Below are 52,985 nucleotides of genomic sequence, written 5' to 3'. Positions count from 1 at the left end.
CGGTTTGAGCGGGTAGCTAATAATTTACTACTTTTTCCCAAACCCTGTCAAGTACCTATCCTACCGTTTAGAAATTTTTTCTTACAACATACACCGCTCCACCGGTGACCGCGGCCACTCCCATAAGAATAGAAAAAAAGTAAATATATCTGCTATAATAGCCACATGAAAAAGATACTCGTTGTCTCATCGAATGAAAAGATTATCGACACGGTACGGGAAGGCTGTACCGCATTTTCGGACGACTTCGGCATCGACATCAAAACGGATATCGATGATATCATCAGCTATATCAATTACGAACTGCCGGAAATAAAAATACTCGACTACACTTCCGCAAACATCGACTGTGCTAAAATTCTTTCCGAAGTGAACGACGATCCGTGGCTGCACTACGGCGGTATCATCGCAGTCTGCAAAGACAGAAAGCAGATGCGAGAGCTCGAAGAACTGAAAGATTCGAACATCCTTTCAATTCAAACGATAAACGATTTTTCAGTTCATTTTATTCACCTGCTGCGTATCCTGTGGCAAAATCAAAAGTTTCTGTTGAACCGCGGCATGCAGGAAGATTTCGGCGGAGAAGAAAACGGTACTTTCGTCTGCGGTAATGATCCGCTCGATATCAGATTTTACACATCGTTTCTTATTAATTATTTATACAGCACGAATCGCATAAACAGCGACGACCGCAGCGATCTCCAGATGACGCTTACCGAACTCTTAACAAACGCGCTCGAACACGGAAACTTACATATCTCGTACGATGAAAAAACAAAATGGATGAAAGAGCACGGAGATGTATTCAGCCTCATCACGGAGCGCGCTGCCGATCCGCGATACGCGAATAAGCAGATTACGATCACGTATGCGATCGGAAAACAAAAATCGACCATATCGATTCAGGACGAAGGAGACGGTTTCGATTGGCGAAAATATATCGGCAACAAAAACGTGCCCGACGGAGAATTGCACGGCAGGGGCATCAGTCTCGCGTCGGAGCTCGTTTCGAAAATCGCGTACAACGAAAAAGGCAATCAAGTGGTATTCGAAATCGCCAACAGAATCGACGAATCGAACACGGTGCCGCAAGCCATGTCGAATTTCGAAACGGTGACGTACACCGACAAACAAATCGTCTGCCGTCAAAACGAGGCGACGACCGACCTTTTCTTTATCGTATCGGGACGCTATGCCGTCTATTCGGGACGCAAGCTCGTTACCGTCATGTCGCCGAACGACGTGTTCATCGGCGATATGTCCTTTTTGCTCAACGACAAACGATCGGCAACGATCCTCGCCGTCGGCAACTGCAAACTTATTAAAATTCCGAAAGGCGATTTCCTTCAGATGATACGGAAAAATCCGCACTACGGCTTATTTCTTTCACGAATGCTCGCACAGCGCCTCGAAAAACAAACGCACCGGACAATTCAACTGAACGAACAGATTGCAAAACTGCAGGGAAGCGAAAAATAGTTTTTCAAATTATACTACCGTATCACCGGAGGAAATACCGTGTCGCTCAACTGCAACGAAATAAACGCAATCCTCTCGGAACTCGACCTCGAAGGTGCTTTTATTCAAGACATCATTCAGCCCGGTTACGATACGCTCGCGCTCTGCACGTATAAAAACGGAAGGGCGCTCACGCTTTTTATCTGCACCGCGCACGCTTCATGCCGCATACACGAGACGAAACGGAAAATCACGCGGAACGATAAGCCGCTGCGCTTTATGGAATTTTTAAAATCGCACATCAAAGGCTCTCGGATTACATTCTGCGTTCAAGTCGGTTTTGAGCGGATTATTAAAATGACGCTTACGCACGCCGACGAAAATTTTATCATGTACATACGTTTGTGGAGCGGAGCTGCAAATATCGTATTGTGTACGGAATCGAACATAATCCTCGATACGATGTATCGCCGTCCTGCAAAGGGCGAAATCGCAGGCGGTACCTTTGCGCTTCCCGAAGGCGAGAGAGCGTCCCTGCAAAAAGAGCATCCCGTCCGCACGTTCGGCGATGTTGAAGAGCGCTACGCAAGGGAGCATCCCGATGCTGCCCCTCTTTCGTTCAACGAAAAAGTCGATATGTGGTACGGAGAGCATGCCCGCTCTCTTTCGCGTGCGGCGCTTTTGGCACAGGCGGAAAAATGGTATGCCGCACAAAAATCGAAAAAAGAAGGGGCGCTCGAACGGCTGAAAGCGAAACGGGAATCTTTTAAAAATTCCGGGCAATACAAACATCAGGGCGATTTGATATTATCTTTCGGACACTTGCTCGACGGCAAAAGCGAATTTCTCGAATGCGAAGATTACGATACCGGAGGAAGGGTTAGGATAAAAATCGATCCGAAAAAAAACGCGCAGGAAAATGCGGCGGCATATTACGAGCGGTATCGAAAAGAAACGCGGGGAGCGGAACAGCTCATTCACGATATCGAAATCGAAGAAAAGGAGATCGCAGCCCTCGACAAACGCTACGGCGACATCATACGCGAAGAAAATCCCGTAAAGATAGAACAGATGCTCAGACGGAACACAAAACCGGAGCAGCAAAAGAAAAAAGCGCATCCGGGTCTCGACTACACGGTCGACGACTGGTACATCATCGCGGGGCGCGACGCGAACGAAAACGACGAACTTTTACGCCGCCACGTCCGAGGTGAAGATATGTGGCTGCACGCACGCGACTTTCCGGGCGGCTACGTTTTTATTAAAAACCGGCCGGGAAAAACCGTACCGCGCGATGTGCTGCTCGACGCGGCAAACCTTGCAGTCTACTATTCGAAGGGACGCAAAGCGGGAAAAGCCGACGTCTATTATACGAAAGTAAAATATCTCCGCCGCGCGAAAAACGGGCCGAAAGGGCTTGTGCTTCCGACACAGGAAAAAAATATTTTCGTCGCACTCGATCAGAGGCGGCTCGACCGCCTCGACGATATCCGGCGGGAATTGTCGCACGAATAAAACCGCCGAACGACGCGTACAAAACGAACGAAGTTCTCGCCGAAAACGCAGCCGTATCGATTGCTATTTTTAAAAATCGACGTTCGACCTAAAAGCGTTCCGCCCTTCCAGACGATTTACGCCGATACAAACCTGCGCTTCCGCTCCGCTCCGTCGGCGTATGTACGTTCGGCCTACCGTGCGCTCTGAATTTTTTTTCGCCGAAACCGCCGCTCCTTTCAAAACGTCCCGCTTTCTTTTTTCCGCCGAAAGATTCGCCTGTGCTTCGAAACGATGAACGCGATTTTTTTTCAAAGCCGCCGGATTTCGAATCGACGTGTATGTGCGGAACGTCGCCGCCCCTTTTGGACAGTTCGAGCGCTTTTTTTGCCGAATCGGCGGGAAGACTCAACAGCGTAAAATTTGCGGCCATATCGATGCGGTCGACGAAGCGCCCCGGAATATGCAGGAGATCGCTGAAATAATCCGCGATTTCGCGCGGACCGTATCCGTCGCGCCGTCCCATCTGCACGTAGAGACGCATCTGATCGCCTGATTCTCCGAACGAAGCGCGGTTTCGCCCCGTTTCGCCTTTTTGACGTACAATCTTTCCGTAGCGGGAAACATCGAGCGATGTGCCGTAGAGCACGGACATAACCGCCGCAAGCACGTCTTCGGCATCGTTGTCTTTGCACAGTTCTTTCGCCATTTCCGCAAACTGAGAATCGGCTTTGATGAGCGCCGTCTTTTGAACTTCCGCATCATCATGCATTTCCGTATCGTTCTGCGCGTTCGCGTCGGCTGCCGCAGCCTCAACGGACACATCGTTTTGCCCCTCCGCATCGGGCACACCGTACATATCGCTTTCGGCATTCGAAGCGGAGATATCCGTCTGTAGATCAGAATTATTAATTATTAATTTATCGGCATCATCCGATTCCGAAACGTTGCCACGCCGCGGAAACAAGCCGATATCGCTTTTAAGTTTATCGAAAAGCCGCTCCCGTTTTTTTGCGACGACTTCTTCGACCGTCGGAACGGCTTCTTCTTTTAGTTCGCCCTTCGTGCTTTTTCGGATCGCGTTTTGCATATAGCTGAGTTTGCGCTTCCGCTCTTCGGGACGGACAAAGGTGATCGCCGTTCCCGCAGCTCCCGCCCTGCCCGTGCGTCCGATACGGTGCACGTACGTCGCACCGTCGAACGGAAGGGAATAATTGACGACGTGGCTTAAGCCCGTGATATCGATACCGCGGGCGGCGACGTCGGTCGCGACGAGAATGCGCGTTTTTTTTCGGCGGAATCTCGCGAGGATCTTTTCGCGCTGGCTCTGCACAACGTCTCCGTGGAGAGCTGCGACTTCGTAGCCGCGTTCGTCGAGTTGGCGCGCGACGGTGTCGGCGTCCATCTTCGTCTGCGTAAAGACGAGACCGTAAAAATCGTCGGCAATATCGATGAGGCGCACGAGGGCGTCTATCTTTTCGCTTTCGCGGAGCACCCAAAATTTCTGCTCGATGAGCAGCGGCTCGTCGACGACGCCTTCTTCTTCGACGATTTCGTATTCGCCCATAAATTGAGAAGCGATTTTGAGAATCGGAGCAGGCATCGTCGCGCTGAAAAGCAGGATGCGGCTCGCGGGATTGGCTTTTTCGAAAATCGCTTCGATGTCTTCGATGAAACCCATATCGAGCATTTCATCGCCTTCGTCGAGAATAAAATAATCGATTTTGCCGATGTCGAGCGTACCGCGTTCGATGTGATCCTGAATGCGGCCGGGTGTACCGACGACGATTTCAACGCCGCGTTTCAAATCGCGTATCTGCGACAGCATCGACGCGCCGCCGTAGACGACGCAAGTGCGCGGAAACGTTCCGTCTGCGAACGACTGCATTTCGGTGCACGTCTGTACGGCAAGTTCCCGCGTCGGCTCAAGGATGAGCGCTTTGACGTGATCGCTTCCGCCCCTCAAGCGCTGCACGAGAGGCAAACCGAATGCGGCAGTTTTTCCCGTTCCCGTACGCGCTCTCGCGATGACGTTTGCATCTCCGTCCAAAAGGCGCGGAATTGCGAGAACTTGAATCGGAGAAGGAGTGATAAAGCCTTTACGGGCTACTGCGGCCAGGGTCTGTTCGTCCAGACCGAGGTCTTCGAAAGAGATGTCTTCTGAATCCATGTGTATACCTGTACCCTGCGAGCAAACGCCCGCCCCTTATTCGTGCGGAGGGTTTAATACCCCGACGCTCTGCGTCGTAACAAAGGGTATTAAAACCGACTGCAACCACTTTATGAGAACAACATACCCCGATGCCGCTTGAAGCTTCGCTGCGAGGCTACGTCGGGGTTGTTGATTTGTGTGACGGGACTGACAGGAAGCACTATACAGGATCCGGAAAATCGATAGATGCGGCTTTATATGCCGCGCATGCGTCCATCAGACACAGCACACATAATGACACAATAGCGTAAATGTAAAACTATTACAAGTGAAAATCGTGATATAATTTGAAATATTTCGCATTTATTGTTGTTTTCTGCCGGATTTTTTGTTAAAACTTGACGACGGCTTGAAATCCGTTCGGAAGTACGGTAAGTGAAGCGCCCCTTTTCTTTTTCGCAGACGAATCCTTTGTGCCGATGCCGATCCGGTGCAAAAGCGGCACGCCGATACCGAAAACCGTACCGAAAGCGGCACCGAAAAGCACGTCGGTTAAAAAATGATTGCCGCTGGAAAGACGCAGCACGGCGACCGTCGCCGCAAGCGCATAAGATCCGGCACTCACGGGAATATTCCACAGCGAGCGGGGAAAATACATCGCAAACACAAAGCTCGTAAACGAAGCTGCGGCAAAGGCTTGCATCGTGTGTCCCGACGGAAAAGAATTGTTCCAATCTCCCGAATCGACGTACTTTTGCGGATAACCGTCGAAGTACATATAGGGACGCGGACGAAACGTAAGCGATTTTATCAAATCCTTTACGACGTGCGTGAGGAGCATCGTTTCGGCGTACATGAGACCGATCGTAATCCATTCGCGCTTGTCGACGGAGGCAAACACGAGCGGCGTCGCCATCGTACATCCTATAAACACATCTCCCGTTATATCAAGCGCGCGCGAATACGGCCGCATCGCCCAGCGGTCGAATGCGCTCACATCGTCACGATCGTACAGAGCGCCGTCGAAACGTCGATCGTTTTTTAAACGATGCAGATTGAGATCGACAACGAAAAGCCCGATACCGCTTCCGATGAGGATCGGATCCGTTATAGGATTTAATACGAAGTAATCGCCCGATCCCACGAGATACGGAAAAAAGCTGTTCGGCGAACGTTCGGCGTTCGGCGTTTCATTGTCGGAAACACTCGCTTCGGGCAGCGCAAAAAAAGCGTCGTCCGGGTATGCGAAAGCGCACGAAAGCGCGGTAAAGACACAGATTGCAAAAATCGACTTCATCACTCGCGCATTATACGAAAACACGGCGGCGCTGTCCACTAATCGCGCACAACGGTTTCGGATAATACGCGAAAGTATACGCAGGCGGTTATTATGGAATACTATTGCAAACATATTGAAAAAAAAGTTCGTGCGCGCTAAAATCGAATTAATTTTTATTAACACGTCCGCAGCGGCAAAGCGGCGGCGTATTTTGGAGCGTGGATATGGCGACGATAAAAGCGGTAAAAAAATCGACAAAGACGGCGAAGGCCGGTGCGAAAAAAGCGGCGGCATCGAAAGCGACGGCAAAAAAAACGGTGAAACAGACGGTAAAATCCGCGGCAAAAAAACAGACGACGGCAAAGCCTGCGTCAAAAAAATCGATTAAAAAAATCGACTGGGCAAATCTCCCCTTCGGCTATATGAAGACGGACAAGCGTTTCGTCGCCGAATTTAAAAACGGCAAGTGGAACGCCGGCAAACTCACTTCCGACGATACGGTTTCCCTTTCCGAATGCGCGGGCGTCCTGCAGTATGCGCAAACCTGCTTTGAAGGTCTCAAAGCGTACACGACCGAAGACGGCCGCATCGTTACGTTCCGACCGAACTTAAACGCCGAACGCATGGAGCGCTCGTGCGAACGCCTCGAAATGCCCGTGTTTCCGAAAGAACGTTTCGTCGAAGCAGTCCTCTCCGTCGTAAAAGCAAATAAAGCTTACGTGCCGCCTTACGGAAGCGGCGCGACGCTCTATATCCGTCCCTATATGTTCGGTGCAAATCCCGTCATCGGCGTAAAGCCTGCCGACGAATATCAATTCCGCATCTTCGTCACTCCCGTCGGCCCGTATTTTAAAGGCGGCGTCAAATCGATCGTCGTACGCATTTCCGACTCCGATCGCGCAGCACCTCGCGGAACGGGCGACATTAAAGCGGGCATCAATTACGCGATGAGTTTGCACAACATCGTCGACGCACATAAAAACGGATTTGCCGAAAACATCTACCTCGATCCTGCAACGCACACGTTTATCGAAGAGACGGGCGGCGCAAATGTTCTCTTTATCACGCATGACGGTAAAATCGTCACTCCGAAATCCGATACGATCCTTCCGTCGATCACGCGCCGTTCACTCGTGTACATCGCGGAAAACATCCTGCACATCCCCGTCGAAGAGCGGAAAGTCGACAAAGGCGAGCTTGCATCGTTTGCCGAATGCGGCCTGTGCGGAACGGCGGCGGTTATCTCTCCCGTGTGCAGCATATACGATCACGGCAGGAACATACGCTTTCCCTCCTGCGAAAACGGCATGGGCCCCGTACTCAAAAAGCTTTACGACACGCTTACGGGTATACAGATGGGACATATCCCCGCGCCGAAAGGCTGGATATACGAAGTAAAATAATCGAGTCTTATATAGTAGGGGCTGTTTCAAAAGTCGGTTACTTTTTCAACAGCCCCTTTATTAATAATTATTAATTACCGCACGCTTGCGTTCAGCGTATTTTTCGAATAAACGCATCCTTGTAACCGTACGATTTAAAGCGCTCCAAAACGACCGCGTATTCGTCGACGGAAAGCGGTCCGATCATAACCTGCGTCGCGCCCCCCGATGCGAGAGGTACGAGCGTTACGGGATAATCGCGGCCGTACTTGCCGAGCGTTTCGCGGATATTGGACGGAGCCGAAAAAGCCGCTATCTGCACGTAATAGGTTCCTTTGTCGAGCGACGAAAGATTTTCCGCAGTACGTGCGCCGTACTCGTGCGCTATCGAAGCTGCAGTCGCAGATGCGAGCGCAGCGCCGGATGACGAAACGGAAACCGAGCTTTCGGCGGCGACCGTCGTGCTTTCGATTTCGGTTTGTACGGTTTCGCTCGTTTGACTTTTGACAGACGTTTCATCCGTACTTTTCGTGTTGCGATCGTCATCATCTTGTGTAAGCACGATTGCAGTATAGGAATTGTCGTCGGCGGGAGGTACGCTTTCGACGGGTTCGGCGATAAGTGCTTCCGCTTCGTCTGCCCGAGCTTCGTCGCTTTTTTGCGCCGGATCGCTTGCGATATCCGCTATTTCTTCAGGCGGAGAAACGGTTTCGATCTTTTCATCGGAAATCGCTTCTTCGACGGGAGATGCGTTTTCGGCAAGTGCGGCATCTTCAACCGCCGCGGGCGTTTCATCCGTTTCCGCTTCCGTTACGACGGGCTCATCCGTCACTCGGCTTTCGTCTGCCGTTTCCGATTCCGTCGGTATGTCTTCCGCTATCGCTTCCGAAATTTCCCGTGTATCTTCGGGCATATCTTCTGCGATAATTTTTTCATCGGGCACCGCTTCTTCGGTCGCGTTTATCGTTTCGGGTACGGCTTCGCTTTCATCGGAAGCTTCCTCTTGCACAGCCGTTTCCTCGGCGATGCGTTCGCTCACTTCATCATCGGCTTCCGTCACGATCGGTTCGTCGCTCACGCGCTCATCGGAAATCGCCTCAGCTTCCGCAATATCGCTTTCAGCCTTAGCGAGCTCCGAGCCCGCGCTTTCAAGGCCGCTTTCCGCCCGTTCCGTATCGTCTTCGGCTTCGGCAATCAATTCCTCCGCTTCCGGTTGTTCCGTATGCTCTTCGCCGGCATTTTCATCCGCACTATCTTCACGTCCAGCGTCGGCTTTAGGCTCCGCACTCGACGAAAGACCGGATGAAAGCGGCACCTCCCCTTGTGCGATAACGGCCGTTCCCGAAACCGCTTCGTCGAGCTGCCCGCTCCGCTTTGTGATTTTTACGATGACGTTCGAATCTTTTACGATACCGAGTTCCGCCGCTGCTTCCGGCGACAACAGAATCGCAACGCCTTCCGATTGGTCGAGCGAACCTACGACGAGGATATCGAGCGTCTTTTGCGATGCGAGGTTCGACACTATAATGCTGTCGCCCGGAAGATAGCCGACCGTCTTTGCAAAATAACCTTCGGGCAGCGTACCAGGATCGGCGACGACGGCGCGTCCGTCGAGCGAAGGGCTGAACGATGCAAACAGCAGACAGCCGATCAATAAAAAAAGCAGATTGATCTTTTTCACCATGACTCTATCCTTATCGCTTGTCAGCGTTTCGATTTTTTATCGATGTCCTTACGTATCGCTTTCCGCATCGCTTCCGCGATCGAAGCCGCATACTCTTTTACGCCTGCGGCATCCGTCTTTCCCGATGCGGGTTTTCGAACTTTCGCTTTCGCCTCCGCGATCTTTTTTCCCGTCTTTACGTCGGCAATCGTCCAACTCACGCGCTCAAGATCCTTGAGCGATATGTGTGCCGGATCGCGGGAAGCTTTGCCGCTGTAAAAAAGCCGCAGCTCGACAAAATAGTCAGCTCCTCCCGTGACGGCAAACGCATACGCCGTCCTCCACAGGTTTTCCGCAGCTTCCGGAACGATCGCGACGGCAGGCTCGTTCGTAACGATATCGCCGAAATTAAAAAAGTAATCAAGAATTTGATCTTCGATGACGAGCGTCTGTTCGCGTACCGTATCGAGCGCATCGTTATGCTGGACGACTTGAAACGAAATATCGGTTCCCCAACAGCAAACGCCGCACAAAAGCGAACACAGCGCTATCGATAATTTTTTCACGGATTCCTCCCTGTGTCTATTATCCACACTCTTATCATCGGAATAAAAGAAGGGCGTGTTTAGATTTTTTTACAGGCGGGGGAAGTCTCCCCCTCGCTCCAAAGTCCTCGCGCCGAGCGCTCCGGTCTTTTTCGCTACCCCCTCTCCCGGGTGTAAAACTATCGTTTTCCGCTCGCTCCGTTCATGCACTCGTCCGCTACCCCCTCCGGTAAGGCAAAACGGAATGCGCCATTTGAAAATCATCTGTAAACCATACAATCGATGCACGACACAGATGCCGTGTCGGATTTTACAGAACGATTCGTTCGCTGTATACGGATGCTGCGCGAACTTACCCTTGTCAATCATTATTATATGCCGTATACTAAACTTATGAGAGAGCGCATACCACATCTTTCCTCCGCTTCTCCGCTAAGGGCGTTTCCCGCTCATCCGCCGCACACCGGCCGCCCGCACATAATGGGCACACAATATACACACCGCACCGTACGCACGAAGGACATCCCGTCCCCGTGCATTTTTTTATTTTCTTACCAATTTTCACTGAAAGGAGTTGTTTATGAAAACAAGCAACAAAAAGGCGTATGCCTTTAAGAGAGGGGCGGCGCTCGCCATAGCCGTAGTTTTGTTCGCCGGTCTGGCGATAAGCTGTTCGAACGGCAGCGATTCCGGCGGAACGCCGAGTATCACCTATGTGCAAGTGCCCTACGACAAACTGGATGACTATCTTACAAATCAGGCATCCGAAACGGGGATTAACTACATCGAGATAACCGGCACCATACCGGCTGCCGGCTTAAAAGGTTCTGCGACCGACGCAAGCGCCTTAGGGAAAAAACTTGCCGGTGCTTCTCCTAAAAAGATCGGGCTTAAATTGCCTCAAAGCATTGCAGGTCTTACCGATATGTGCTATTGCTTTAACGGCTGCAATAATGTGGTAGGCCTTGCGGCAATTCCCCACGGCGTTACGAGTATTGAAGACTGTTTTAGAGGCTGCACCGCCTTACAAAACGCTCCGATAATTCCTGAAGGCGTTACAGGTATGGGCAGCTGTTTTGAAAGCTGCACCGCCTTAACGGAAGCTCCGGCAATTCCTAAAAGCGTTACGGGTTTTAGCGGCTGTTTTTTCGAGTGTTCAGCCTTAAAAACGGCTCCGATAATTCTTGCAAACGTTGAAGATATGACAGAATGTTTTAAAGGCTGCACCGCCTTAACGGAAGCTCCTGTTATTCCGGAGAGCGTTGTGAACATGGATAACTGTTTTGAAGACTGCACCGCCTTAAAGACAGCCCCCGTAATTCCTGCAAACGTTGCAGAGATGGCAGAATGTTTTAAAGACTGCGCCGCCTTAACGGGCGCGACGCTCAAGTGCGATTACAACGACGGACACTTTAATAACGCCTTTGCCGGCTGTACAAGTTTGACGACAGACAGCATACAGGTAAAACTGACGCAGCTTACCGCCTATAAAAATAAAGCCGCAAAGATGGGCACGCAGGCGGATAAATTTGTCGGATACACCGATGAAACCTACAAGGCAGGCGGCGTAAGCTTTACGATGAAAGGCATAGAAGCCGTAACGAACGGAACTCTCGGCCGTGACGAAGAAGACCAGAACAAACCGCACACGGTAAGCCTTTCCGCTTATTACATCGGAGAAACCGAAGTAACGCAGGAGCTGTGGCAAGCGGTGATGGGCGGTAATCCGAGTCATTTTAAGGGAACAGAAAACCCTCCCGATGAAGGAGAAAAACAGGCAAAGCGCCCGGTAGAAATGGTAAACTGGTTTGAATGTATAGCATTCTGCAATGAGATGACCAAAAAGGTAGCGGAATTGGGAGAAAGCCAGTGCGTATATACCGTTGATGGGCATACGTACGGCACAGCTGACGCAACAGCGAAAAAAATACCTGTCATGGATATGAACAAAAAAGGCTTCCGCCTGCCGACTGAGGCCGAATGGGAATGGGCTGCCAAAGGCGGTATAGATTACAAATGGGCGGGAACCGATACCGAAAGCGAACTCAAAAACTATGCGTGGTACTCTGAAAACAGCAACAACAAAACCCACGAAGTAAAGAAAAAACAGCCGAACGACTACGGCTTATACGACATGACCGGAAACGTATGGGAATGGTGCTGGGATTGGTACGGTAATTTGTTCAATCCGCTGCCGCTGAACTATCCTGGCGCTGCTACGGGTGTTATGCGTGTCTATCGCAGCGGCGCTTATGCGCACAACAAAGATAACGCCCATCGTGCCTTTCGGAACGGCGGCGATCCTTTAAGAACGGAAGACCATATAGGCTTACGTGTAGTGTGCAGGCCGTAACGGATATGGGCTGTCGAAAAAGGATGCGCCTTTGAGACAGCCCTATTGCCCGAATCCGTTCAAATCATGTAATTCCCCTGTACGGACACAAAAAGCATTTTGTGCTATACTCGCATCATGTCGTTACGAAAAACAAAGATCGTCTGTTCGATAGGCCCCGCAAGCAATAACGATGACATTGCGGCAAAGATGATACGCGCGGGTATGGATATCGCGCGCTTTAACTTTTCACACGGTACGCACGAAAGCCAAAAAGATATGATGGAGCGCATCCGGCGCCTGTCGCGCGAAATCGGAAAACCGGTCGCGCTTATGATGGACTCCAAAGGCCCGGAAATCAGAACGGGTATCGTGCCGGACAATAAAACGATTGCGATACGCAAGGGCGAGCGCGTTATCGTAACTGCTGACGACAGTCCCGTTACGGCGGCGAACGGAAATGATGCGGCGCATATTTCGCTTTCGTGGCGCGACTTGCCGAAGCGTATACAAAGCGGGCACAAAATCCTCATCGCCGACGGTCTGCTCGAATTGGACGTCGAATCTTCCGACGGAACAAAGGTCGTGTGCACGGCGGCGAATACGGCGACTATCGGCAGCAAAAAAAACGTCAACCTCATCGGTCTGCACGCGGGGCTTCCGATTATGAGCGAACAGGATAAGGCCGATATCGCGTTTTCGGTACGGATGAACTGCGACTTTATCGCCGCAAGTTTTACGAGCTTTGCGAGCGAAGTACACGAAATACGGCGCTATATCGAATCGCTCGGTTCGAATATGAAAATCATCGCCAAAATCGAAAATGAAGAGGGTCTCGACAATATCGCCGAAATTGCGCAGGCGGCCGACGGCGTTATGGTTGCGAGGGGCGACATGGGCGTGCAGCTTCCGATAGAGCGCATTCCGCTTGCACAAAAGCGCATCATCGAAGAGTGCCGCAGGGCGGGAAAGCCCGTCATCACTGCGACACAAATGCTCGACTCGATGATCGTAAACCCCAGACCGACGAGAGCCGAACTCACCGATGTCGCGAACGCCATTTTCGACGGCACCGACGCCGTCATGCTTTCGGGTGAAACGGCAAACGGCGCATATCCGGCCGAAGCGGTTGAAACGATGGCGCGCATTGCCCAAACGGTCGAAGACAGCGAAGAATACTGCTCGCGCATCAAAGCCGCTCCCCCGATCCCTGAAGGCGACGTAACGATCGGCAGGATTATGGCGCAGATGGCGTATGAAACCGCCGACAAAACAAAAGCGCTCGTCATCATCGTCCCGACGATGAGCGGCAACACCGCTCGCATGATAAGCACGTTCCGTCCCGAACAGGCAATCCTCGCCGTCACGCCGAACGAGCAAGTACAGCGGCAAATGCTCATCGACTGGGGCGTTTTCCCGCTCGTTTCGAAAACGGCCGACGACAGCGAAGACATGGTGCAAAACGCGGTAAAGATCGCCCTCGACAACGGCTTTGTCCGCCAAAGCGACAGAATCATCCTGTGCGCGGGCATCCCGCTCGTAAGCCCGATCCCCGTAAACACAATCCGCGTTTTGCTTGTCGGTAATGTGCTGGCGCGCGGCCGTTCGGGAGGAGAAGCATCCGACGTGTCCCGCGTTTCCGGAAGAATCGTAAAAGCCTCTTCGCCTGAAGACGCCGTTTCGATGCTCCGCCGCAAAACGGGCGAAATCCTCGTCTGCCCTTCCCTCGACGAAAGCTGGATCCCGATCCTCCGCCTCGTCGACGGCGTCATTTCGGAAGGCACGAACGAAATCCCCGCCGACACGATGAAAATGATAAACACGAATATCGTTTGGCTGAACGAAGCGGGAAAAGCCGCCGGTGCGATCGAAAACGGGCTGACCGTAACGATCGACGGAAAAGATCTGCTCGTGTACGAAGGGAAGATGTAGCGGGCGGAGCAGGTGAGCGGCAACAGTATGGGAAAGACGCTTCACACCGAAGAGTTCTTCATGTTCTATGTCATAATAAGCCGCTTTTTTTGTCTTTGGATTTCGAACAATGTATATATGGTCATAATCTCCGGTTGATATGTATTTATTTCTTTTATCATGCAAAAGCTTTTCAACAATTAAATATTAGCTATAATTATACTGTTTTTAAGATATTTTCCAACCTCATTTTTTGATATACTAGCTGAGTAAGCAAAAAATGAAAATCAACAAATAGCACTTAATAAAATAGGCGATTAAGATATGAAAAAATGGAAGAACAGTTTGATATAGAAATGTTGGTGAGGAATTAGAAATGATGAATCAAAAAGAGAGAAAGAATGAAACTTGAACGGCTTCTTGAAATAATTATCCATTTATTGAATCATGAAAAAGTCTCTGCAAAATACTTAGCTGAGCACTTTAACGTATCGGTCAGGACTATTCAGCGTGATATGGTAAGCATAGCCGAAGCCGGTATACCCGTGTACACCTTGGGCGGAAGGTATGGCGGCTATGCCGTTTTGGAAAATTATAAAATAAAAAACATCAACATCAAAAACAGCGAACAGCAAATTATTATAAGTGCTTTGGAAAGTCTTGCTACTTCATATACAAATGACAAGCTCAATTCCTTAATCGAAAAATACAATGCCATTATCGAAAAGGAGGGCGGGCAAAAAGTTTTTTGGGATTTTAGCGTTACAAAAGAAAATAAAAAGGTGCAAGATTCCAATATGCTTTTGGAAAAAGCCATCGGCGGTAAGAACTATATAGTTTTCGATTACCGCAATTCCGAAGGAAAAAGTACGCATATTTGTGCGGAGCCCCTTGCAATTCATTATAAATGGTATGCATGGTATTTGTTTGCATACCTTAAAGAAACAAAAGAGTATCGAACCTTTAAGGTTGCTCGGATGCAAAACCTAGTCCTCTCAAAAGAAAAATCTTTTATAAAACACGGCGATATACAACAAAAGATGAAAGAAGCCGAACTTGCCTATTATAAAACCTGCATCGATATAGAAATCATTTTTTCCGAAAAAGAAATTCCGCTCATCGAAGAATACTTTCCCGACTCCGTTATCGAAAAACTGCCATCTCAAAAATGTAAAACCCATATTCATGTTCCTGCAAAAGAACGGCTGTGGAAGGCCTTACTCCTTAGCTTCGGAGATGCTGTAACCGTCGTTTCTCCAAAAAATTATAAAGAAGAGCTTATAAAAACCGCTGGAACTTTTTTATCTAATTACGACATATAGCTGTCGCCGTCCTGTGATAATGTATTTGGTATGGATTATTTTTGGACGGATACAGTGTGATAAAAAAATATCTTTTAATATTAAAAGCCTATTTTAAAGGTTCTCTTATGAACTTAATGGAATATAAGTTCAATTTTATAAGCGGCGGAACCTTTGAACTCGTATGGCTCTTTATGTATCTCATTTTTATAGATACGATTTTTATTCATACCGAAACGGTAAACGGCTGGGATAAGTACCGAATGCTGATGCTGACCTTTCAAGGCGGACTTATGGATTCCGTTTTTACTTTTTTGATAGTACCTGGACTAAAAAGATTGCCCGAAATGATCAATACCGGCTCCTTGGATTTTATATTATTAAAACCATTGAATCAGCGTTTTACTATTTCATTTAATGAGTTCGACATTCCGCAGATAAAAAATATTATCATAAATATTACCGATTTGATGTATTGTCTTATAAAACTGAATATACGGATGACTCCTTTAAGATTATTACTGTATATTTTACTTTCGATGAACGGCTTTTTTTTGATTTATTCGATTATGTTTATATTGATGAGTTTGGCTTTTTGGTTTATGCGGATGGATATTGTTATGGGCATAGGTTCCGAACTGATTACCATCGGAAATAAACCTATGCAGATATATCCGCGGCTGCTTCAAAAAATTCTTATCTTTGTAATTCCGCTGTTTGTATGTTTTAATTTTCCTATTTTGTTTGCCGTTAAAGACTTATCCGTGAGTTATATTCTCTATTCTTTTGCGGCAAGTTTTATATTTTTTTTATTATCGAATTTTATTTTTAAAAAAGGAGTAAGGCGTTATGTCGGATCAGGCAGCTAGTAACGAAAAAATTATTGTTGCAGAAAATATCTGCAAAAGTTATGCATATTATCAAAAAGATGCAGGACTTAAAGGCAGTATCAAAAATTTGTTTAAACGTAAAAAACTATATAAACCTGCGGTTAAAAATCTTTCCTTTGAAATTGCTCAAGGTTCGATAACGGGTTTAATCGGTTTAAACGGTGCAGGCAAAACGACAACACTTAAAATGTTATCCGGGTTGATATTGCCGACAGAAGGAAGTCTTACCGTCTTACAGCACAATCCTTTTGAAAAGAAAAAAGAGTACCTCCGGCAAATTTCGATGGTGATGGGGAACAAGAGTCAGCTCTGGTGGGATTTGCCTGCCGTTGATTCTTTTGAACTTAATAAAACTATTTATGAAGTTGAAGATGCCGATTACAAAAAGACGCTGCACACAATGATTGAAATACTCGGCGTACAAAAACAGGTGAATGTTCAGGTGAGGCGGCTGTCTTTGGGGGAACGGATGAAGATGGAATTGATAGCGGCTTTAATTCATAAACCGAAACTTATTTTTCTTGACGAACCGACGATAGGGCTTGATATAATTACGCAATATAATATAAGGGATTTTCTAAAACATTATTGCAATAAATATCATGCAAGCCTCATACTGACAAGTCATAATTTTAACGATATTGTTTCCCTTTGTACGGAATTGATTTTAATAAATAAGGGAGAAAAAATATATTCCGATTCTTTTATTAACTTTAAAAATAAATTTTTAAACAAAAAATATTTTATATTAAAATTAAAATTCTTGCAAGCGGATAAAATTATAAAAACCTTGCAAGAAAAAGGTAATTTTTTTGCAGAAAAAACTGCAGAAGATACGGTTAAAATTTCTGCTGACTCAACTGCAAGTTTGGATATATTAAAAAATATTTCCAATGATTTTATTGAAGAGTTAAGCGATATTACCATTGAAAATATTTCGATGGAAGATGTTATCAGAAGATTGTATACATCGAGTGAGTCCATACTATGAATAGATATTACAAAGTTTTTAAAATAAGTTTGGCAAATCAATTGGAATATAGAGTTAATTTTATTTCCGGATTTTTATTTTCACTCTTTCCTTTTACAGTTAATGTATTGTTATGGATTGCCGTCAGTTATCAAAGTAAAGATATGCCTTTTAAAGCAGACGGTATAGTATCGTATTACTTTTTGACTTTGATAACCTACAATATTACTTCAACGGTTTCCGTATTTAAAATTTCCGATGATATAAGGCTCGGTACACTCAATCAGTATCTTATAAAACCGTATAATTATGCACTGTATCAACTTGCTGCCGATTTACCTCATCGTTTTATTTTCATTGTTATGAATGCCCTTCCGATTACGGTTTTATATTTTTTGCTGCAAAGATATTTTGTGTTTACACTATCATTATGGAAGGCTTTATTTTTTGTGCTCTTTTTGATCGCAGGTTATCTCATCAATTTTTTAATCGATTTTTTGATAGCACTCTATAGTTTTTATTTTTCGCGTGTTTCTTCACTTTATACATCGATACGGGTACTTAAAAATATTTCCGCCGGTATTATTTTTCCGCTTGTCCTTTTACCCGAATCGGTGTTTAGTCTTTTAAAGAACTTACCCTTTGCCTTTATTTCCCATATTCCGGTAAGTCTTTTACTAGATGATGTTCCGCTATGCACCGCTTTTATTTCCTTATGTAAAAGTTTAGGTTGGATAACAGCGCTCGGTATTTTTTGCGCAATACTGTGGAAAAAAGGAATGAAAATCTACTCTGCTTATGGAGGATAGTGTTTTATGCATACGGTGTAAGCTGTCGGCAAAAATCAAAAAAGCTGAAATAATTTTATCACAGCGCCGGCAATATGACAGAAGCGCTTGCTGCGGCAATCTACCGCGATTTACAAAAGCGGATATTCGCGTTATAGTATGCGTATGACAATCGAAGGATACTTTGACGGAAAAACCTTTGTGCCGCTCGAAAAGCTTTCTCTAAAGCCGAATCAAAAAGTGCAGATTACGGTTCTCGACGAATTCCTCACGTCCGAAAAGCAAAAACAGATCGCCCGGAAACGGGACAAAGAGGGCGATAAAAAGGCATCGCTAAAAATCTAACCGAGTTTTTAGAGCTTTTCCCAAAACAACGAAAAATCGGCTACTGTCCGCGGATCGGTTTTCCGAAATAATCCGGCAATGCGATGCGCACGATCTTTTCTTTTTCCGAAAGCGGCAAAGAAAGCTTCGATGCGCATAAGAGCAGCCGTTTCGTACCGCAGTATTTTTTTAATAATTTATTTTTTGCAAAGTTTCCGTGTTTGTCGTCGAGCGCGATGGGACATCCTTTCTTTGCCAAGTGGATGCGTATTTGGTGCATACGCCCCGTTTCGAGCGTCAGATGAACGAGCGAAAGCGAAAGCTTTTCTCCGCCGCAGTCGATTTCGAAAACTTCGCTTACAGCATATTGCGTCACCGCCCGTTTTATCTCTCCGTGCTGCACGACATCGTCCGTTATTACACCCTGTCGCTCCGAAAAAGTTCCGATGCAAATCGCATCGTATTCTTTTTTTACCGCGCGGGAAGCGACGAGCTTTGACCACTTGGCGGCAGCGCTCTTTGTTTTTGCCGCGATCATAAGACCCGACGTATCTTTATCGAGGCGGTGTACGAGAAAAATTTCGTACCCCGTCTGTTTGGGAAGCTCTTTATCGAGCGGATGAGCGATACCTTCACCGCCCTGTACCGAAACGCCTGAAGGTTTGTTTATAATGATGATCTCTTCGTTTTCGTATACAATAGGGATCGTATTCATTTCGATAACTATAGACGAGGTACCGTAAAATGACAAGAAGCTTTGCCCGTTTTTTTTCCGCAGTCTGCACGGCTTTTATCTTCTTCTGCGGCATATCCCCCGTCGCTTCCGAAACGGTCGTCGACAACACATACGGCTGGGCGCTCGATATGCCGGAAGGTTTCAAACTTTCGGACGCGACGGACGACGGCACGTCCTACCTCTTTTCATACGCAAACGTTCCGGTCGTCACTGCGATAAAGCTCTATAAAAGCGGTACCTATGAATCGAGCGGTCAAGCTTTCGACGGCGCCGTCGGAAAACTGCCGGACGGAAGGGGCGAAAAAGAATCGTTCGAATGGAGAAGTGCGGATTCGTCGCTCGGAACCTTTTCGATGACGCTCGGCGGAGTAAGCTATAAGGGCTGGGCGCTCGCGGTCGAACTCCCTTTAAACGGAGCACACATCGCAGTTTTGTGCTATGCGAACGAACGAAACGAAAAAAACTGCGAACCTTTTATCTTATCGATTTTAAACTCCCTCGCCGTCGACCGCGGAAGCTATAGGGAAGAAGGCATCGTCGCGCGCTATGCCTATCCCGCAGCCGAACGGAAAGATATAGAGCTTTCGATCAACGGACGAACGATTCGCACGAGCATCGGTGCGGAAGACGAAGAGGCATCCGATTTCGTCATCGATATGGAATTCGCGGTTTTAAAAATGTACGCGGCAAGTCCGCTGTGGAAAGAAGCGTGGCAGCGCTATTACCGCGCGATTTTCCGCGACAGCTGCGGCCGCTTAAAGCGGACGGCCTTCGATGTGCAAAGCGCGCTCATGGAAGATGCTGCGGCCGTAAATCCCGAACATCCCGATACCGCTTTTGCATCGCTTCTTTTGACTTGGGTGCAGGGGTTTCGCTATGAGCGCAAAATAAATGCCGCGGATTTTACATCCCTTCCCGCCGCCCTCACCGGAAGCGGATCGGATTGCGACACGCGAAGTCTTTTGCTCTGCACTCTTCTCGAAAACGCGGGAACGAAGTGTGCGCTTTTCGTATCGCGCGATTACAGCCACGCTCTTTTCGGCGCCCTCGTTCCGGCCGTATCTCCGAAAGAAAATGCGCGCATGAGCTCGGGCGGAAAAGATTTTTTACTCGGAGAGACGACGGCTCACGTGTCCCTCGGTTTAATCGCTTCGGATTTCAGCGATGCGAAAAAATGGATTGCAGTGGAGCTCCCGTAAATCGCCGATCGCGCTTACGCTTCGATTAATAATTTATATACGTCGTCGGTCGTCGCGGCGTTTAAGAGACTGTCGCGGAGCTCCTTTTTTTTGAGCTTTGCCGAAAAATACGAAAGCGTCTGCAAATAGTACGAATGCTGATTGTACGCCGCTGCTATCATAAACAAAAGGGAAACGGGTATATCGTCGATGGGTTGGAAATCAGTGATGGGCGTTTTACACACGCCGACCGCCATAACCAAATCGGTGACGGACGAAAGGCGCACGTGCGGGATTGCGATGCCGCGTCCGATCGCCGTAGACATAAGCTCTTCCCGCTTTAAGATTTCGGAAATAAGTTCGTCGGAATGCTTTACTTGCGGCGCGCTCGAAAGCGCAGTCGCCAGTTCGACGAGCGCGTCGTGCCGTGAAGCTTGTAAAATAAAAATGATGCGGTTCGGCGCGAGTATGTTTTTTACCTGCACGACATCGTCTGTCATACGTCCGATCGAAGCAGAAGAGAGGCGCTCGTTGACCCACTTTTCGACTTCCGATTTTTTAAATCGCCACACGGTTCCGATCTTGCCTGCGGGGATTTCACCGCGCTGCGCCCAATCGTAGACGGTACGGTCGGAAACGCGGAGGTAATTTGCAACTTCTTCGATGGTGAGGATTGTGTCTTCCATAGTTAAATAATTCTGTACTATTTGCGATATCTTGTCAATATTTTACATCGTTTTCATAAAAACAGCATTGTTTTATATTACACCTTCTCCGAAACTGCGGGTTTCAGCTGCCACCGCCGTTCGACGCGAGTTCGTGCAAACTGTCGTAAGGATACAGCACGCCGAGCGTCGTTTTGACGCAGCGCTTCCAGTCCGGGCCGAATACGACGGGCGTTTCATCCGGCGCGAATTCGCTGAGCACTTGCCGACACGCGCCGCAGGGGCCGACCGGATAATCGGATGCGGGCGTCGCAATCGCGATCGCAATAAAAGCACGCACGCCTTGAGAAGCGGCGGTAAAAATCGCGCTGCGTTCGGCGCAGTTCGTAAGCCCGAAAGATCGGTTTTCGATATTTGCTCCGGTAAAAATTTTTCCGTCTTCCGTGAGCAGGGCGGCTCCGACGGGAAAATGCGAATAGGGAATGTATGCATACTTTGAAGCTTCGAGCGCTTTTTCAAAAAGAGAGTGCAGCTGTTCGTCATCGATTGTCATAAAGCCTCCAATAAAACTACGCATCAAGTCATTGACTTGTTTTCCGTATTATTATAGCATATTTTCCATCATGAAACATAAAAAAGGCGTCGCTTTTTATGTCTTTTTGGGCATCGCTTTCAGTATCGTATATATTATTTTAGCTGCACAGCCGATCGGTAGAGAACATCAGTTTATACCGCAATGGAAACTCGAATTAAACGCGCAGATGCAAAAAGCGGACGCCTCAGGCGAAAAGCCGCTGTATTTTAAGCTCGGACAGACGATGGGCTATTTTACCGAAAGCGGCACGCTTTTGTCGGTTGAAACGTTTCCGTTTAAAGCCGCAATTTCCGAACGGTATTATGCCCCGTACAATACCTACGGTTCATCGATCGATTTTTTTAAGCCGGACGGAGAAAAAGCCGGTACGATAAACGAAAGCGGTTTTCCGCTCTTCGACGAAGACCGCATCTTTGTCTTTTTAGCCGGCGGTGCTTCGTTCGTCGAGTGCAATTCCGACGGAAAGCGTATGTGGGAATACAACGGCACGGTTCCGATCACCGCTTTCGATTCGTCGCCTTCCGGCTGCGTTGCGGGATTTGCCGACGGAACGGTGAGGCAATTTTTCGCCGACGGAACGATGATTCAAAAATTTTCTCCCGGCGGGAGCGACTATCAAGTAATTCTCGGCGCCGCCCTTTCTTCCGACGGCTCGATGATCGCTTTGATTTCGGGACAAAACCGACAACGCTTCGTGTTGATGAAAAAATACGATGCGCAGACGAAAATCGTCTTTCACGAATACATCGCGCAAAGCAGCCCTCTCCAACGCCTCGTGCAGTTCAGCAAAGACGGCTCGGTCGTGTGGTACAATTATAAAGACACGCTCGGCATCGTCGATACGAAGGGCGGCAAAGCTTCTCACCTTGCGATTCGCGGACAGGCGATTTCCCTTCAAGAATCGGGCGATCTCGTGTTCGTGCTGACAAAGGACGATGCGAAGTATACGGTATACATAATTGAAAAATTCGACACAATGAACGGATCCTTTTCATTTGACGCCGAAACCGCGTTTATTCGTACGGACGGCGACAATCTCTTTGTCGGAAAAGATTCGTCCGTTTCGCGAATACGGATTGCAAAAAATTAACGGGAAAACTATGAAACGAAAATCGATGTTTGTTGTATCGCTGCTTGCGGCACTGTTCCTTGCAGCTTTGCCGCTTACGGCGTTCGACTGGCCGCAGAACGAAGTGATGTCGGATACGTTTTATTCGTATTTCGGCCAGCTCCGCGGCGGCATAATCAGCACTTCTCTCGTCTTCGCCGACGCGTCGGATATAAAAGCCGCCGACAACGGATACGTCGTCGCCGTCATAAACGAATACGACGACGATTCGGTATTTTTTCCGTCGACGCTCGGAAACGCCGTCATACTTGCACACGACGACGACCTCATAACGGTGTACGGAAATATTGACAAGGAAACGATCCCTCCCTCTCTCTACACATCGGAAAAGGCGACAACGGGAACCGTTTTCGGCTCAAGCGGAAACGCAGGCTGGCAGCAGGGGCGCTCAAGCCTCGAATTTCAAACGATCGACACGTCGAACGGCAATGCTGTAAATCCGCGCGTCCTCATGCCGAGGATCGGACAAGAACTCGCGCTTTCCCTCACCGGCATCACGCTCGAAAACAAGGGTATGCGTTACGATTTGCTCGTACAGAGAACGCTGCCTGCGGGATTATATCGCGTGTACCGCCAACGGCAAAGTGTCGCGATTCCGTATAAGACGCGCGTCGTCGTAAACGGCATCGTCGCCGACGAAATATCTTACGACCAGCTCATCCAAAACGGGGTCTCCGTCTATGCCGTAGGGCGAAAAAATTATCCGAAAGAAGCGCTCTACCCCGACGAGCGTCTGCAGCTTTTGGGAGAAGCGACGTTGACGCCGGGGAAAAATACGCTCGGCATCGCCCTCACCGACATCTTGGGTGCAGTAACGGCGACATCGTATTCTCTGACGATTTATTAAAATACCGCAATAACTTCGCCGTTCGGATAATGTTCGGCTATGTAATCTTTTACCTTTTGGCTCGTCATCGCTTTGACAAGCGCTTTAATGCGTTCGTCGTTTTGTAAGCCGTCTTTGACGCAGAGTATATTGACATAGGGCGAGTCCGCGCCTTCGACGAGGAGTCCGTCTTTCGAAGCGGTAAGTCCCGCGGGAAGCGCGTAATTTCCGTTGATAACCGCGGCGTCGACGTCGTCGAGCGTGCGCGGAAGGGATGCCGCTTCTATTTCGCGGAATTTGAGATTCAAGCGGTTTTCGATGATGTCGGCGGGAACGGCGGTGAGACCGGCTTTATCGTCGAGTTTGATCAAACCTTTCGACTGCAGCAAAAGCAGCGCGCGGCCTTCGTTTGTCGGATCGTTCGGAATCGCGATCACCGCTCCGTTTTGCAGATCGTCCGCGCTTTTTACTTTATGCGAATACAGCGCAAGCGGTTCGATGTGGATGCCCGCAACGCTTACGAGATGAAAGCCGCGTTCTTTATTGAACGACTCCATGTACGGAAGATGCTGAAAATAATTCGCATCGATCTGCCCCGATTCGACCGCTTCGTTCGGCACGACGTAATCGGTGAATTCCTGTACTTTCAGCGTAATACCTTCTTTTGCAAGATCGTCGACGAGCAGATTGAGGATCGCCGCGTGCGGTTCGGGCGTTGCGCCGACCGTCAGCACTTTCGCTTCCGATTTTTTCGAGCAGCCGACCGATACTGCGGCGGCCGCTGCAATCGCTAAAATACTCTTTTTCATAGTATTGTCTCCTACTTTCAGTCATATCGACTGTACAAATTATTTCCTACTTTGTCAATAGGTAAAATATCAATTTCAAGCCGAATTCGCTCCCTCACGCGTCTTTGTCGGCTCTGCGGATAATGCCGCCGCCTGCGATAACGCCGTCGATGTAGAGCACGGCGGACTGTCCCGGCGCTGCGGCGTGCGCGTTCTCGGCAAAGGAAATACGGTACGACTTTCCGGAAAACAACTCCCCCGTTTGCGCCGCATAGGGTTCAACGCGAGCCCGTATCGGACGGGAAGCGAAGCGGATTTTTACGAACGCATCGAACGGAGCATCCGGCACGACATCACCCGGCCACACGAAGTCGTCGGCGATGAGAGAGCGCGCATCCAAATCTTCGCTTCCCGAAAGGATAACGAGATTGTTTTTTGCATCGATCGAATGAACGTACAGCGGTTTCCCCGACGATACACCGAGCCCCCTCCTCTGCCCTATCGTATAGTGTTCGATGCCGCGGTGACGGCCGAGCACGCGCCCGTCGAGATCGATGATATCGCCCGGAAGCGATTCTTTATCGGAAAACAGAGCATCGAAATATTCGGGCGAGATAAAATCTTGGCTTTCGGCTTTTTCCGAAGCAGAGAGGCGATTTTCCTTCGCAATACGGAACACGTCTTTTTTTTCGATCTCCGCGAGCGGAAAGCGCACGCGTTCGAGCGTCGCGGACGGAATCCGATACAAAAAATACGTTTGATCTTTTACGCTGTCGAGAGCCGTCGCTATCATCGCGGGTTTCGCATCGGTGTGCCAAAGCCCCGCATCCGGCCGCACGATACGCGCATAGTGACCGGTACAAAAATAATCGTAGTCGATGCCCTGCTTTTGCACGCCTTCGAGCAGCGCACCGAATTTAATAAAACGATTGCAGCGGATGCACGGATTCGGCGTTCTGCCTGCGCGGTACTCCGCTTTAAAATAATCGATCACTTGTTTTTGATATTCGTCTTTAACGTCGATGACGCGATAAGGGATGCCGTTTTCATTGCAGAATTTTTCACACTCCGCTATATCTTCCGATTTATCGATACCGTAACACGAAGGACGCGATTTTTTACCGCCGGAAAGTTCGAGCAAATTACCCTTTCCTAAGGACATCGTCACGCCGATGACGTTACAGCCCCGCTGTTTGAGGAGCAGCGCCGTAACCGTCGAATCGACTCCGCCCGAAAGCCCGACGACAACCGTATCGCCCGCTTTCGGCAGCCCTTGCGCAATATAATTCATAAACGCAGTGTAATGAAAAAAAAATATTTAGGGAAGAACGAGCAAATCCGAGCAGTGCACAGGATTTGCGAGTGCCTCCCACAAAAGAAAAACGCTGCGGGCGTTTTTCAACTCTCGAGTTAAACGAGCAAATCCGAGCTACGGAAATCAATTTTTACCTAAAAGGTCGGATGTCGAGTTTTTGAAAAGCAAATGACACTACAGTTTTTCGATTTCCGCTTCCGAGAGACCGGTCATAAGGCGAATCTCAGAGAGCGGGTACTTGCGTTCAGCCATCAGCTTTGCCGTTTCCCGCTTTGCTTGATACGATCCCGCGGCAATACCGTCGCGTCGGCCTTTGCGTATTCCCGTAGCAACGCCCCGTTCAAAGCCGATCTTTTCCCCCTGCTGTGAACCCTCTCTTAGTAAATCATCTTTCCAAATATTCAACGACATATACCAGCTCCTGAACTTTTCGTTCCGTTTCGCTTTTTCGACAAGCTCATCGATGTGCTGTGTAAAACCGCTCGTCGCCCGCCTCTCGCAAAGATACTCCAACAATGCACTCAATTCAGGTTCATCTTCTTTACCGTAGGCACCCACATTATAAAACACCTTAATGCTTTTGTCATCAAGAAAAAGCGTGCCATCTTCACTGCATACGTTGCGAAACGTATATACAGGTAAGCCTTTGCCGAAGGGATCCTGCGTACAGATAAAAATGACATAGCTCTCTTTCAGTTCGGCGTAGCTTTGACCGCGCAAGAGATTATCGACATCCATAAGACTTTGGTAATAGCGCGTGCGTTTGGGAAGAGAGGGCGGAATCGACGTTTGTATTTCGATATCGAAGATACGCTCGGGGTCTGAGACATAGACGTCGAGACGTATACCCTTGCTTTCGTAAAACGGAGTGATCGTTTTTTGTAGCGAGGGATATTCGATTTTACCGACTTTGATATGCAGGAGCCGTTCGATGACGCCCTTGCATATAACTTTATTTTTCATGACCGTACCGAACATAAAGTCGTCGGTAAAGGTGAGTTCTTCAACGGGTTTATGGGTATATTCCATAGCTGCACCTTCGGTTGTTGAGATAGCGCGGCAAGGAAGCCGCTGAACTATATATTGTTTACAAAGCTATAAATTACGCGCTTTTTTGTAAAAATAAACGGGAACATCGTTTCCTGCGCGGGAAACTTCGCGCTCCGCGCTCGTTGCAAGGTTGCGCGGGGAACTTCGCGCTCCGCGCTCGTTGCAAGGTTGCGCGGGGAACTTCGCTCGATGTACGGCACGGTGTCACCTCGCGTTCCCATTGAAATGGGAAAGGCAATACCGCCTCATATTAACTATTGAAAATTATCCATTACGCATTGAACATTACCCATTGGAGAATACCCATTACCCATTAGAAAATACCCATTGAAAATTGATTTCCATGAATCCGAGCAGTGCGCAGGATTTGCGAGTGTCTCCCATAAAAGAAAAACGCTGCGGGCGTTTTTCAACTCTTAGCACGGTAATTCTTTCAGCGGAAAAATGCAGCTTGCTCGATCGCCGTACACATTGCTTTATTTGCGACGCCGCGTTTACTTTCCGCGCTTTTCGGCTTTCGTGCGCTTGCGCTTCATCGCGATTATGCTGAAGTTGATCGTCTTTTCCGTTTCCATGCCGGGCGCAAGATCGATCGGCCAATGCATCGCCGCGCACAGCGTCATCGCTGCCGGAACGATTTTTTCACCGGCGTATTCCGGACGGCGGAACGTGATCGGCAAAAACGAAAGACCGCAGCTTTCGTTCGGCTCGAACATAAACGAAAGCGAATTTTCGGCATCGGAAAGCTGAACGGCGGAAACGTCGGAAATAATGCCCGACGGAGAGAGTGAAGCGGACGATTGTGCCGAATCGCTTTCAACGCGCTCATCCCCTGATGCGATTTCGATCGTATACGGAGTAAAATCGGGGACAGCGTAATCGGTGTGAGCGAAATTCGACTCGACGATGAGATTGGTGCTGAGCGCTTCGGCGCTTTCGTTTTTTACGATGTATTGCAATGTAAAACCGTTCGAATTCGCAGCGTATTTTTTTCGTACGGATATCGCCTGTTTTTTCTCGCCGAATTCTCCGAAAAATGAAAGCTGCACTTCTTTGTGCTGCGGAGAAAATTTTTGTTCGATGTACTGCGCTCTTACAAAGGTTTCCCGCTTTGCACATTTGCCTTGCACATAGCCTTTGACGTCGGCATCGGAGAGGATGTAATCGATAAAGAGCGAACGGACGTAATCGTCGGTACAGCCGTCGAAGGCTTCCATGCGGCTCAAATTGTCCGCGTAATTGCCCGCGCCCTGCATGATGTCGAGTTCGGAGATCGCGCCGGCCGCCCGCGTTATGCATGCCGTAAAGCCCGTCATGCGGAACATATATTCGTCGATGCCGTCGGCGTTGTAATCGAATCGAGACGCCGCCTCTTCGAATTCGCTGCACTCGCGGATGATCTTTTCCGCTTCAGAGAGGTTTTTAAAAGCGATTCTGCGGTAGGCTGCGCGTACGAGCGGAGCGCTTGCCGTACACACAAAACCTTCTCCGCTTTGGGCTGCCCAGAGTTTTTCGCGTGCGACTTTTCTGCGCGCTTTATCGCCGTGACATTGATTGGCGAGCATACTCACGTACAGCATGCGGTTACACAGCGCTTGGCTTTCGGGATAGGTTTGCAAAAAATCGTAAATCGTGACGGGATAGCCGTCGCTTTTCGTAACGGCCGTATACGGCACTTTCGCCCACTGCGCGATTTCCGCGTCGATACCCGCCGTAATAAAAGCGGGAACGCGGGCACCGGCCGTCTTCAAATAAGCACCGGGATGCGAAAAGCGCAGCGTATCCGAAAACTGAGAAGAAGCGCTGTCGGCAAGTTTTTGCAAATATCCCGATTGCAAAAGTTTTTGAAATTCCGCATGCGTCAGCGGTACATCGACAAAACGCTCCGAAGCGGCGGCATCGTACGCATCTGCGCGCACACTTTTTTTTACGGATACAAAAAGAGACATCAAATACTCTTCAGCGGAAACTTCGAGAGACGGTTTGTGTTTTCGGTAAACGGGAACTATCGTTACGGATTTGCCGCGGTCGGACATGATGACGGGAAGATACGACTGTTTTGCAGGAGGAATAAGCGAGCTGTCGAGCACGACGTATTCCATACCGCAGGTTTGAAAGCTCGTCACGAGGGATGCATCCCAGCTCGAAGCGCACAGCGTCATGCCGCGCGGCCGCTTTCCGAGCGTCTGCCGTATTTCGGCGGAAAGCAATTCGATTTGATCGGTGCGATCTTTCGGATACAAAAGCGGAAATACAGGATTATAAAATCCCCCGCCTAAAATTTCAATCTGCCGGCGGGCGATGAGCTGCTGCAATATCGCAAGGAATTCGGGATGCTTTTTTTTGAAAAACTGTAATTCGTTTCCGTTAAACGAAAAAGCCATACAAAAACCGGGATTGGCGTATAGAAACTTTGCCGCCGGTTTGTAGATATCCTGATAATCTTTTTCACTGTCGGAAAACGTTTTACCGGCCGGTGTTGACTCGAGGCCGAAACAGATACACATCGCCTTCACTTTGGCTTAAAACTCCTTCCGCTCATTTTACACTATCTTTGCCATATTTTAAAGGTCTTTTTTCGATTTTTGAAGATTTTTATTATTAAGAAATTTTTAAAATCCGATCGAGTTTTTAGAGATATCTCTTTATTTTTTTGCGGGCATCGTAAAAGATTAACGCACGCAGTAATCGGTAAGCCACGAAACGTTCCACACCGCACAAGCGATGACGAGAATCGCCAAGGCAATCATTACAAGTACGTGCCGGTTTAAACCGTCGTTTTTTGCCCGCGCGATATCGATGCGGTAACGGAGCGAGGCAAGGACGGGTAACACGACAACAAAGGAGAGCATGCAGCTTGCAGCGATAAGGACGGCATCGAAGGTACCTGAGCTTTCGGAGAGCGAAAGAAGCACGATGAGGTATGAAGCGGCGCATTCTCCCGTTTGCATGAGCGGCGGAGTACGCATAAAAAGTCCTGTGCCCGACAAAAGTGCCGTAAATACGAGCAGCGCTGCGAGCGGATAGAGCTCTGTAACACCGAGCGGGAAAAGCAAGTGTACGGTGATGAGCTCCGTCAAAAAGGTCGCTGCAAGTGCGGAAACGCCGCATCGGAACGCAGGACGGAAAATGCTTTTGTCGAAAGCGACGCTTAACACGGCAATGCGCTCAAGCCCGATACCGTAAAACAAGACGGCGGAAGCGTAAAACGCATAATACAAAACGATGTCAATCATGGCTCGTCTCCGCCTTTTCGGCAGGCGCCGATTTCGCTGCGGTAAATGCAGAGACGGCGAAGATAATCGCCAGAGCGATAAGCGCGCCGGGAATCGTCGCAAAAAACGACGCAAACGCGATATGTTCCGAATCAAACAAAACTTTTTCTTCGATACCGTTCGGGCCGATATACGTAATCGTTCCGAAACCGACAATATCCCGCAGCAAAAAAAATGCAAGCACAAAAACGGAAAAGAGCGCCGTAGAATTCATATTTCGTTTAAAAATCGATTTTATCCCCGCAGTTTCGTCAGTCGGAACCAAGCCCGCGGCGAATGCTGAAACCGCCGGGACGTAAAGCGCAAAGCCGAGCGTAAGGGCGGCAAGCGGCAAAAACACCGCGAGGATTTGCCGGAAAAGTATCGCAAGAGCGACGATAAGCGACATACAAAGCACATTTCCGATTCGCACGAATTCAAGCTTGCGTATCGCATCACGCAGCAGCGTAGCGGCGGAGACAAGCGCGAAGAGTTCGACTACAAGTATGAGACCGTACGCAAATCGGCCGGGAAACGGAATCATACAGGCGAGAGATGCCGAAAAATAAAACGAAACGAATCTTTTACGCATCACAGTCTTTCCTCCTGCTGCCGTATCAGCACGGGTATACGCTCCGCCCAATACCTGATCTGGCTTTTCGCTCCGCTGCTTTCGATCGCGTCATACACTCTGCCGTGCAATCCGGCAATTCCGATAAAACGCGCGGTATGCTTTCCGTCCGAAATAAAAACCGCAGGAAGAGGGCCGTAGATCGTTTCCATGCGCACGATGCACGTGTAAGCGTTTCCGCTTCCGCCTTTTACGCTGAAACACGCTGCACTCGACGATACGGGAACAGCGAAATCGACAAAGTCTCCGATATGCCACACTCCCGGCTCGGCTTCTTCGAGCACGCGCGCTATTTCGGTTTTAATTCCCGCATGCATGGCGCCCTTCGTAAAAATCGCCGCGACGGACAACACGATAGCGAGCAATACGATGCAGCCTGCGAAAATGCCGTACTCCTGCAATGCTTCTTTTGAAAATCGCTCCGTCATCGCCCTGCCCTTCCTTTACGGTTTTCCGCAAGCACGGCACGCAGTCGCGCCGCATCCCGCTTGTCTTCAGCGGCTTGGATGAGCGGCGAAACGACGTTCGCGCACAAAAGCGTAAAGATCATTCCTGCCGACGACATACCGCAGCCGGCAATCAAAAATGCGAAAATGCCTGCAAGCGTGCCGTAAAGTATTTTCCCGTACTTCGAGAGAGGCAGCGTGCCGTACTGCTGCACGACGAACACCGTATAAAAGAGCGTTCCTCCGGTACACAGCGCTAAAATCATATCGCCCTGCCCTGCGACGCCGCCTGCAATCGCGGGACCGGCAAAGCGCACAAGCAGCGCATATACGATCACAAAGCAGCTCGGAACGAGCAGCCCCTGCATACCCCATGCAAACAAAACGATCGACGATAAAAGCGTCAATACATTGAATCGAAATGCAGGAATAACCGAATGCGTATCCCACAAAAGCGAAATATAACCGTCGGGAATAGAAATATTGACAAAACCGAATACCGTATTATTGAGCGTTTCCGTTATCGCGCGGTCGATACCCGTAATCGGGAATACGCCGTTTTGAATTAACACAAACGAAGGATTTTTAATCTGCAATATATCGCGCGTTAAATCGGTTTCGGGAAACGAACTCATGCCGACTATCCATGCGACGGCGGCAATAAGGACAGCGCTGTTCACCCAGTCGGCCGCAAAGGATCCCGACAGGTATTTTAATAAAAGTACCGTGCAAAGCGCGATGCAAAAAACCGTTACCGGTGAAAAGGTCGACGGAAGCAGCATCCCCGCGACGATTCCCTGCACGACATCCGCAAGCGGCGAGAGGCGGCAGCGCGCGATACGCTTTGCATACAACAAGTCGGCGGTAAAAAATCCCGCAATCGACGAAGCGATGACGATGAGCGCTCCGTAACTTTTCGTTGCGGCGAGCATGAGCACTTGGACGGACAGTAAAAGCGCCGTGACAAGCAAAACGCTCTGCGCCGACGGAGACAAGTATAAAAAAGGACGCGCGATTTTTTTCTTTCGCAGCAGTGTGTCCGTCGTATCGTTCATATCGGTTCTCCTGAATATCGTATGCGCTTTATCGCTTGGCTTATCGAAAGCCTTGAAGGGCATACCGAATTACACAATCCGCAGCCCGAACACAATGCCGCCGATTCGATGTATTCTTTCGACACTTCGGCTCCGCCTGCCGCGTGCCGGTACAATATGTCGGGCGACAGATGACGGGGACAAACGACGCGGCACTCGCCGCAGCGTACGCAAGCTTGCTCGCTCTGATCGGGGATGCGGTGCATCGGCAAAAACGAAACCGATTTGACGTATTTCGTCACCGGAGCGTCGAGGCTCGCGGCAAAGCTTCCGAGCATGAGGCCGTTTACAATGACGGCGGCGGGAGGACGTTTTAATCCGCCGCACTGTTCGGCTAGGAAGCGCATCGTCGTTCCTATGCGAACTTTCATAAGGCCCGCCGCCGGTACGCATTCGCCCGAAACGTACACATACTGTTCCACGGACGGCACACCGTAGCGAAGCGCATTGTGTACGGCGATCATTGCAGACGCATCGGCAAAAACGCATTCGGACGAAATTCCGTCGAACGGCTTTTCCTTTGCCGATTTTTTTACAGCGGCGATTATTTCATTGCGGAAACCCGCCGGATATTCGGTGATGTCAACGGGCACAAAGCATACGGGAACGGGCGAATCTTTGACGCGATCAGAAGCGAAGTCCTGCAATGCCGATTGCAGAGGAGACGGATCTTCGTACGCTTTCACCTTGCGCGTCGTATTTGTCGTCCCTTGCTCCGCTTTTCGTTTTTGCATCTCCTGCGCATCGCATGCGAAGACGATACCCGCATCGCCGAGCGCGCGCGAAGTGATAAAGGCTCCCGTTTGTATATCGTTGAAAAACGCTTTCGATAAAACGGAATCGGTAACGCGCTTGGGATCGTCATCGTAGAGGCGTACGACAAGGACGCGTCGCCCGTGCAGTCCGACTCCGTCGATTTGAGACGCGAGGGATGCGGGTTCGGTCGTATCGAAAGTATTGATGACGCCCGCATCCGCGATCCTCTGAACGATTGCCGATGCCGGGAGCGCTCTCCAATTTTCGGAAAACCGCTTTTTTCCGAGATACGAAAATCTTCCCGACAAGCGGATTTTTACCGCGTCTTCTTCGCGTCCGTTCGGACTGATACACGAAACGATATCTTCGACGATGCCCGGTACGCTTGCGTGCAGTTTGGCGCCGTAACGAGACGACGCATTCGAAGCCGGGACGGCTATGATATCCCCTTCGCGCACACGGTCTCCCTGCCGAACAAGGCAGACGGAAGGAGTGTGCGTTTCGTGAGACAGCGGAATCGTCACGACCGGCTGCAAAAAACCGTTTACGGCGCCTTTGACGAGATTTCCTTCGCTCGTATATATGGCGGGAATCATCTTCATCGCATTTTACTCCGTACCAATAAAATCGACGGTATGCACAGCGCAAAAGCCAAAAGCAGCGTGTGCAAAAGCCCCCCGCCGCCCGACGCAGAAAACGCGTACCCCACACGGACATGGGCGTCTTGCGCTTTTATCAATTTTTCGACTGCAGGATACGGCAGCGCATCGATATCGCCGAGCGCCGCATCGTAAAAATTTTTATCGAATACCATAGAGACGCTCGTCTCCGAAATCCCTTTATCCCCGTCGGAAAATCGAGGAAAGACGATACTGTCGCCCGTCTTCGGGTGCCGCTCGTGCGCGCTTTGCGCGTTCACCGAACGATACGGAGCGGTTTTCGTATTCCAGCACCACGCGACGTATTCGTCGAGCGTCGGAAAACTCCCCGCCATCGACTGCGCGCGCGCCGAAGGAAACTCGAGCGCGGAAGTATGCGAAAAAGGAGAAGCGGCAAAGCCGCTCGAAAAAGAGGACAAAAGTGAAGCGGCGAAAAGGACGGCAATGCTCGAAACGCATGCGGCCGTTCCGCGAAACGTCGCTTTCGTAAAAAGCGGAATCGCCCGAGCGGGTCGGATCGGAACAAGCGTAAACCGATAGCGCGCTTCGTACAATCGCTCGCCCGTTGAAAACGCGGCAAGTACGGATACGGTACCGGCGGCGAGCGGCACAAAAAGCAGGGCACTCCGAAGCGAGGACGCGCAGGAAGCGATAAGGGATGCGGCAAAAAACGCGATGAGGACAGGATTCGTTTTGACGGCCGAAAACGCTCCTCGCCTTCCCCATAATCTCAGCGCGATAAAAAGCCCATACAAAAAGAGGCAAGCCGATGCCGCGGCAGAATACAAGGGCACACATGCGGCGAAGAAAACCGGAAAAACCGCTGCGACAAAGAAGAGAGAACGGTGAGGAGACAAAAAGCACAAGAGAAGCGCAAAGGCCGTACAGATGAGCGGCACGATAAACGGATAGACGCCATGGGTATCGATACCCGCCGCTACGCCCGACGCACGGAATTCCTGTACGGCGTCTTCGGCAAACGGCGCATATCGCTCTTCGATATAATAGAGCCGATACTGTGCGCCTCTGTCGAAAAAGTATGCCTTCCGCTTTGCAAGGTAGCCGTCGGCATCGGCGAAAGCGAGCGCGAGAGACACTTCGGGAGAATGCATCGGCAGCGTGACCGGAAGCCGCTGAGAAGAAAGGCTTATGACGTTTTCACATCCGGCGCGCTTTAAAACGTCGGCCGCATAATCGTCATCCGCCGCATCGTCGACATACACGATACGATAACGCTCCCACAGATTTCCCGACGGCACCGTCCGAAAAACAAACAGAACGAAAAGCGAAGCGACGGCAATGCCGAAAAAAACAGACATTTTTTTTACTGCGCTCATAGTTCCTACTGCAGCAGCGCAAATGCGAATCCGATCGAAAACCCGATCAAAAGGCCGACGATCACTTCAAGCGGTGTATGCCCCTGCACTTCCTTTATGGGCGTATATGCGATGATCTTTTGCCGGTCGAGTTCTTTTCCGATTTCGTTCAAGCGCTTTGCTTGAATGCCGCTTGCGCGTCTGACACCGAGCGCGTCGCGCACCGTGACAAGCAAAAAACACAGCGACAATATAAATACATCGGAATGAATGCCCGAGTGAAAACCGATAGACGTCGTGAGTGCCGAAACGATCGCGGAATGGCTTGAAGGGAGGCTGCCCGTCCGCCACACCATCATTTCAAAGAGTACCGACAAGCTGCGGATTTTATGAGACAGCAGAGCGATGATTGTTTTTAAAAATTGCGAACAAAACCAGCTGCAGATGCACGCCAAAAACACGGGATTCGCTAAGAAGAGTTTCAGTTGTTCTTTTACCGACAGCAACATATTTTTTATTGTATCATGACAGCATTTTTTTTACAACACGCGCATACGCGTATCTCGGAAATATGTGATATTTTCGTATACGCGCACACACTGTCGGGTATCGGACACTGCAGAACAGAGGAAGTATAGAGCAAGCGGCTTCTACCATTAACGCGCGGGGCAATGTATTTTTTTTCGTTATTCTATTATAATAAACGTACCATCGCTATTTTTAATTAACGGAGGTTTCGTATGGGTATCGACGAAAAAGTAACGCTCAATAACGGGGTCGCTATGCCGAAGTTCGGGCTCGGCGTTTACAAAGCCGGAGACGCGACGATTCAAGCAGTGCAGACGGCGCTCGAATGCGGTTACCGCCTCATCGATACGGCGGCCTTTTACAACAACGAAACGCAAGTGGGCAAAGCGATCCGCGAAAGCGGCGTGCCGCGCGAAGAAGTTTTCGTTACGACAAAGATGTGGAATCAGGATCAGAGAGACAACCGACAAGAAGACGCGTTCCACGAAAGCCTCAACAAACTCAAACTCGATTACATCGATCTGTATTTGATTCACTGGCCGGTGCCCGGCAAATTTATCGACACGTGGAAATACATGGAGGATTTTCTCGCATCGGGAAAGGTTCGTGCGATCGGCGTAAGCAATTTTTTGCAGCATCACCTCGAAGAACTCGCCGCCGTCTCTAACGTCGTCCCTGCCGTCGATCAATTCGAATGTCATCCGTTTTTAACGCGCGAAAGTCTCCGCGACTACTGTACTTTACATTCGATTTTTCCCGAAGCGTGGAGCCCCCTCGGGCGCGGTATCGTGCTCGAAAGCAGAACGATCGCCGAAATTGCCAAAACTCACAAAAAGAGCGCGGCGCAGATTACGCTTCGCTGGGATTATCAAAACGGCATCATCACGATTCCGAAATCGGTCAATCCGAAACGCATCAAAGAAAACGCCGCGATTTTCGATTTCAGTCTCACCGACGACGAAATGGAAAAGATAAGCGATTTGGACACGGGCATTGCAAAACAGGACCCCGATAATTTCGATTTTTAGGTCGAATGACGAACTTTGAAGGTATTAGCTCATAAAATTGAACCTATTAATAATCAGCTGTCTGCAGTGACGCCGTTTCCGGATGTTCAGTAATGCAATGCACGCGCTTGCGGCACGGCAAAGATTTTGTTAAAATTGTTCAGTATGAATTCCGAAATCACCGATCGAAACGAAACACATGCCGTTCTCATGCGGCGGGCGGGTTATATCGCGCTTTTCGGAAATCTTGCGCTCGCATGCGTAAAGATCGTTCTTTCGAAAGTTTCGGGAAGCCTTGCCGTTATGGGCGACGGCATCGATTCGCTCACCGACGTCGCGATCGCGCTTATGACACTCATCGTAAGCACTATCGTTTCGCGGCCGGGCGACAAAGAGCATCCGTGGGGACACGGCAGGGCGGAAACGACGGCGACGATGGCCTTATCTTTCGTCATATTTTTTGCCGGTACGCAGCTCGCCCTTTCGTCCGTAGGCTCTCTTATCAGGCACTCGTACAAAAGCGCAGTGAGCGCTGCGGCACTCGCTGCAGCCGCAGTATCGATTACGGGAAAAGCGATACTCGCCGTAACGCAGTATACGCTCGGTAAAAAAAGCGGCAGCGCCATAATCAAAGCGAACGCACAGAATATGAAAAGCGATATCGTCATGTCGGGAGGCGTGCTTTTAGGCATAGGAGCTGCACGGTTTTTCCGCTGCCCTTCACTCGATCCCGTTACCGCCCTCCTCGTAAGCGCATGGGTTATCAAAAACGCGGTCGCGATCTTTTCGGATATGAATACCGAACTCATGGACGGAAACACCGACCGCGAAATATACAAGCGCCTTTTCGACGCCGCATCTTCCGTAAAAGGCGTGTCGCATCCGCACCGCGCGCGGATCAGAAAAATCGCTTCGCATTGGGATATCGACTTGGATATCGAAGTGGCGGCCGATATGAGCGTGTCGGCTGCTCACGAAATCGCCTGTCAAGTGGAAAGCGCCGTCCGAAAAGCCATTCCCGACGTATACGACATCATGGTACACGTGGAACCCGCAGGACTGAACGATGAAAATGAACAATACGGTCTCGATGAAAACGACATAACATAACGAATACGCGGGAAAAAAGCTGTGCGCGGCAGCGGCTTATAAGCCTGCAAGCACAAGGAGGCTAATAAATCCATGCTTTCTTTCGTCAAAAATGACCGTCATACAATGGTCTGTAGACGTATGCGAACGCCGCTTCCGCAAGCAGAACGCACAAAGTCGCACGTGGAGTGAGGAGAGGGAGCAACGCTACAGCGATTCGATTTCCGCTTCGGCGAGGCCGGTTGCTTGGGCTATGTTTGCGACCGACAATCCCAAACCGAGTAAATTCTTCGCCGTTTCAAGCGCTTTTTGATATGAGCCTTCTGAAAAACCTTTCGCTTCGCCTTCTTGTAACGCTTCCTCCCGCTGCACGGCAATGTCGACATCATAATCATATTCGGCAATTAACATGTTTATCACCTCCCGACTTTTTCTTTGTAAATACTCCCGCAAGATGTCGTTTTGTATGCACTCTTTGATCGCGTTCCGAAAGCCGTTCTCACTATCGAGCTTCGTATGTCTTCGTACGGCTTCTACGAACAGCGTGTACTCTTTTAACGGTTTGCACGTATGTAAGATTTCACTTCCCTTATTATAATTGATATTCGTCACGCTGACAACGACTTCGAGAGAGGGTTTTTCGGGCATCGTCATAAAGGCATCGGAGAGGCGTAATGTCGCGGTTTCGGGGTAATCTTCTTCCCCGTTATAAAACACGTAGAATTCGGGCGTCGGAATCTTCTTCAATCTGCGGAGATAACGGTCACGCGGGTTTTCGATGCGCTCATAGAGGCGCGCGGCATACTGCAAAAATCGCAACGGCATATTGGCGTTTATCGTAGATTGGTGTTCTACCAATACGATGATCTTTCCGTCGACGAGGCAGGCGACATCGTTGCGGAAAGCCATATACATCACCTGTTCGAGACGGAGCGGTTCGAGTTCCGCCGATGCGTCAAGTTCTGTCTCATGCAATGCGTTGTAGAGAGCGAGGAAGTTCGCCTTTGCGTTTTTATCTTCGCCGAAAAAATCGACAAAGACCGAATCCTTATACCGACGATTGTGTTTTGCCATAAAACCTCCGGGATAACCGCACCGGAAATGGATACTTAGAAAAGAAGCGCGTACTTACATAACACGAGGCAGCGGAACTGCCGCCGGGAGTGCAGCCGATTTTTTATGTTATACGCTATTTTTTAGGAATACAATTTTCGGTGCGGTTATCCTGATAATACTTCAGTAATATAAATCGCTAAGATATTGCGATTTCGGAGTTTTTTCGAAAAATTTTCTGCGGCGACAAGCCGTGCGGCAGACGGGGCGTTGCGGGGTGTCCCCGCAGGAAGGGGCAGCGCGCAACGGAGTGCGCGCGAGGGGAAGGCTTTCCCCCTTAAAATCTATTTTTATAGATAAAGATTTCGAAAGCCGGATCGGATTATCGGATATGCCGATAAAATTGAAGCGAACAGGAATCCTCGGGAACGTGCGAGAAAGAGCGAGACTGCCGCAGCCGGTGCGGGATACGCCCATGCCCTAGACGTATTTTACACGAGGGGTTAAAATACATCGATATCGAAACGTATAAACAAATACAGAGGTAATTATGAATTTCATCTTTTTAGGGCCTCCGGGAGCGGGCAAAGGCTCTCTCGCCGTCAAAGTCGCACAGGAGTACAAAATCCCCCACATTTCAACGGGCGATATTTTCCGCGCGGCGATAAAAAATCAAACGGAACTCGGGAAAAAAGTCAAAAGCATCATCGACTCGGGCGGCTTGGTGAGCGACGACATCACGTGCGCGCTCGTAAAAGAACGGCTCGAAGCGGACGATACGAAAGGCGGTTTTATCCTCGACGGATTTCCGCGCACCCTCGCACAAGCAGAAGCGTTTACGAAAATCTGCGACGACGTAACGGTCGTCAATTTCGTTATCAAAGATGAAGAAGTCATCAAGCGCCTTTCGACGCGGCGCGTCTGCAAAAAATGCGGAACGAACTTCAACGTACTCACGCTGCCGCCGAAAAAAGAAGGCGTCTGCGACAACTGCGGCGCTGAGCTCTATCAGCGGGACGACGACAAACAGGAATCGATTTTGCACCGCATGGACGTATACCGCGAGCAGACCGAACCGCTTATCGATTTTTACCGCACGAGAGGAAAGCTTACCGACATAGACGGTGCGATTCAAACGGCACAATTATTAAACGAGTTCGAAAAAGCGTTTCCGAAAAAATGATGTCCGCCGTGGCGTACGGCATCGTATGCGGCGATGCACATAGGGCACTGTATGCAAAAGCGCGCGAAGGGTATCGCATGCGGCTGTGTGCGCAGCAGTGCGCGTTGCAAATTTTGCGTAAAAACGGACAGCGCCTAAGGAGGCGATGCAATGAAAAAAATCGTACTAATCCCCGATTCATTTAAAGGCACGATGAGTTCCGCAGAGATATGCGGCATCATGGAAAAAGCGATAAAAAAATTTTATCCCGAAACTGACGTCATAAGCATTCCCGTTGCAGACGGAGGAGAAGGCAGCGTCGACGCTTTTTTGACCGCAGTCGGCGGAGAAAAAATCACCGTATCCGCCGACGACCCCTATTTTAACAAAATGGACGCGTTTTACGGAAAGCTTTCCGACGGAAAAACGGGCGTCATCGAAATGGCTTCCTGCGCGGGGCTTCCCCTCGTCGAAGACAGGCGCGATCCCGAAAAAACGACGACGCTCGGAGTAGGCGCTCTCATACTTCGCGCAATCGAAGACGGCTGTACGAAACTCATCATGGGACTCGGAGGAAGCGCGACGAACGACGGCGGCTGCGGAGCGGCTGCGGCATGCGGCGTAAAGTTTATCGATAAAACGGGAAAAGAATTCATCCCGACGGGCGGCACGCTCTGCGACATCGAACATATCGACTCGTCCGGTTTGCATCCCTCGCTCAAGGGCATCGAAATCGTTACGATGTGCGACATCGACAACCCGCTCTACGGAGAAACGGGAGCCGCATACGTTTTCGGTCCGCAAAAGGGCGCCGACGAAAAAGCGGTTAAACGCCTCGATGCGGGCCTCCGCCGCCTCGCCCAAATCGTCGAACGCGATCTGCACAAAGACGCTTCTCTTATGCCCGGCGCGGGAGCTGCAGGCGGCATGGGCTACGGCATGAACGTCTTTTTCGGTTCAAAGCTGCAGATGGGCATCGAAACGGTGCTCGATACGGTGAGATTCGACGAACTCGTCAAAAACGTGGACTGCGTTTTTTCGGGCGAAGGAAAAATCGACACGCAGAGCCTGCGCGGAAAAGTCGTCATCGGCATCGCGCGCCGCACAAAAAAAGCGGGAGTACCGCTCATCGCAGTCGTCGGCGATATCGGAGACGACATCGAAGCGGCGTACGACACGGGCGTATCGGCAGTCTTCAGCATAAACCGCGTCGCAGTCGACTACGCCCGCGCAAAACTTCGCGCAAAAAGCGATCTTGCGCTCACGATCGAAAACATCATGCGCTTTATCGAATGCGTAAAAGCGCGAATGTAACAACCGGCCATACACCGAATCTTTTTTCGGAGCATCTGGGCTGAGCGTATTGCCAAAACATCGCCGTTTTTTAGTATCGAGTGCCTCTAAAACTCGGCTGGATTTTAGAGATTCTCTATTACAAACACGCCGATTCGTCGATGACTTTTTTGAGCGTCTCCGCCGAATGTAAAAGCGCTTCCCTTTCTTTTTCGTCGAGTTCGAGCGGCACCTGAGTTTCGACACCGTCCTTCCCGACGACAGCGGGCATGCTCAGTGCAACCCCTTCGATTCCGAAAGTGCCGTGCTGTATCGTCGATACCGGCAAAATCGATTTTTCGTCGCGGCTGATCGCCTGACAAATGCGCCTGACCGCCATCGCTACCCCGTAATACGTCGCTTTCTTTTTTTCGATGATTTCGTACGCGCTGTTTTTAACTTCTTCGGCAATCCTGCGCATGGAATCTTCGTGTTCGTGAAAACCGCGCATATCGCAAAAGCGGTTGAGCTTGATGCCCGAAACGTTCGCACAGCTCCACGCGGCGATTTCGCTGTCCCCGTGTTCGCCGATGATAAAGGCGTGGACGCTTCTGCTGTCGACGCTCAAGTGTTCGCCCAAAAGATATTTCAGCCGCGCCGTATCGAGAACGGTACCCGAACCGAACACGCGGTTTTCCGGCAACCCCGAAAGCTTTACCGCCGTATACGTTAAAATGTCGACGGGATTTGCAACGATGAGCAGTACGCCCTGAAAATCCCGCTTCGCGATTTCCGGAATAATCGATTTGAAAATTGCAACGTTCTTTTTTACGAGATCGAGCCGAGTCTCTCCCGGCTTTTGCCCCGCGCCCGCCGTCACGACGACGATTGACGCATCTCGTATGTCGTCGTATGAGCCCGCATATATCTTCATCGGACCGGCAAAGGGAAGCCCGTGGCTTATGTCGAGCGCTTCGCCTTCGGCTTTATTTTGATCCGCATCGATTAAAACCATTTCCGAATACAGACCGCTTTCCATCAATGCGAACGCCGACGATGCACCGACAAATCCGCATCCGATAACACCTATTTTTCTCGCGTTGACGACACTCATAGTTACCGCTCCTTACAGCTTCGATTTCATTTATATAATAAATATAGTGAAAAAATCGCCGTCCGTGTACTGAAAGCGTTACCGGGACAATCGGCGGCACATTGCACAAGCGGCGCTTCTTGCGCTATGCTTAGCGAATGACGGAAACAAAATCGCATTCACTCGTACGCTCCGGCATCCGCCTTTCAGTCGTCACGCTTTTATCGCGCATACTCGGTCTCGTGCGCGAAATGACAAAGGCGGCTTTTCTCGGAACCGGAGCGATAGCGGACGCATTCGGTATCGCATTTCAACTGCCGAATCTCTTTCGAAGGCTCTTCGCGGAAAACAGCGTTTCCGTCGCCTTCATTCCGACCTTCCGCGCATACGTCGAAGACATTTCGTCGGATGCCGACAAAACAAAGACACAGGATTTCATCTCATCGACGCTTACCCTCGTCACTTTTTTGACGGGAACCGTCACCGCTTTGGGTATCGTCTTTACGCCCGCGATTATTAAAGTATTTTACGGCAGTACGGATGCGGCGACAATGCCGGAAGCGGTGCTTCTCACGCGTATCATGTTTCCCTATCTCGCCGTCGTTTCCGTCGCCGCCCTCTTTCAGGGAATCTTAAACGGCGTCGGCGTTTTCACTCCGTCGGGCTTCGCTCCCGTTTTATTCAACGCAGTCGTCATCACGCTCACGTACATACTCGCCCCATATACGGCGAACCCCGCGCGCGCTATGGCGGCAGGCGTCATCGCAGGCGGCTTTTCGCAAATGCTCTTTCAACTGCCCTTCGTACTGCGCACAAAGTGGCGCGTTTCGTTCGCGTCGCTTAAAAGCGCGTTTACGAATCCCGGTACGAGACGCGTCATGCTCCTCGTGCTTCCGACCGTCGTCGGTATGGCCGCATACCAGATAAACGACGTCGTATCGAGTACGCTCGCAAAGCGCGCGGGCATCGGCATATACGCGAGCCTGCAATATTCGCTTCGGCTGCAGGAATTGATTTTAGGCATATTCGCCGTGTCGATCGGTTCGGTTATTTTGCCGGATATGTCGGCGCTTGCGCAAAAAAAACGCTGGGACGATTTTACGGCGCTGCTCATCCGCGCCCTAAAAATCATCACGCTGATAGCGCTTCCGGTTACGTTTTATTCGCTTATCTGCGGAAAGGAAATCATTTCGCTCGTCTATAAAACGAAAAACTTTACCGACGAATCGGTAGCGATGACGCTTTCTGTGTTTCGCTTTCACATGATAGGTCTCGTCTTTATCGCACAAAACCGCGTTTTGTCTCCGTCGTTTTACGCGCAAAAAAATACCGTGCTTCCGACGCTCGCAGGCATTTTCAACTTCGCCGTCAATATAGCGCTCGCTTCTCTTTTCGTCGCTCGCATGAAGGGAGCGGGCATCGCACTCGCCCTTTCGATCGCAAGCTTTGCGAACACCGTTTTTTTATGCGCCGCTCTTCCGCGTCTGCGCTCCGTCGATACCAAAAAGATTATTAAATCGTCGGTATTATATGAATTGAAAATAATAATTTTTTCACTCGCCGCCTCTCTTCCCGTCCATATCGTCCGACCGCGCCTCGTATCTTTTTTTGCTGGACACGGCCGCATCATTTCCGACGGAAGCGTCGTCGCCCTTTCCGCGCTCCTCTTCGCCGCCGTCGGCATCGCTCTCCTTTTTTTCACGCGGGATGAAATCGCAAAAGCCGCCTGCGGAAAACTGCTCAAGCGGCGCGCCGCACGATAATGTCGCTTTCCGAAGCGCAAAAAAATTGCTATATTGTAAGCGAGGATATATATGAAAATGCCGACAGCGGATGAATGTAAAAAAATGTATGCGGAACGCCGTGCACGCGTTGCCCGCTTTATGAAACAAAACGGCATCGGAGCAGCCGTATTTATCGACAGCGAAGAAAAACGAGAAAGCGCCGTGCGCTATCTTTCAGGCCACATAAGCGATGCGGTTTTGATCGTATTCGACGATGCATATTCGGTACTCGTTCCGTGGGACGAAATCATGGCAAAGCGCTATGCGTTTGCGGATAACGTCATACCCTACACAAAATATAAAAACACGGCGATCGATGCGGTAAAAGCGGTGCTCGGCGAAAGCGATCATTTTAAAAACAAAAAAGTCGAACTGCCGCCCGCGACGACGTATCCCGAATTTTTAAAATACGTCGATGCGCTCGAAGGCTGCGACGTCCACTGCCGGGAAAACAGCGTGCATCACTTTGTCACTGAACTTCGCATGATAAAAGACGCGTACGAAATCGCATGTACGAAAGAAGCTGCGCGCATAGGCGATTTGATAATCGATACGGTGGAAGACGGTATCAAATCGAAAAAGCTCGTAACGGAAACGGACGTCGCATTGCTTATCGAAAGGGAATGCCGCGCTCACGGCTGCGAGCGCACGGGGTTCGACACGCTTGCCGCAGGACCGGAACGCAGCTGGGGCATCCACTGTTTTCCGAATTACACTGCGGGAAAATGGGCGGACACGGGACTTTCCATTCTCGATTTCGGCGTCGTCGTAAACGGCTATACGAGCGATACGACGGTCACGGTTGCACGCGGTAAGCTTTCCGCTGCACAGGAAAAACTCGTCGCCCTCGTACAAAAAGCGTATGACGAATGCCTCAAGCTCTATAAGCCCGGACTTTCAATCCGCGATGCGGCGCTCAAAGCCGACGAAGTGTTTGCAACCGGGAAACGGAAAATGCCGCACGGACTGGGGCATGCGATCGGTCTTGAAATACACGAACCCCCGCGCGTCAATATCAAAGCGTCCGAAACGCTCGTTTTTAAGCCGGGCATGATCGTAACGCTCGAACCGGGACTCTATGACGAAGCGCTCGGCGGCTGCCGCCTTGAAAACGACGTGCTCATCACCGAAACGGGAAACGAAGTTATAACGCATTCGAGAATTATTAAATTATAACTGTTTTGCGGATTCGCATCGCACCCGGGCGAACTCAGCGTCCGCGTGCATTTTCGAGAGCTTCCGATGCGGCAGCGTCGAGAGCTGCGGCAAGGGATGCATCGGGTAAGTCGGCAAGTTTTGTGCGCATATCGTGAATGACAAGCGGCACAAGCTGCTCATCGGTGAGCGAAGTGAACGGCGATGTACCGTTTGTTTCAAGAAGACCTAGCGGCAGTTTTATCTTTCTGAGCACTTCGGCTGTCGCAAGCAATCCCGGCCGACCGGAAAGACGCGCGATCACATAGTCGAGCAAAAGCCGCGTTTTGCTTGACATAAATTTTTCCTTTTGCCGTACAGGTAAAAAGCCGCACATCGTACGGAGTTTTTTAAACAATTCGAGTTCGATCGCAAATTGATCAGCGCTTTTTTTATTTTGCAGAGCTGCAGCGATGTCGGGAAGCGCATGCATGGCTTTTTCAAGCACAGCGGTAAGCTCGGCGGACACCCGATCGCTGCGACGAGCGCCGTCGAAAAGTTGCGGAACTCGTTCCTTTCCGAAAGTCTCATTGCGCGGCATCGCTTTTGTTTGCTCGGACGCGTTTTCCTGCGGCGAAACTTTTTTTTGCACTTTACGCTCGATAATCTCGCCGCGTTTCCCGTCCATTTCGGAAAGAGTTTTTTCCGCAGCTTCCCGTATTTTTTTCATCGCATCTTCTGTCGCATCTTTGACATTCGACTCGGCAAGGGCGGCATCCGTACGTATCCGTTCGGCACTTTTTTTTGCCGTATCGATAAGGCGTATCGCGTCCTCGGCAGCATCGCGCGCGGCTCGGCTCGTCCGATGCGCTTCATCGTAGGAACGGCGCAATGCGGCAAGTTCGCTCGCTCGTTCGACATTCGAAGTATCAAGGGCTGCCGCAAGTCTGCGTGGAGCTGCGATACCCGCTTCGGCAGCACCCGGTAAAGGTATCGGCGCTTTAGGCGGCGATTCCGGCAAAGGACGCCGAGCCGGTACATCTTCGGCTACCGAAATCGGTTCGTCTTCATAATTCACATATTTTGCTTTGCTTCGAGGCAAAACGACAGGCATTTCAAATTCCGCATCGATAGTTTCCGTACCGAATCCGTCGTCGATATTTCCGGGGACGGTTTCATCGAGTCCAGCCGCCGGCCCCGTTCGCCCGTCGAAAACGTCGTCGTTCCCAGCAGTCCGGGAAGACGCGTCTCGATCGATCGGGCGGTCGGGCGAAATAAGCAGATCTAAACCGTCCGCTTCGGAATCCTGCATTTCCTCATCACTTTCCCGATCGGTCATCGTAAACGGATCGATTTCGTCGTCGGCTTTTAAAAGGCTTTCGCCCATCAAATCGAAATCGAAGGGCGTCTCTTGCGTAGGAGCCGGCTCATATACGGCAGCTTCGAGCGCTTTCGTTTCCGGAGAATCCATAACGATTTCCGCACCGCTTTTTTCATCGCTTTCATCGGCAAGATAATCGTTTTTTGCAGCTTCCGCTTCGGCCTGCAATTCGGCGATGCGTGTTACTTCGCTGTTTGCCAAAACATTGCCGTCGTCTACGGCGAGAACGGCGCGGTAAGTATCGAGCGCGGACGAAAGTTTCCCTTCCGCCGTATCGATTTTTGCCGACAACACGAGGGCTTCTTCGTCGTGCGGATATTTTGAAAGATAGCGTGCGATAAAATTCCGAGCCTTATCGGATCGTCCGGCTTGCATGAAACGGAGCGCTGCGGATTTTTCATAGGTAAAATACTGCGCGTCGATCGAATTTATTTTTTTATAACAGGAGGCGGCCTTTTCATCCTCTCCCCTGCAAATGCAATACTGCGCGTAGAGGTCGAGAATTTCTATGTCGTTTTGATTTTTCGCATAAAGCGCTTTCAGCTTTGCAAGCGCCGGGACATAATCTCGAGCCGAAAGAAGAGTGCGCACATACTGCGCCCCGACGGCGGCATCCGACGGAAAATCTTTTTCCGCCTGACGCACGAGCGCGGCTCCGCTTTCAAGCGCACCGTTTTTTTCATACGCGTCGGCAAGGCACGAGATAAAGCTCGAGTTTTCCGGATCGAAGGCCGAAGCTTTTTTGAACGCCCGAACGGCAGCTTCATAATCGAAGCGTCTTCGCTCTACGCGGCCGAGGAGCGAAAAAAGATGCGCATCCGACGGATGGAGCGCAATCGCCTTTTCGACGACGGATGCGGCGGCAGCCGTTTTATGGAGGCGGAGCAAAAGAGCCGTATATCTTTGCACGGCTTCCGTCCAGCCGGGCTTTGCGCGGAGGGCGGCTTCGTATGCGTTAGCCGCTTCCCCGTACGCGTGCAACGCTTCATAGGTTTCGGCAAGGTTCAGCTGCAGTACCGGATGATTCGGATCGACTTGCAGACCCCGCTTATATGCCGTCGCGGCTTTTTGATATTCCTTTCGGCGCGCATAGATCGCACCCAGATGATTGTACGCAAGCGTATCGGCGGGATCGGAGGCGATAACCGATTCGAAGCACTCGACTGCCCGGTCGTAATCTCCCATCGAACGATACGTAAATCCCAAATTATAATTTACTTCGGCATTGCTGCCGCCGATCGCGAGAGCCGTACGGAGTACACGGAGAGAATCGTCGAAGCGGCCGAGCCTCCGGTAAATGGCGCCGAGTGCATTGAGAGAAGCCGTATCGTTCGGATTATTTTTATTAATTTTTTCGTAATAAGGAAGAGCGCGCGCATCGTCGCCCGATTTGACGTATACGTCACCGAGCGCAAAAAGCACGTCGCGGTTTTCGGGGTCGTCTTTTAACAATCCCTTATATAAGCGCGCGGCGAGTTCAAAATCACGGGAAGCGAGAGCCGCCGACGCACGGCGCAAAACGAGTTTATTTTCCTCTGCCCTTTCACTTGCCATAAGTGCTTTCCGCCTCGGGCCGCGCATAGGTTTCGCGCGAAAGGGAGCCCCTTATCCGATTGTCGAGTTTCGAATACGATGCGACGGCAAAATAATAAATCGTCCCGTTTCGAAGCCCCGTGAGCGTAATCGACTGCACAAGGCCCGCATCTACAGGCGATGAGCCTTCGCGTGCAACCCGTCCGAGGTATTCGCCGGGTCTCGTGCCGTAATAGACGTAATAACCGCCTGCGCTTTCATCGACCGAATGCGACCACGAAAGCGTTACGCTCCCGTCACCGGAAGCCGCTTTTACGGTAAAAGGCGGAAGCGGCGAAGGAGGCACCGTGTAATCGATATCGATTTGCGTAATCGACGGCGTATGCGATCCGTTTCCGTCCGGATAAAGATCGGCAGCTATTTGAAAATACAAACCGTTTACGCCTGAAATCGCTTCTCCGTTTCGCACCGGACGCCATGCGGGGTACGAATCCGTCCAGCCGAAAATATTGTCGCCGCTTCGCACATAGAGGCGTACTGCGGTCTCGGCGGGTTCGTTCACCACCGCCGTCACCGAATCGAGGGAAGATGCGACCGACGTCAAAAACGGCTGCGTTTCGATCCGCCCGCCGGACACACGATACTTCGCATATCCGAGAGTCGACGCGTCTTCCGATTTTTGCCGCATCGCATCGTCGTAGGTTCCCTTTTGTATGCGGAAATCGTCGATGCTTCCCGTATACTTTCCGCACAGCTCGATATCCGAAGGCACGCCCAAACAGACGGAATACACCGAACCCGACGCACGGCCGGTCGACGTAACGTAGGCGATCGCTTCGAGCATACCGTTTACGCGGTATTCAATGCATCCGCTCTCTTCATCGAAAGCAATCGAGTGATGCGCCCAGGTTCCCGGAATCAGCGTCGTAATGCCCGAAAGCGTCACGTCTCCTTTTTCGTACCCGTCGAAGAGATTCAAAAACGTCCATGAAAGATGATTTTGATAAAAAGAAGCCGTAATCATCTGATATACGACGTTCCGCCCGATACTGCGCGACGAGCGCCAATTAAAGACGACTTCGCCGTTTTCAGCGACCGAGGGCAAAAGCCAAAACTCGATATAAAACGACGGAGCGTGTCCTTCGCTGCCGAAAAGAGAACCCCGCTTTCCGCGAATCGATATGCCGCCTTTTCCGCGGGAAAGCGCCGCGCCTTTTCCCATAGCCGATTTCCCCGAAAGCAAAAGTTCGTTTTTGACCACCGTATAATTACCCGCCGTATCCGTAAACGGCTTTTTTTCGAAATCGAACAGCGCATCGGTAAAAGCATCGGCGCTCCGCGAATCGGTTGCAAGTTCGATGCACGGATACCCGAAACGCCCCGTACCTTCGGCGACTCCCCGCTTTACTGAGAGCTTCGACCAGCCCTCCTTTCCGCCGATCGTCATCGAATCGGCAAAAGCGGGACGGATACACAAAGCGGTCGAAAGAACGCACAATAAAGCGTACACACGCAAACGGAGCGCCCGCGAAACGGCAAGTGCGCGCACCGGACGAAGAGCGCATAAAGCGGCAAACGCACCTACTGGACGAAGTGTGGATAAAATCGTTATTTTTTTATTATACGGAATACACATAGGCACTATGGCAAAAGCGGTACGGGAAATATTACACGAAACGGCATTACAAGCCCCCTCTTCAAGCGGCGTCTACCTGTGGCGGAACCGGCAGGGAGATGTCATCTATGTCGGCAAAGCGAAAAACCTGAAAAACCGCCTCACCTCGTATTTTTCCGGCAGCAAAGACATCAAAACGAAACTGCTCGTCGCGCACGCCGATTCGATCGAGTATATCACAACGGCAAACGAATACGAAGCCTTTTTGCTCGAAAACAATCTTATTAAAAAACACAATCCGCGCTACAACATCGATTTGAAAGACGGCAAATCCTATCCCGTTCTGCGGATCACGAACGAAGAATTTCCGCGCGTCATCAAAACGCGGCGCGTCCTCGAAGACGGCTCGACCTATTTCGGACCTTACCCCGACGCGGGCGCACTCGACACCTTTATCGATACGCTCTACCGCATCTACCCCGTGCGTCGGTGCAAAACGCTCAAAAAACGCGATGCCCCCTGCCTCTACTACCACATCGGCAGATGCGACGCCCCCTGCTGCAAAAAAATTTCACACGACGCCTATACCGAATACATCGGCGAAATCGCAAGCCTTCTTGAGGGAAAAGGAGACGACACCGTAAAAAAAATAAAGTCGGAAATGCGGCACGCATCGGAAAATCTCGACTTCGAAAAAGCCGCGCGACTGAGAGACGGACTTTCAGCGCTTTCGATCATGCAAAAACAGAATATCGTCCAAACTTTCGACGGCGACGACCGCGACTATATCGCCTATTGGAGGGAAGGAGAACTCGTAAGCTTTACCGTCTTAAAACTCCGCGGCGGCAAACTCGAAGGACGCGGCAACTACCGCACCGTAAGCTTAAACGAAGATACCGAACTCATCGGAGAGTTTTTCAACGCATACTACACCGACAAAGCCGAAGTACCCCCGCACATTTATATACCGAATTTATTAATTAATGATTTATCCGACATTGAAAATTCTCATACCGATACGGGGAAGAGCCCTCCCCCGCGCTCGCACACGGTTGCTCGCTCCCTCTCCAGCGGGGGCACCCCGCAACTCCCCGATCGAAGCGTCGCTTTTCTCTCGCCCGCCGAACTTGCAAGATGGTTTTCCGAAACGCTCGGCGCCGAAACCGAAGTCGTCCCCCTTTCCGACGCAAGCGAAAACGCAAAATACCACACGGCAGCCATCAATATGGCAAAGCAAAATGCGCATGAAGATATCGTGCGGCGCCTGCGTGAACGAGGCGACATACCCGCGCTCGAAGAACTCAAAACGCTCCTTTCCCTCGACACGCTTCCCGTTCGCATCGAAGGATTCGACATCGCGCATATCGGCGGAAAATTCCCCGTCGCAAGTTTAATCAGCTTTTACAACGGCAACCCCGACAAAAAAAACTACCGTTATTTCCGTCTCAAAACGACCGACGGCATCATCGACGACTTCGCATCCATGCGGGAAGCGACGAGCAGACGTTATACGAGACTTTTAAACGAAGGACGGGAACTGCCCGACCTCCTCCTCATAGACGGAGGCATCGGACAGGTAAACGCAGTGCAGAGCGTACTCACATCGCTCGGCATCGACATCCCGATCGCGGGACTTGCCGAAAAAAACGAAGAAATCTACCGGCCCGGCAACAGTACGCCCATCGTGCTCCCGCGCAGAAGCGACGCGCTCCGCCTGCTCCAGCGCGTAAGAGATGAAACGCACCGTTTTGCGACAAGCAAAAACCAGCGCCTCCGCACCAAAGAAAATACCGTAAGCATTTTTCTCGAACTTCCGGGCATCGGCGAAAAGCGCGCGCGCACATTGATAAAAAAATTTACGACGCTCGAAAACCTCGCAAGTGCCGATAAAGAGTGCATCGCGGACGCGCTCGGCATGAGTACGGACGAAGCGGAAAACATTGCGCGGGAAGCAAAAAAACTCAACGATGCACGGAAAGAAAAAAAAACGAAACAAATCGAATCGCTCGAAAGCTCCGGTACGACCGCGCAAAAAGCCGCAGCAGCGCACTACATCGACAGCCTTGCCCGCGCCGCCCTCGACGGAAGCGGCATCGAATAAGGGCAGGACTGCTGTCGAAAATACAGCCGACTTTTTACAACACGCATTGTTTTCCGCCAATATAATTTCAGCTGCCCTTGCCTCGCACCGCCCGATTGTAGAAAATGCGATTTCCTCTATAATGTATACGATCGATATATGAGCGCATAAAAATTATTAAGGAAATTGCAAATGGAATACATTTTCGATAAAGAGGGAAACCCGCTCGGCGTCGTACAAGGCGCATACATCCGCGACATGGAAGGAAATCCCGTCGGACAGCTCAAGGGCGAACACGTCCACAAACTTACCGGAACTTATGTCGGCGAACTCAAAGACGGCATGATTTTGGACATGCACAAAGGTAACTTCGGAAACGCGGGCTATGCCGAAAATCCGGGAAAGGGTATGCATCCCATGGCACATTCTCCGCGGCCGCCGGTGCGCACCGTATTCGAAGACGCGTGGGAAAAATTATTTGACGACGGGCTGTAAGGCGGCATAGTTGGAAACACCGGCTGCAGCCGACCGGATAAATGGTGATTCCTTCCAGTACGGGCAGCGGATTTATTTTCATACATTCATAATACGTAAAGACTGCCAGCGCCCCGTAAAAATTTTTCGACATCGAATTGGCTTTTCCGCCTATACTCGGCACATCGTTTGCAAGCTTTTCGTATGTCTTAACAATCTCCCGATATTTTTCTTCAGCTTCGGCTGGCGGGAATTTTTTATACAATTCGTTCTTAACCAATCATCGGACTTTTGGGGAATAGGGAATACGGGTTGGGGGGTTCATGAGGGTTCTCCTTTTATAACAATTGTAACAAAAGAGATTAGAGACTGATACCCGTAATGAATACACGGATTACGGAAAGTCAGCGGTTTTCATGATATAATGAGAAAAGCTAGAAGGGAATGTTGGACGAACGCTTAGCGTCACACTTCGCATCACTTGTTCTTGACAAGATAAACTTACCGACATATATTCAATAAAGTCTTAGGAGGATTTTATGAAAAAGAAATTTGGTATACTTCTTTTTTCATGCCTGTTAGCGCTTTTACTTACAAGCTGTGATGAAGTTTTATCTGTAGTGACTGCCAATAAAAGCGGCGAGAAAATTGTGAACAATTATGTTTCTATGTTTGACGATACCGTTTATGACGAAAGCATTTCCCTGAAATCATGGCACAATATCGGCATTTTCACAGAAGAAAAAGTTGTTCAAATGGATGACTTGCTTTTCAAAATCGAAAATAGAAAAGAAAACCTTGTCGTCTTAGGGGATAAAGATGCTGCCGTTGAAATACGTTTTTTTGAAGGTGG

44 protein-coding genes (1 of these 44 only partly in view) are annotated in these 52,985 nt (G+C 50.1%); 22 read left to right on the top strand and 22 right to left on the bottom strand.

Features of this window, described 5'->3' with window-relative positions; translation table 11 throughout:
- The first annotated feature begins 165 nt into the window (after positions 1–165).
- Positions 166–1,479 carry a cyclic nucleotide-binding domain-containing protein gene (locus tag IZU26_RS12230; protein ID WP_433279351.1) on the top strand — a complete coding sequence of 438 codons (1,314 nt, stop codon included), beginning with the start codon at positions 166–168 and terminating at the stop codon, positions 1,477–1,479.
- Between the two features lie 39 nt (positions 1,480–1,518).
- On the top strand, positions 1,519–2,973 hold the full coding sequence (locus IZU26_RS12225; RefSeq protein WP_433279349.1) for an NFACT RNA binding domain-containing protein: 1,455 nt from the start codon (positions 1,519–1,521) through the stop codon (positions 2,971–2,973).
- Positions 2,974–3,061: 88 nt separating this feature from the next.
- Here IZU26_RS12225 and IZU26_RS12220 read toward each other — a convergent pair whose 3' ends face one another.
- Entirely contained in the window at positions 3,062–5,122 is a 2,061-nt protein-coding gene (locus tag IZU26_RS12220; protein ID WP_433279347.1) for a DEAD/DEAH box helicase, read from the bottom strand.
- 373 nt (positions 5,123–5,495) lie between these two features.
- A complete protein-coding gene (locus IZU26_RS12215; protein ID WP_433279346.1) occupies positions 5,496–6,401 on the bottom strand; it encodes a phosphatase PAP2 family protein in 906 nt (301 codons plus the stop codon).
- 206 nt (positions 6,402–6,607) lie between these two features.
- Between IZU26_RS12215 and IZU26_RS12210 the strand changes: the two genes are divergently transcribed.
- A complete protein-coding gene (locus tag IZU26_RS12210; protein WP_433279344.1) occupies positions 6,608–7,786 on the top strand; it encodes a branched-chain amino acid aminotransferase in 1,179 nt (392 codons plus the stop codon).
- A gap of 91 nt (positions 7,787–7,877) precedes the next feature.
- Here IZU26_RS12210 and IZU26_RS12205 read toward each other — a convergent pair whose 3' ends face one another.
- Both IZU26_RS12205 and IZU26_RS12200 read right to left on the bottom strand, forming a co-directional pair.
- Entirely contained in the window at positions 7,878–9,449 is a 1,572-nt protein-coding gene (locus tag IZU26_RS12205) for an SPOR domain-containing protein (RefSeq protein WP_433279342.1), read from the bottom strand.
- Positions 9,450–9,469: 20 nt separating this feature from the next.
- Positions 9,470–9,994 carry a hypothetical protein gene (locus IZU26_RS12200; protein ID WP_310824819.1) on the bottom strand — a complete coding sequence of 175 codons (525 nt, stop codon included), beginning with the start codon at positions 9,992–9,994 and terminating at the stop codon, positions 9,470–9,472.
- Between the two features lie 559 nt (positions 9,995–10,553).
- On the opposite strand from IZU26_RS12200, the gene IZU26_RS12195 reads away from it, so the two are divergent.
- From IZU26_RS12195 to IZU26_RS12165, 7 genes are all read left to right on the top strand, one after another.
- Positions 10,554–12,326 (top strand): SUMF1/EgtB/PvdO family nonheme iron enzyme, encoded by a 1,773-nt coding sequence (locus IZU26_RS12195; RefSeq protein ID WP_433279340.1) that lies wholly within the window; start codon positions 10,554–10,556, stop codon positions 12,324–12,326.
- 117 nt (positions 12,327–12,443) lie between these two features.
- The gene (gene pyk / locus IZU26_RS12190; protein WP_433279338.1) at positions 12,444–14,237 is read left to right on the top strand and encodes a pyruvate kinase; all 1,794 of its coding nucleotides are present in this window, start codon (positions 12,444–12,446) and stop codon (positions 14,235–14,237) included.
- Positions 14,238–14,617: 380 nt separating this feature from the next.
- Complete coding sequence (locus IZU26_RS12185; protein ID WP_433279336.1) at positions 14,618–15,538, top strand: helix-turn-helix transcriptional regulator; 921 nt, start codon at positions 14,618–14,620, stop codon at positions 15,536–15,538.
- Positions 15,539–15,597: 59 nt separating this feature from the next.
- On the top strand, positions 15,598–16,386 hold the full coding sequence (locus tag IZU26_RS12180) for an ABC transporter permease (protein WP_433279355.1): 789 nt from the start codon (positions 15,598–15,600) through the stop codon (positions 16,384–16,386).
- A complete protein-coding gene (locus IZU26_RS12175) occupies positions 16,367–17,398 on the top strand; it encodes an ABC transporter ATP-binding protein (protein WP_433279334.1) in 1,032 nt (343 codons plus the stop codon). The genes IZU26_RS12180 and IZU26_RS12175 overlap by 20 nt, the downstream gene beginning before the upstream one ends.
- A complete protein-coding gene (locus tag IZU26_RS12170) occupies positions 17,395–18,186 on the top strand; it encodes an ABC transporter permease (protein ID WP_433279333.1) in 792 nt (263 codons plus the stop codon). The genes IZU26_RS12175 and IZU26_RS12170 overlap by 4 nt, the downstream gene beginning before the upstream one ends.
- A 144-nt stretch (positions 18,187–18,330) precedes the next feature.
- A complete protein-coding gene (locus IZU26_RS12165; RefSeq protein ID WP_038081577.1) occupies positions 18,331–18,510 on the top strand; it encodes a hypothetical protein in 180 nt (59 codons plus the stop codon).
- Positions 18,511–18,550: 40 nt separating this feature from the next.
- On the opposite strand, the gene IZU26_RS12160 is transcribed toward IZU26_RS12165, so the two are convergent.
- Entirely contained in the window at positions 18,551–19,204 is a 654-nt protein-coding gene (locus IZU26_RS12160; RefSeq protein WP_433279330.1) for an RluA family pseudouridine synthase, read from the bottom strand.
- Positions 19,205–19,233: 29 nt separating this feature from the next.
- Here IZU26_RS12160 and IZU26_RS12155 point away from each other — a divergent pair, with 29 nt between their 5' ends.
- Positions 19,234–20,424, top strand: coding sequence for a hypothetical protein (locus IZU26_RS12155; protein WP_433279328.1), 1,191 nt, complete (start codon positions 19,234–19,236; stop codon positions 20,422–20,424).
- A gap of 14 nt (positions 20,425–20,438) precedes the next feature.
- Here IZU26_RS12155 and IZU26_RS12150 read toward each other — a convergent pair whose 3' ends face one another.
- Complete coding sequence (locus IZU26_RS12150; RefSeq protein ID WP_433279326.1) at positions 20,439–21,089, bottom strand: PTS sugar transporter subunit IIA; 651 nt, start codon at positions 21,087–21,089, stop codon at positions 20,439–20,441.
- 103 nt (positions 21,090–21,192) lie between these two features.
- Positions 21,193–21,621 carry a cytidine deaminase gene (locus tag IZU26_RS12145; RefSeq protein ID WP_310824803.1) on the bottom strand — a complete coding sequence of 143 codons (429 nt, stop codon included), beginning with the start codon at positions 21,619–21,621 and terminating at the stop codon, positions 21,193–21,195.
- Between the two features lie 70 nt (positions 21,622–21,691).
- Here IZU26_RS12145 and IZU26_RS12140 point away from each other — a divergent pair, with 70 nt between their 5' ends.
- The gene (locus IZU26_RS12140; protein ID WP_310824801.1) at positions 21,692–22,753 is read left to right on the top strand and encodes a hypothetical protein; all 1,062 of its coding nucleotides are present in this window, start codon (positions 21,692–21,694) and stop codon (positions 22,751–22,753) included.
- 10 nt (positions 22,754–22,763) lie between these two features.
- A complete protein-coding gene (locus IZU26_RS12135) occupies positions 22,764–23,639 on the top strand; it encodes a peptidoglycan DD-metalloendopeptidase family protein (RefSeq protein WP_433279323.1) in 876 nt (291 codons plus the stop codon).
- Here IZU26_RS12135 and IZU26_RS12130 read toward each other — a convergent pair.
- The 11 genes from IZU26_RS12130 to IZU26_RS12080 form a co-directional block, all read right to left on the bottom strand.
- Positions 23,636–24,427: a MetQ/NlpA family ABC transporter substrate-binding protein gene (locus IZU26_RS12130; protein WP_433279321.1), complete on the bottom strand. Its 792-nt coding sequence runs from the start codon at positions 24,425–24,427 to the stop codon at positions 23,636–23,638. The two genes, IZU26_RS12135 and IZU26_RS12130, sit on opposite strands and share 4 nt — an antisense overlap.
- A 94-nt stretch (positions 24,428–24,521) precedes the next feature.
- On the bottom strand, positions 24,522–25,697 hold the full coding sequence (gene mnmA / locus IZU26_RS12125) for a tRNA 2-thiouridine(34) synthase MnmA (RefSeq protein ID WP_433279319.1): 1,176 nt from the start codon (positions 25,695–25,697) through the stop codon (positions 24,522–24,524).
- Positions 25,698–25,895: 198 nt separating this feature from the next.
- Entirely contained in the window at positions 25,896–26,750 is an 855-nt protein-coding gene (locus IZU26_RS12120; protein WP_433279317.1) for an Rpn family recombination-promoting nuclease/putative transposase, read from the bottom strand.
- A 515-nt stretch (positions 26,751–27,265) separates the two neighbouring features.
- Entirely contained in the window at positions 27,266–29,278 is a 2,013-nt protein-coding gene (locus IZU26_RS12115; protein ID WP_433279353.1) for an alpha-amylase/4-alpha-glucanotransferase domain-containing protein, read from the bottom strand.
- Between the two features lie 165 nt (positions 29,279–29,443).
- Positions 29,444–30,007: a hypothetical protein gene (locus IZU26_RS12110; RefSeq protein ID WP_433279315.1), complete on the bottom strand. Its 564-nt coding sequence runs from the start codon at positions 30,005–30,007 to the stop codon at positions 29,444–29,446.
- On the bottom strand, positions 30,000–30,620 hold the full coding sequence (locus tag IZU26_RS12105; RefSeq protein ID WP_433279314.1) for a hypothetical protein: 621 nt from the start codon (positions 30,618–30,620) through the stop codon (positions 30,000–30,002). Before IZU26_RS12105 ends, IZU26_RS12110 begins: the two co-directional genes overlap by 8 nt.
- The gene (locus IZU26_RS12100) at positions 30,617–31,084 is read right to left on the bottom strand and encodes a hypothetical protein (protein WP_433279312.1); all 468 of its coding nucleotides are present in this window, start codon (positions 31,082–31,084) and stop codon (positions 30,617–30,619) included. Before IZU26_RS12100 ends, IZU26_RS12105 begins: the two co-directional genes overlap by 4 nt.
- Positions 31,081–32,157: an RnfABCDGE type electron transport complex subunit D gene (locus IZU26_RS12095; protein WP_433279310.1), complete on the bottom strand. Its 1,077-nt coding sequence runs from the start codon at positions 32,155–32,157 to the stop codon at positions 31,081–31,083. Before IZU26_RS12095 ends, IZU26_RS12100 begins: the two co-directional genes overlap by 4 nt.
- A complete protein-coding gene (locus IZU26_RS12090) occupies positions 32,154–33,554 on the bottom strand; it encodes a 4Fe-4S dicluster domain-containing protein (RefSeq protein WP_021331069.1) in 1,401 nt (466 codons plus the stop codon). Before IZU26_RS12090 ends, IZU26_RS12095 begins: the two co-directional genes overlap by 4 nt.
- Positions 33,551–34,948: a hypothetical protein gene (locus tag IZU26_RS12085; protein ID WP_433279308.1), complete on the bottom strand. Its 1,398-nt coding sequence runs from the start codon at positions 34,946–34,948 to the stop codon at positions 33,551–33,553. Before IZU26_RS12085 ends, IZU26_RS12090 begins: the two co-directional genes overlap by 4 nt.
- A gap of 5 nt (positions 34,949–34,953) precedes the next feature.
- A complete protein-coding gene (locus IZU26_RS12080; protein ID WP_021331067.1) occupies positions 34,954–35,436 on the bottom strand; it encodes a divergent PAP2 family protein in 483 nt (160 codons plus the stop codon).
- Between the two features lie 231 nt (positions 35,437–35,667).
- On the opposite strand from IZU26_RS12080, the gene IZU26_RS12075 reads away from it, so the two are divergent.
- Positions 35,668–36,483: an aldo/keto reductase gene (locus IZU26_RS12075; protein WP_310824780.1), complete on the top strand. Its 816-nt coding sequence runs from the start codon at positions 35,668–35,670 to the stop codon at positions 36,481–36,483.
- Between the two features lie 144 nt (positions 36,484–36,627).
- On the top strand, positions 36,628–37,572 hold the full coding sequence (locus IZU26_RS12070; protein ID WP_433279305.1) for a cation diffusion facilitator family transporter: 945 nt from the start codon (positions 36,628–36,630) through the stop codon (positions 37,570–37,572).
- Between the two features lie 186 nt (positions 37,573–37,758).
- Here IZU26_RS12070 and IZU26_RS12065 read toward each other — a convergent pair whose 3' ends face one another.
- Positions 37,759–38,625 carry an Rpn family recombination-promoting nuclease/putative transposase gene (locus IZU26_RS12065; RefSeq protein ID WP_433279303.1) on the bottom strand — a complete coding sequence of 289 codons (867 nt, stop codon included), beginning with the start codon at positions 38,623–38,625 and terminating at the stop codon, positions 37,759–37,761.
- 529 nt (positions 38,626–39,154) lie between these two features.
- On the opposite strand from IZU26_RS12065, the gene IZU26_RS12060 reads away from it, so the two are divergent.
- Together IZU26_RS12060 and IZU26_RS12055 are read left to right on the top strand one after the other, a co-directional pair.
- Positions 39,155–39,787, top strand: coding sequence for an adenylate kinase (locus IZU26_RS12060; RefSeq protein WP_021331085.1), 633 nt, complete (start codon positions 39,155–39,157; stop codon positions 39,785–39,787).
- A gap of 150 nt (positions 39,788–39,937) precedes the next feature.
- On the top strand, positions 39,938–41,080 hold the full coding sequence (locus IZU26_RS12055; protein ID WP_433279301.1) for a glycerate kinase family protein: 1,143 nt from the start codon (positions 39,938–39,940) through the stop codon (positions 41,078–41,080).
- Between the two features lie 118 nt (positions 41,081–41,198).
- Here the strand turns inward: IZU26_RS12055 and IZU26_RS12050 are convergent, their stop codons facing one another.
- Positions 41,199–42,152 carry an L-lactate dehydrogenase gene (locus tag IZU26_RS12050; protein ID WP_021331078.1) on the bottom strand — a complete coding sequence of 318 codons (954 nt, stop codon included), beginning with the start codon at positions 42,150–42,152 and terminating at the stop codon, positions 41,199–41,201.
- 137 nt (positions 42,153–42,289) lie between these two features.
- On the opposite strand from IZU26_RS12050, the gene murJ reads away from it, so the two are divergent.
- The gene (gene murJ / locus IZU26_RS12045; protein ID WP_433279299.1) at positions 42,290–43,894 is read left to right on the top strand and encodes a murein biosynthesis integral membrane protein MurJ; all 1,605 of its coding nucleotides are present in this window, start codon (positions 42,290–42,292) and stop codon (positions 43,892–43,894) included.
- Positions 43,895–43,945: 51 nt separating this feature from the next.
- The gene (locus IZU26_RS12040; protein ID WP_021331075.1) at positions 43,946–45,091 is read left to right on the top strand and encodes a M24 family metallopeptidase; all 1,146 of its coding nucleotides are present in this window, start codon (positions 43,946–43,948) and stop codon (positions 45,089–45,091) included.
- Positions 45,092–45,125: 34 nt separating this feature from the next.
- Here IZU26_RS12040 and IZU26_RS12035 read toward each other — a convergent pair whose 3' ends face one another.
- Entirely contained in the window at positions 45,126–47,984 is a 2,859-nt protein-coding gene (locus tag IZU26_RS12035; RefSeq protein ID WP_433279296.1) for a tetratricopeptide repeat protein, read from the bottom strand.
- Positions 47,974–49,473, bottom strand: coding sequence for a fibronectin type III domain-containing protein (locus tag IZU26_RS12030; protein WP_433279294.1), 1,500 nt, complete (start codon positions 49,471–49,473; stop codon positions 47,974–47,976). Before IZU26_RS12030 ends, IZU26_RS12035 begins: the two co-directional genes overlap by 11 nt.
- Before the next feature lie 133 nt (positions 49,474–49,606).
- Between IZU26_RS12030 and uvrC the strand changes: the two genes are divergently transcribed.
- The 3 genes from uvrC to IZU26_RS12015 form a co-directional block, all read left to right on the top strand.
- Complete coding sequence (gene uvrC / locus IZU26_RS12025; protein ID WP_433279292.1) at positions 49,607–51,679, top strand: excinuclease ABC subunit UvrC; 2,073 nt, start codon at positions 49,607–49,609, stop codon at positions 51,677–51,679.
- 171 nt (positions 51,680–51,850) lie between these two features.
- Positions 51,851–52,153, top strand: a complete 303-nt coding sequence (locus IZU26_RS12020; protein WP_433279290.1) for a 4-fold beta flower protein — start codon at positions 51,851–51,853, stop codon at positions 52,151–52,153.
- Between the two features lie 518 nt (positions 52,154–52,671).
- Positions 52,672–52,985, top strand: the 5' portion of a protein-coding gene (locus tag IZU26_RS12015) for a hypothetical protein (RefSeq protein WP_433279288.1). Its footprint extends 58 nt past the window's final position; only the first 314 of its 372 coding nucleotides appear in the window; its start codon is at positions 52,672–52,674; its stop codon lies beyond the right edge, outside the window.

Origin of the sequence: Treponema sp. SP13, assembly GCF_050938355.1 — a bacterium.
In the GTDB taxonomy this organism is placed as follows: Bacteria; Spirochaetota; Spirochaetia; order Treponematales; family Treponemataceae; genus Treponema_D; species Treponema_D socranskii.
The sequence above is the reverse complement of the archived record's forward strand: the minus strand, read 5'-3'. Positions and strand labels throughout refer to the sequence as shown.

What these genes read in the sequence shown, in the direction of transcription:
- IZU26_RS12035 (WP_433279296.1), bottom strand. Translation starts at nt 47,984, where the DNA reads ATGGCAAGTGAAAGGGCAGAGGAAAATAAACTCGTTTTGCGCCGTGCG.
- mnmA (WP_433279319.1), bottom strand. Translation starts at nt 25,697, where the DNA reads ATGAATTATATTGCGCAAGGGCTGCCGAAAGCGGGCGATACGGTTGTC.
- IZU26_RS12230 (WP_433279351.1), top strand. Translation starts at nt 166, where the DNA reads ATGAAAAAGATACTCGTTGTCTCATCGAATGAAAAGATTATCGACACG.
- IZU26_RS12140 (WP_310824801.1), top strand. Translation starts at nt 21,692, where the DNA reads ATGAAACATAAAAAAGGCGTCGCTTTTTATGTCTTTTTGGGCATCGCT.
- IZU26_RS12090 (WP_021331069.1), bottom strand. Translation starts at nt 33,554, where the DNA reads ATGAAGATGATTCCCGCCATATATACGAGCGAAGGAAATCTCGTCAAA.
- IZU26_RS12135 (WP_433279323.1), top strand. Translation starts at nt 22,764, where the DNA reads ATGAAACGAAAATCGATGTTTGTTGTATCGCTGCTTGCGGCACTGTTC.
- IZU26_RS12150 (WP_433279326.1), bottom strand. Translation starts at nt 21,089, where the DNA reads ATGGAAGACACAATCCTCACCATCGAAGAAGTTGCAAATTACCTCCGC.
- IZU26_RS12175 (WP_433279334.1), top strand. Translation starts at nt 16,367, where the DNA reads ATGTCGGATCAGGCAGCTAGTAACGAAAAAATTATTGTTGCAGAAAAT.
- IZU26_RS12115 (WP_433279353.1), bottom strand. Translation starts at nt 29,278, where the DNA reads ATGTGTATCTGTTTCGGCCTCGAGTCAACACCGGCCGGTAAAACGTTT.
- IZU26_RS12060 (WP_021331085.1), top strand. Translation starts at nt 39,155, where the DNA reads ATGAATTTCATCTTTTTAGGGCCTCCGGGAGCGGGCAAAGGCTCTCTC.
- IZU26_RS12185 (WP_433279336.1), top strand. Translation starts at nt 14,618, where the DNA reads ATGAAACTTGAACGGCTTCTTGAAATAATTATCCATTTATTGAATCAT.
- IZU26_RS12050 (WP_021331078.1), bottom strand. Translation starts at nt 42,152, where the DNA reads ATGAGTGTCGTCAACGCGAGAAAAATAGGTGTTATCGGATGCGGATTT.
- IZU26_RS12145 (WP_310824803.1), bottom strand. Translation starts at nt 21,621, where the DNA reads ATGACAATCGATGACGAACAGCTGCACTCTCTTTTTGAAAAAGCGCTC.
- IZU26_RS12040 (WP_021331075.1), top strand. Translation starts at nt 43,946, where the DNA reads ATGAAAATGCCGACAGCGGATGAATGTAAAAAAATGTATGCGGAACGC.
- IZU26_RS12065 (WP_433279303.1), bottom strand. Translation starts at nt 38,625, where the DNA reads ATGGCAAAACACAATCGTCGGTATAAGGATTCGGTCTTTGTCGATTTT.
- IZU26_RS12080 (WP_021331067.1), bottom strand. Translation starts at nt 35,436, where the DNA reads ATGTTGCTGTCGGTAAAAGAACAACTGAAACTCTTCTTAGCGAATCCC.
- IZU26_RS12160 (WP_433279330.1), bottom strand. Translation starts at nt 19,204, where the DNA reads ATGAATACGATCCCTATTGTATACGAAAACGAAGAGATCATCATTATA.
- IZU26_RS12130 (WP_433279321.1), bottom strand. Translation starts at nt 24,427, where the DNA reads ATGAAAAAGAGTATTTTAGCGATTGCAGCGGCCGCCGCAGTATCGGTC.
- IZU26_RS12020 (WP_433279290.1), top strand. Translation starts at nt 51,851, where the DNA reads ATGGAATACATTTTCGATAAAGAGGGAAACCCGCTCGGCGTCGTACAA.
- IZU26_RS12095 (WP_433279310.1), bottom strand. Translation starts at nt 32,157, where the DNA reads ATGAACGATACGACGGACACACTGCTGCGAAAGAAAAAAATCGCGCGT.
- IZU26_RS12220 (WP_433279347.1), bottom strand. Translation starts at nt 5,122, where the DNA reads ATGGATTCAGAAGACATCTCTTTCGAAGACCTCGGTCTGGACGAACAG.
- IZU26_RS12215 (WP_433279346.1), bottom strand. Translation starts at nt 6,401, where the DNA reads ATGAAGTCGATTTTTGCAATCTGTGTCTTTACCGCGCTTTCGTGCGCT.
- IZU26_RS12205 (WP_433279342.1), bottom strand. Translation starts at nt 9,449, where the DNA reads ATGGTGAAAAAGATCAATCTGCTTTTTTTATTGATCGGCTGTCTGCTG.
- IZU26_RS12155 (WP_433279328.1), top strand. Translation starts at nt 19,234, where the DNA reads ATGACAAGAAGCTTTGCCCGTTTTTTTTCCGCAGTCTGCACGGCTTTT.
- IZU26_RS12110 (WP_433279315.1), bottom strand. Translation starts at nt 30,007, where the DNA reads ATGATTGACATCGTTTTGTATTATGCGTTTTACGCTTCCGCCGTCTTG.
- IZU26_RS12165 (WP_038081577.1), top strand. Translation starts at nt 18,331, where the DNA reads ATGACAATCGAAGGATACTTTGACGGAAAAACCTTTGTGCCGCTCGAA.
- IZU26_RS12170 (WP_433279333.1), top strand. Translation starts at nt 17,395, where the DNA reads ATGAATAGATATTACAAAGTTTTTAAAATAAGTTTGGCAAATCAATTG.
- pyk (WP_433279338.1), top strand. Translation starts at nt 12,444, where the DNA reads ATGTCGTTACGAAAAACAAAGATCGTCTGTTCGATAGGCCCCGCAAGC.
- IZU26_RS12120 (WP_433279317.1), bottom strand. Translation starts at nt 26,750, where the DNA reads ATGGAATATACCCATAAACCCGTTGAAGAACTCACCTTTACCGACGAC.
- IZU26_RS12100 (WP_433279312.1), bottom strand. Translation starts at nt 31,084, where the DNA reads ATGACGGAGCGATTTTCAAAAGAAGCATTGCAGGAGTACGGCATTTTC.
- IZU26_RS12055 (WP_433279301.1), top strand. Translation starts at nt 39,938, where the DNA reads ATGAAAAAAATCGTACTAATCCCCGATTCATTTAAAGGCACGATGAGT.
- IZU26_RS12195 (WP_433279340.1), top strand. Translation starts at nt 10,554, where the DNA reads ATGAAAACAAGCAACAAAAAGGCGTATGCCTTTAAGAGAGGGGCGGCG.
- IZU26_RS12210 (WP_433279344.1), top strand. Translation starts at nt 6,608, where the DNA reads ATGGCGACGATAAAAGCGGTAAAAAAATCGACAAAGACGGCGAAGGCC.
- IZU26_RS12075 (WP_310824780.1), top strand. Translation starts at nt 35,668, where the DNA reads ATGGGTATCGACGAAAAAGTAACGCTCAATAACGGGGTCGCTATGCCG.
- uvrC (WP_433279292.1), top strand. Translation starts at nt 49,607, where the DNA reads ATGGCAAAAGCGGTACGGGAAATATTACACGAAACGGCATTACAAGCC.
- murJ (WP_433279299.1), top strand. Translation starts at nt 42,290, where the DNA reads ATGACGGAAACAAAATCGCATTCACTCGTACGCTCCGGCATCCGCCTT.
- IZU26_RS12085 (WP_433279308.1), bottom strand. Translation starts at nt 34,948, where the DNA reads ATGAGCGCAGTAAAAAAAATGTCTGTTTTTTTCGGCATTGCCGTCGCT.
- IZU26_RS12070 (WP_433279305.1), top strand. Translation starts at nt 36,628, where the DNA reads ATGAATTCCGAAATCACCGATCGAAACGAAACACATGCCGTTCTCATG.